Origin of the sequence: Luteimonas sp. MC1782, assembly GCF_014164605.1 — a bacterium.
Classification (GTDB): Bacteria; Pseudomonadota; Gammaproteobacteria; order Xanthomonadales; family Xanthomonadaceae; genus Luteimonas.
The window spans coordinates 619505-677175 of record NZ_JACJFT010000002.1 but is presented as its reverse complement, the minus strand read 5'-3'; the positions used below and the strand labels follow the sequence as shown (position 1 = coordinate 677175).

The window sequence follows — 57671 nt, the reverse complement described above, 5'->3', positions numbered from 1 at the left end:
GCCCATGGCGCCGAGCAGGCGGCGCCGCGCGGTCTGCAACGGCACCATCATCACGTCGTCCTGGTCCTGGCCGAAGCCGCCCTGCCCCTTCGCCGCCAGGGTGCCGGTGACCACGAACGGCACGCGGCCGATGCGGATGGTCTGGCCGACGCCGGAATCCTCGCCGAACAGCTCGCGGCGCACGGTGTCGCCGAGGATCACACCCTTCGCGGCGGCGCTGTAGTCCTGCGCGTCGAACGCCTCGCCCTCGGCGATGGTCCAGCCGTTGATGTCGAAGAAGTCCGGCTGCACGCCCTGCCAGCTGGTCGACCAGTTGTTCTCGGCATACACCACCTGGGTGCTGCCGCGCAGCGCGCCCGCGACGTACTGCACCTCGGGGATCTCGTCGCGGATCGCGTCGACGTCGCCTTCGGTGAGCGTGTAGAAACTGCTGCCGCTCATGCGCGCGCCACCCTGGCCACGGCCCGCACCCGGCGAGATGTCAAGCCGCTGCGAGCCGAGGCCTGCGACCATCTTGTCGATCTCGGCCTGCGTGCCCTGGCCGACCGAGACCATCACGATCACTGCCGCGATGCCGATGATCACGCCCAGCGAGGTCAGCACGCTGCGCATCCAGTTGCCGCGCAGGGCGTGGATGGCGGTGCGCAGGATGTCGCTGAACTTCATGGCGCTGCCCCGGCGTGCTCGGTGTGCAGTTCGCCGTCGCGCATCACGCAGATGCGGTCGGCGTGGGCGGCCACTTCGGCGTCGTGGGTGATCAGGATGACGGTGTGACCGTCGTCGCGCAGGCGCTTGAACAGCGCCAGGATCTCCTCGCCGGTCTTCGAATCGAGCGCGCCGGTGGGTTCGTCGGCGAGCAGGATCGGCGGCCTGTTGATGAGCGCGCGCGCGATCGCCACGCGCTGCTGCTGGCCACCCGACAGCTCGTTGGGCCGGTGCCCGCCGCGCTCGCCCAGGCCCACCGCGGCCAGCGCCTCGCGCGCGCGCTCCTGGCGTTCCGCAGGCGGGATACGGGCATAGCCGAGCGGCATTTCCACGTTCTCCAGCGCCGTCATCCGCGGCAACAGGTGGAAGCCCTGGAACACGAAGCCGATCTTGTCGCGGCGCAGGATCGCAAGCTCCTCGGCATCCAGCGTGGACACGTCCTCGCCGTCGCAGCGGTAGCTGCCCGAGCTGGGCTTGTCGAGGCAGCCGATCAGGTTCATCAGCGTCGACTTGCCCGAGCCCGACGGTCCCATGATCGCGATGAAATCACCGCGTTCGATACGCAGGTCCACGTCGCGAAGCGCGACCACTTCGGCCTCGCTGCCGGGCGAGTACACCTTGCCCAGGCCGCGGGTCTCGATCACCGGCACGCCGCCGGTCATTTCGCGGGGCGCTCGCCGGTCACCAGCAGGTCGCCGGCGTCGAGCGCGCCCGACAGTTCGGTGTCGGTGCCGTCGCTGGCGCCGACCCGCACCAGTACCGGCTGCGGGCTGCCGTCGACCAGCTTGTACACGGTGGCGCGCGTGGCGCCGACCAGCGCCGTCAGCGCCGCATCCCACCTGGCGGCCTGGCTGTCATCGAGGCTGCCGCGGAAGGCGGCGAAATCCTCGCGGAAGCGCTGCAGCATGCGCTGGCGCACCTGCGCGGCCGCACCCGCGCCGCCGCCGCCACCGCCGGACATCGCCACCATCCGCGGACCGCCCCCCGGGCCACCGCCCGCGCCACCGGCACGCGGTGCGGCCTGGCGTGCCGCCTGGCGCGCCTGCACCGCCGCCAATGCGGCGTCGAACGCCGCCTGCTGCGGGGGCGTGAGGTCCAGGCCTCCGGACACGCCGGCAAGGTCCGACGCGACCCCGTTGCGCGCGCCGCCCGGCGGCATCGCCGCCGCCGCCCCTTCGGCGCCGGTGGGTTTGTAGCGCAGTGCGGCGTTGGACACCTTGAGCACGTCGTCGCGGCGGCTGACCTCGATCTCGGCATTCACGGTCAGGCCCGGCAGCAGGGTGCCGTCGCTGTTGTCCACCGTGACCACCACCGGATAGGTGACCACGTTGCTGGTGTTGGTGGCGGCCAGGCGCACCTGGTCCACGACGCCGCGGAACTGGCGATCGGCGAAGGCGTCGGCGGTGAAGCTCACGCTTTGCCCGGCCTTGACCTGGCCGATGTCGGCCTCGTCGACGGCCAGCTCGATCTTCATCTTCGACAGGTCTTCGGCGATCGTGAACAGCTCCGGCGCCTGCAGGCTGGCGGCCACGGTCTGGCCGGCCTCGATGGTCCGCGTCAGCACCACGCCGTCCACCGGCGAACGGATCACCGTGCGATCAAGGTTGATGCGCGTGGTGCGCGTGGCGGCGCTCTGCTGCTGGATCTGCGCCTGCGCCGCGCGCACCTGGGCCTGCGCCTGCTCGCGGGCCGCGCGCGCCAGGTCGATGTCGCTGCGTGCCACCAGTTGGCGGTCGCCGAGTTCGGCCTTGCGGCGATAGTCGAGCTCGGCGTTGCGCAGCGTCGCCTGCGCCTGGCTGAGCGAGGCCTGCGCGCTGGCGATCTGCGCCGAGCCCTGCTCGATCTGCGCCTGGTAGCTGCTGGGATCGATGCGCGCCAACACCTGCCCGCTTTCCACCTTGTCGTTGAAATCGACCAGCACCTCCGTGACCTGGCCGGAGATCTGGCTGCCCACCACCACGGTGGAGATCGCGCTCAGCGTGCCGGTGGCGGAGATCGCCATGCGGATGTCGCCCCGCTGTACTTCGGCAGTGCGGTACGCGCTTTCCTGGCTGGCACCGCGCGAGCCGTTCCACCAGGCGCCAGCCACGGCGAGCGCGGCGATCGCAACGGCGACAAGGAGGTACGGCCGGGCGCGACGCCTGGTGGGCTTGGATCGTGTGCTCATGCGGTCTGCGGCTGCTGGCTGGGGTCGGGAGGCTAACGCATCAGCGCGGCCGGCGTTGACCGCGCACCGCCACGCACGACGCACGGTTCAGTGCTGCACGCGCGCCGCCGCGAATTCAATGGTGACGGTGGTGCCCTGCCCGGCAACGCTGTCGATTCGCAGCGGCCAGCCGGCACGCTCGCTCAACTGGCGCGCGATGGCCAGGCCCATGCCCTTGCCGCCCACGTACTGGTTGGCGCGGAAGAAGGGCTCGAACACCCGCTCAAGGACCTGGTCGTCCATGCCGATGCCGGTGTCGCGGATCTCGATGCGGTTGCGCCGCACCACCACGTCGATGCGCCCGGACTCGGTGAAGAAACAGGCATTGTTGAGCAGGTTGCTGAGCATCACCGCCATCGCGCGCGACGACCCACGCAGGCGCGGTGCCGCTTCCTCGTGCAGGGCCAGCACCACGCCCGGCTTGTCGGCCAGCATCTCGCGCGCATCCTCGACCGCGTTGGCGGCCAGGGCGAGCAGCTCGAACTCTTCCTCGGGGCCCGGAACGTCTTCGCGGGCGAGGATCAGGAAGGCATCCAGCACGCCTTCCATCTCGCGCGCGGCAAGCTGGATGCGGCCCAGCGAACGCTGCATGCGCGGCGGCGTTTCGGGATCGCCGCGCAGCATGTCGGCCGCCACGCGGACCACGGCCAGCGGCGTGCGCAGCTCGTGGCTGGCCTCGCGGGTGAAGTCGCGCTCGCGGCGCATGAAGGCCTGGGTGCGCTCCGTCAGGCCGCGCAGCGCTTCATTGAGCAGCCGCACCTCGCGCCCGACCTCGCCGGGAAGGCGTCCGGGATCGATGGCGTCGAGATCCGGCGCGCGCGGATCCCACCGCGCCACCTCGCCGGCCATCTGCGTGACCGGCAGCACCATCTGCCTGGCAATGCGGTAACTGAGCCAGCTGACCGCGGCGATCGCGATCGACGCCAGCAGCACCGCGATGAACAGCGTCCAGGTGGCCACCCGGTCGACGAGCGCGAACGACATGTTGATGTACAGCCGCCCGCCCCGCTGCTCCTCGACCAGCAGGCGATGCCGCACCCCGGCGATGCGCAGGTTGTGCAGGCCGGGTGCCAGGCGTGCATAACTGGCGGGCACGGCCGCGTCCCCGCCTCCGCTGGAGGGGACGAACCAGGCATGCACGGTCGCGGTCCCGGGGACCGGATGCGCGGGATCCCTGGCGCGCCCGTCCTCGAACGCGCGCGCCTCGGCGCGGATGCGTTCGGCGGTCAGCCAGTCGCGTGCCAGCGATCCCGACGCGTACAGCACGACCGCCACGGCGACCACCGCGAGTACCGCCTGGACGATGAACACGCGCCGCAGCTTGTGGGGCAACCCCTGTGGCATCGACGAAGAAGACCGTCAGGCTGGCGGCTGTTCGATGTCCGCGATGCGATAGCCGGCGCTCTGCACGGTATGCAGCAGCGGCTTGTCGAACGGCTTGTCGATGGTCTTGCGCAGGTTGTAGAGATGGCTGCGCAGGGTGTCGGAGTCGGGCAGGCTGTTGCCCCAGATCTCGCGTTCGATTTCCTGGCGGTTGACCACCCGAGGCGACTCGCGCATGAGGATCGTGAGCAGCTTCAACCCGATCGGGGACAGCTGCAGCTCGCTGCCGCCGCGCGTGGCGCGAAGGCTGGCCGGGTCCAGGACCAGGTCCGCGACCTTCAACACCTCCGACCCCACCTGGCGACGCTCGCGGCGGATCAGGGCGCGAAGACGCGCCTCGAGCTCCTGGATCGCGAACGGCTTGGTGAGGTAGTCGTCGGCGCCGGCACCCAGGCCGGTGAGCTTCTCGTCGAGCGTGTCGCGCGCGGTCAGCATCAGCACCGGCGTGGACTTGCGCGCTTCCTCACGCAGCCGCTTGCAGACTTCGATGCCGTCCAGCCGCGGCAGCATGAGGTCCAGCACGATCACGTCGTAGTTGTTCTCCGCGGCCAGCCGGTACCCGTCGAGGCCATCGGCGGCGTAATCCACCTCGAACCCCTTCCCCTCCAGGTACTCACCGACCATTTCCGAAATATTGCGGTTGTCCTCGACGATCAGGACAAGCCCACCCGGCTCCTGCGATCCGCGCATATGTGCTCCATTCCAAGGCAGTCTTCAGCTTTGTGAAAGGCTGCCGTGCGGCAGGTCTACGCGCCGTGAAGACGGCACCGGACATCGTCGGCGCGGGAGGTCAGAACGGGATGCGGCGGGTCAGGATGTCCTTGAACATGACCCAGTCGCCGGCGAACGAGTACAGCGGATGCCGGAACGTGGCCGGGCGGTTCTTCTCGAAGACGTAATGCCCGACCCAGGCGAACCCGTAGCCGCAGGCCAGCGCCCCCAGCAGCCACAGGCCATTGCCGCGCAGGATGGCGATGAGGACGCAGGCCAGCGCACCGCAACTGCCGGCGAAATGCAGCCGTCGCGAGGTGCGGTTGGCGTGCTCGGACAGGTAGAACGGATAGAACTCGCGGAAGCTGGCGAAACGCGACATCCCGGCCCTCGTTCTCAGGTGTCCTCGCGCGCCTTGGCGAGATCCCAGTAGCGATCCTGCTCTTCCAGCGACAGCCCCTGCAAGCTGGTGCCGTCCGATGCGGCCAGCGCCTCCATGCTGCGGAAGCGGCGCTCGAACTTCTGGTTGGCGCGGCGCAGCGCCGATCCGACATCGACCCTGGCGTGCCGCGCCAGATTGGCCGCGACAAACAGCAGGTCACCGATCTCCGCCTCGAGGCGGTCACGCGCCGCCGCGTCGCCGGGCTCGCGCGCCACCGCGGCGAACTCGACGCGCACCTCCTCCAGCTCCTCCTCGAGCTTGGCGATCACCGGCGCGGGGCCGGGCCAGTCGAACCCGACCCGCGCCGCGCGGTGCTGCAGCTTGGTGGCGCGCTGCCACTCCGGCAGGCCGCGGGCGATGCCGGCAAGCGCGGAGGTGTCGGCGTCGCCCGCGGCCGCGCGTTCGGCGCGCTTGATGGCGTCCCACTCGCGCAGCACGCCCTCGGCGTCGTCCTGGGTGGCGTCGCCGAACACGTGCGGGTGGCGGCGCTCCATCTTTTCCGAGATCGCGTTGGCGACGTCGTCGAAGCCGAACGCGCCCTGCTCCGACGCCATCTGCGCATGGAACACCACCTGCAGCAGCAGGTCGCCCAGCTCCTCGCACAGCGCAGGCAGGTCGCCGCGGTCGATCGCGTCGGCGACTTCGTAGGCCTCTTCGATCGTATACGGCGCGATGCTCGCGAAGTCCTGCTCGAGATCCCAGGGGCAGCCGCCATCGGGGTCGCGCAGCCGCGCCATGATCGCCAACAACCGCTGCATGGGGTCGCGCTGTCCGGACACGTGTTGCTCCCTGGAAAACTTTTCTTGCCGCTGATTTGCGCGGATTGCCCTAAATCCAGTCCCGCCACGGCAGCTGCGGATCGCCCAGGGCGATGAAGTCGCCGTTGAGCAGGGTGTCGCGCTGGTTGTAGCGGAACGGACGGCCCCGCGGATCGAGGACGCAGCCGCCGGCGGCTTCGAGGATCGCCTGGCCTGCGGCGGTATCCCACTCGCTGGTCGGGCCGAAGCGGGGATAGGCGTCCATGCCGCCCTCGGCCAGCAGGCAGAACTTGAGCGACGAGCCGAGGCCGATGGTGTCGTGTTCGCCGATGCGCGCCATCAGCGCGGCGGTGCGGGTGTCGAGGTGCGAGCGGCTGGCGGCGACGCGCAGGGGCGCGGTCGCGGGGCGCCGGGTGCGGATGGCGGATTCGCCATCGGCATCGCAGCGCCAGGCGCCTGCGCCGGGCGTGCCATGCCAGAGCGTGCCGGTCACCGGCGCCTGGATCACGCCGAAGACCGGCACGCCGTCGTCCACCAGCGCGATGTTGACGGTGAACTCGCCGTTGCGCTTGATGAACTCGCGGGTGCCGTCGAGCGGGTCGACCAGCCAGAAGCGGCGCCAGGCGTGGCGCGTGGCGGGTGGCACCTGCGCCGACTCCTCCGACAGCACCGGGATGTCGGGCGTGAGCGCGGCGAGGCCCGCGACGATGCAGCGGTGCGCGGCCATGTCGGCGGCGGTCAGCGGGCTGGCGTCGGCCTTGTGTTCGACCGCGAACTCGCCGGCGTACACCGCCATGATCGCGGCCGCGGCGTCGCGCGCGATCGCCTGCACGGCGGCGCGCACGCCCTCAGCCAGCGGCATGGTGCGCCAGCCAGTCACGGACGATGAACAGCGCGGCGATCGAGCGGCCTTCCGAGAAGTCCTCGCGCAGGATCAGCTCGTGCAGGCGGTCGATGCGCCACGGCACCACTTCGAGCTCTTCCGGCTCGTCGCCGGGCAGGCGTTCGGGATACAGGTCGCGCGCCAGCACCAGATGGGTCTGATGGCTCATGTAGGTGGGCGCAAGGGTCAGCACGCGGAGCACGTCGATCCGGTGCGCGCCGTAGCCGGCCTCTTCCTTGAGCTCGCGGTTCGCGGCCTCGACCGGCGTCTCACCGGCGTCGATGCGGCCCTTGACCAGGCCCAGCTCGTAGCGGTGTACGCCGGCCGCGTACTCGCGCACAAGCAGCACGGTGTCGGCGTCGAGCATCGGCACCACCACCACCGCGCCATGGCCGCGGCCATGCAGGCGTTCGTAGCGGCGGCGCTCGCCGTTGCCGAACTCGATGTCCAGGTGCTCGAGGCGGTAGGGGCCGGCATCGCTCTCGGTGATGCCGTGGATGATCGGCAGCCGGCGGCTCATCGCCACGCCCGCGCGGCCACTCGGGCGATAATGCAGCGATGTCCGACAAGGCGATCCACGATCCCGCCATTCTAGCCGAGCCCGGCAGCTGGCGTTCCCGCGACCTGGCCGTGGTCTGGCACCCGTGCACGCAGATGCGCGAGCAGGCCGGCGAGCTGCCGATGCTCGAGGTCGCGCGCGGCGACGGTGCCTGGCTGGTCGGCCACGACGGCCGGCGCACGCTGGACGCGGTCAGCAGCTGGTGGACCAACATCCATGGCCACGCCGAACCGCGCATCGCCGAAGCGGTGGCGCGCCAGGCGCGCACGCTGGAGCATGTGATCCTGGCCGGTGCCACGCACCCGGGCGCGGTCGAGCTGGCCGAGCGCCTGCTCGCGCTGGCGCCGCGCCAGGCCGGCCGCGCGCCGCTGGCCAAGGTGTTCTATGCCGACAACGGCTCGGCGGGCGTGGAAGTCGCGCTGAAGATGGCGTTCCAGTGGTTCCGCAACCGCGGCGACGAGCCGCGGCGTACGAAGTTCGCCGCGCTGTCCAACGGCTACCACGGCGAGACCATCGGCGCGCTCTCGGTGGGCGACATCCCGCTGTACCGCCGCGTGTACGCGCCGCTGCTGCTGGAGGCGATGTTCACGCCGTCGCCGGATGCCTACCTCGCACGACCGGGCCAGTCCGCGGCAAGCTGCGCCGAAGACGCGGCCGACGCGCTGGCGCGCCTGTTCGATGACCATCCCGGAGAGTTCTGTGCGCTGATCCTGGAGCCGCGCCTGCAGTGCGCCGGCGGCATGCGCATGCACGACCCGGTGTACCTGAAGCGCGCGCGCGAGCTGTGCGACGTGCACGGCGTGTTCCTGATCGCCGACGAGATCGCCACCGGCTTCGGGCGCACCGGCACGATGTTCGCCTGCGAGCAGGCCGGCATCATGCCCGACCTCATGTGCCTGTCGAAGGGCCTGACCGGCGGTTTCCTGCCGCTGGCGGCGGTGCTGGCCACGCAGGCGATCTACGACGGCTTTCTCGACGACACGCGCGAACGCGCGTTCCTGCATTCGCACAGCTACACCGGCAACCCGCTGGCCTGCGCCGCGGCGCTGGCATCGCTCGACATCTTCGCCAGCGACGATGTCATCGCCCGCACCCAGGCCACTGCCGCGAAGATGGCTGCGCTGGCCGCGCCGTTCGCGTCGCTGCCGCACGTCGCCGACGTCCGCCAGGCCGGCATGGTGGTGGCCTTCGAACTGGCGCGCGACGGCAACCGTGCGACACCGTTCGCCGCGTCCGACAAGGTCGGCCTGCGCGCGCACCGCGAGGCCATCGAGCGCGGCGTACTGCTGCGCCCGCTCGGCGACATCCTCTACTGGATGCCTCCCTACTGCATCGACGACGACCAGCTGGCGCTGCTCGCCGAGACCACGGCGGCGGCGATCGCGGCAGGCACATGCGCCTGACGCGCGCCTGGGTCGACGCCCCGCTCGCGCCGGGCCAGCGGCTGGCGCTGCCGGAGGACGCCGCGGCCCACCTGCTCCGCGCGCTGCGGCTTGGCGTGGGTGACGCGTGCGTGCTGTTCAACGGCGACGGCCACGACTATGACGCGCGTGTCGTGGCGGCCGGCAAGCGCGGCGGCGAGGTCGAGGTGCTGGCCGCGCGCGTGGTGGAGGCCGAGTCGCCGCTGCGGATCATGCTGCTGCAGGGCGTGGCGCGCGGCGAAAAGATGGATCTGATCCTGCAGAAGGCGACCGAACTCGGCGTAGCCGGGTTTGTACCTGTCAACAGCGAGCGCAGCGAGGTGCGGCTCGATGCCGCGCGGTCCGCAAAACGCGTGCAGCACTGGCAGGGTGTGGTGGCCTCCGCGTGTGAACAGAGCGGGCGCGCGCGGCTGCCTTCCGTTGCGGCTCCGCTGGGCCTCGCCGAAGCCCTGCTGTCACTGCCTGGCGACAGCCTGCGGCTGACGCTCGACCCCGGCGCGGCAACTGGCATCCACGCACTGTCCTTGCCGCCATCGGCCACGGTGGTGGTCGGTGTTGGCCCGGAAGGCGGCTGGTCGCCGCGCGACCGCGAGCAACTCCTTGCAGCCGGCTTCTCCGGGGTGCGGCTGGGGCCGCGGATCCTGCGTACCGAAACCGCCGGCATCGCCGCGGTCAGCGTGTTGCAGGCGACGTTCGGGGATCTTCGCTAGCCGGACAGCGCGGACGCGAGCGGGCCGCCTTGGGCTCAGGCGGCAAGCGCGTCGCGGATCGCGCCTTCCAGCGCGTCCACGTCAGGCAGCAGTGCCGGCTCGTTGTTGAGCAGCACGCGCATGCGCACGGCGGTCGGCAGTGCCTGGTCGCCTTCGTCATCGGCGGTCTCTTCCACCAGCGCGTCGCGCGCCACCGTCACCAGGCGCGGGAAGCCCTGGGTCAGCAGCGCGACATGCGGAAGCTTGGGGTCGTCGCCGAGGGCCTTGAGCACGACGACCTTGCTGCCAAGCCCACCGACTTCATCGGCGAGGCCGGACAGGCGCGAGAACGACACCAGCGGCAGCTGCCAGCCACGCCAGCGGATGCGGCCCAGCAGCCACTGCGGGGCACCCTCGACCGGCTCGGGCTCGGCGAACGACAGGACCTCGGCGATCGTGGCGTTGGGCAGCAGCAGGCGCGCGCCTGCGACCTGGATCAGGACACCGCGGATCTCGGCATTGGCGTGGGCGTTCATGTCGGTCCTCAACTTGGCCAGCGGTCGCGCAGCTGCTGCGCGAGGTCGGCGGGATCGGCGGCCGCGGCGCCACGCGCAATCAGCGCGTCGGCGGCAGCCGCGTCGTAGCAGGTCCCCGGGGACTGGGCCATCACCAGCGCGCCCTCCATGGCCAGCGCCATGGCACGTTCGGCGCGGACCGGATCACTGCCACTCAGGAACAGCAGTGCGCTGTCGCCGGCAGGCAGCGCCGCCACGGGGTCGCGCGCGTCGTGTTCATCGACTGCCGCGAACACCAGGCGCGCACGGTCGGCGACAACCACCAGTTCCGGCGGCAGGAAGTAGATCGTGGCGGCCTCGGCGGCCTGGCCGTCCTCCGCCAGCGCCACCGGCAGCGGCGTCGCGCGCTCCATCTGCTTCACCAGGCGGTCGTAACGGCCACCATCGAGCTGCAGGCGCACCAGCACGGCACGCGGGAATCCTTCGGGCAGGTTGCCAAGCAGCTGGCGCACCGCATCCGGTCCACCGAGCCCTCCCTCGACCAGCACCGCGCCGCGCAACGTGCCATGGCCGTAGCTGTCGAATTCCGCCAGCGACAACCCGCCGAGGCGGCTTTCCAGGGCATCGAGATCGACCGGCTGCACGGCAGGCCGGCTGGCCAGCGGCGCATCGTCATTGGCCAGCGACAGGCCATCGCCAAGCGCGAGCATGTCGGCCGTGCCGCCCTCGGCGCTGGCGTCGATGCCGTCGGGGCCAGCCATATCGACGCCGTCCGCTGCTGGCGCCTCGGGGTCGACCAGGCTGAACCCGGACCCGTCATCGACGTCCGCCGGCGACGGCACGTCGCCGGACGTGGCTTGCGCCTGCTCGGCCAGCAGCGCGGCAAGCGCCGGGTCGTCGGCAAGCGAGATGTCGTAATCGCCGCCGGCGGCCGACGAGGACCAGTCCATGTCTTCGACGGACAGCAGACCGGACAAGCCAGGGTCCGTCGCCTCGTCGGCGAACACGTCCGCGCGGGGAACGTCGGCGGCAAGTTCATGCGCCGTGTCCGCCATCGCCTCGAGGTCGAGCGTGGCGCCGTCGAACTCGCGTGCCGGCAGCGGTCCCGGATGCGGGTGGAGGGTGTGTTCGTCTTCCGCGCCGGGTGGCAGCACGTCGTGGTGGCGGTTGAGCTTGGCGGCGAGATGGCGCACCCAGCGCGCCGCGTCCCAACCGTCGCGCTGCGCGGCAAGCTCGGCCTCGTCGAACACCACCACGACCGCGGGGTCCATGAGCAGCGCGTCATAGCGTTCCAGCGCGTCCTCGATCGCCGGCTCCAGCGCCACCAGCACCGCCTGCGGCGCGAGCGCCAGGGCCTCGGCCGGATCGGCGGTGACCGGGTCGGCCGCCAGCGCGAGCTCCGCGCCGGCGTCGGCGACCGCGGCTTCCAGGCGCGTGCGCGCCTCGCCGGGACGCGCCAGCAGCAGGACGCGGATCTTGTCGCTCGCGGCGTCAGGCATCTTCGCGTTTCAGCTTCAGCAGGTCGTAGACGTTGCGGACCAGTTCGTTCTCCTGGTACGGCTTGCCGAGGTAGCGATCCACGCCGATCTCGAACGCGCGCTGGCGATGCTTCTCGCTGGTACGCGAGGTGATCATCACGATCGGCACGTTCCGCAGGCGCGGGTCGGCCTTCATGATGGTGGCAAGTTCGTAGCCATCCATCCGCGGCATCTCGATGTCCAGCAGCATCAGGTCCGGGACCCGATCCGCCATCCGCTCGAGCGCGTCCACGCCGTCCTTCGCCGTCGCGACCTCGAAGTTGTGGCGCTCGAGCACGCGGCCGGTGACCTTGCGCATGGTGATCGAGTCGTCGACCACCATCACCAGCGGCACCGGGCGCTGCTCCTGCACCACCACCGGCTCGACATCGCGCGGCATGGTGGCCTGGCGGCGCACCAGCGGCGCCACGTCGAGGATCACCACCACGCCGCCGTCGCCCATGATGGTGGCGCCGAAGATGCCCGGAATCGAGGCGACCTGCGGCCCCACCGGCTTCACCACGATCTCGCGGCTGCCGATGATCTGGTCGACCGCGACCGCCGCGCGCAACTCGCCCGAGCGCACCAGCAGCACCGGCATCTGCATCTGGCCCTCGGCCTTCGCCGCGCCATGGCCGACCAGTCCGCCGAGGTCGTGGACGACGTAGTCCTCGCCACCGTAGGAGTAGCTGGCGCCGGGCTTCTCGAACTCGTCGCGGGCGATGCGCCCGACGCCGCGCACCGACGCGATCGGCACCGCGAAGCTGGTGTCGGCGATCTTGACGAACACCGCCTGGGTCACCGCCAGCGTCTGCGGCAGGCGCAGGATGAAGGTCGTGCCCTCGCCCTTGCGGGTGCGGATGTCCAGCGTGCCGCCGAGCTGGCGCACTTCGCTGGCCACCACGTCCATGCCGACGCCGCGGCCGGCCAGGCGGCTGACCTCATCGACCGTGGAGAAGCCCGGCTCGAAGATCAGCATGTCGAGGTCGGCATCGGCCATCACGGCGTCCGCGCGCAGCAGGCCGCGCTCCTCGCCACGCCGGCGGATCGCGGCGCGGTCCAGGCCGGCGCCGTCGTCGCCGACCTCGAGCACCACTTCCGAACCCTCGCGGCGCACCGCGATGTGCACGGTGCCTTCTTCGGGCTTGCGCGCCTTGCGACGCTGCTTGGGCAGCTCGAGTCCGTGCGCCACCGCGTTGCGCAGCATGTGCTCGAGTGGCGCGGTCATGCGTTCCAGCACGTTGCGGTCGAGCTCGCCATGCGCGCCGTCCAGCTTGAGCTGCACGTGCTTGCCGGTATCGCCGGCGGCCTGGCGGACCACGCGGCGCAGGCGCGGCACCAGTCCGTCGAACGGCACCATGCGCGTGCGCATGAGGCCTTCCTGCAGTTCCGAGCTCACGCGCGACTGCTGCAGCAACAGGGTTTCGTACTGGCGCGTCAGGTCGTCCAGCGTGCCCTGCAGGCTGGTCAGGTCGGCCGCGGACTCGCCGAGCGCGCGCGACAGCTGCTGCAGCGTGGAGAAGCGGTCGAGCTCGAGTGGATCGAAGGTCGCGTCGCCGGTGTCCTGCTCGCGCTGGTAGCGGGCGACGATCTGCGCTTCGGTCTCGATGTCGAGGCGGCGCAGCTGGTCGCGCAGACGCATGTTGGTCTGCTCCATCTCGCCCATCGCACCACGGAACGCGCCCAGCTGCTGTTCCAGGCGGGCGCGGTAAATCGCCACCTCGCCGGCGTAGTTGACCAGGCGGTCGAGCAGGTCGGCGCGGATGCGCACCTGTTCCTGCGGCGCGCGGACGGCGATGTCGTCGTCGTCGCCGGCAAGCGGGCCGGTGCTCATCGGCGCCGACAGCGGCTTCAGTTCAACCTTGGGCGCCGGCACGCGCGCGGCATCGACACCCGCCGCATGCGCCGCCAGGTCGTCGCCGCGGGCACGTGAATCGAACGCGTCGATCAAGGCCTGCGAGGCGCTGATGGCACGGCCTTCGCCCACCCGCAGGACCATGGCATGCAGGCGGTCGAAACCGCGCTCGAGCAGCGGCACGTCACCGCGGCCGAGGTCGAAGCGCTGCTCCGCCACGGCTTCCAGCAGCGATTCCATCGCGTGGCCCAGCTCGCCGATGGCGAACACACCGGCCATGCGCGCGCCACCCTTCAGGGTGTGCAGGTCTCGCTGCATGCCGACCACCGGCTCGCGGTCGCCGGGCGTTTCGCGCAGGCGGGCCAGCAGGCTGTCGGAGTGGTCGAGCAGGTCGCGACTCTCCTCGACAAAGATGTCGATGAGTTCCGGGTCCAGGCCGGTGAAGTCGAACGCCGCATCCGGATCCTGGTCGAGCGCGATCGCCGCCAGCAGGCTGGCCACCGCGGGGTCGATGTCGTGGCGGCCGTCGATCGCAGCCGCGAGTTCCTCGGCCTCGAAGGCTTCGGCGTCGAGGCGCTCGGCTTCAAGGCGTTCGGCCTCGGCACGTTCGGCGTCGATGCGCTCGGCGTCGGCGCGTTGCGCTTCGGCAAGTTCGGCTTCCAGCTGCGCGAGTTCGAGGCGTTCGGCTTCCGCGCGCTCGGCTTCGGCGTGCTCCGCCTGGGCGACTTCTTCGGCGGCCATCGCGGCTTCGCGCTGCTCGAGCTCCAGGCGCTCCACCTCCTGGCGCTCCGCGGCGATGCGCTCGGCTTCGGCACGTTCTTCGGCGGCGATCTCGGCTTCCAGCTGCTCGAGCTCGACGCGTTCGGCTTCCAGGCGCTCCGCTTCGATCCGGCCGGACTCGAGAAGTCCGGCTTCGAGCGCATCGAGTGCGGTGCGCTCGGCCTCGAGGGACGCCGGATCGGCCGCCAGAGCGCCATCCGCGAGCAGGTCGACGCCCGCGACGCCAGCTTCGGCGGACGCGACTTCGAGGCGCTCCGCGTCAATGCGGTCGGCCTCGATGCGCTCGGCTTCACTGCGCTCTGCTTCCAGGCGCTCTGCCTCGACACGCTCCACTTCAAGGCGCTCGGCCTCGAGGCGGTCCGCTTCGACACGCTCGGCTTCAAGGCGTTCGACTTCGAGGCGTTCGGCTTCGAGGCGCTCGGCTTCGGCGCGCTCTCCCGCGGCGATGTCGGCTTCAAGCTGCTCGAGTTCAAGGCGTTCGGCTTCGATACGTTCGGCTTCGACGCGTTCGGCTTCGAGCCGCTCGGCTTCGAGGCGTTCCACTGCAAGGCGCTCGACCTCGAAGCGCTCTGCTTCAAGGCGCTCTGCTTCAAGGCGCTCGGCTTCGAGGCGCTCTGCTTCGAGGCGTTCGGCTTCCAGGCGCTCGGCTTCGAGACGCTCTGCTTCGAGACGTTCGGCTTCGAGCCGCTCGTCTTCGAGCCGCTCGGCTTCGAGACGCTCGGCTTCGAGGCGTTCGGCTTCGAGGCGTTCTGCCTCCAGGCGTTCGGCCTCCAGGCGCTCTGCGTCCGCATCCACATCGTCTTTGACGATCGCGGTGGCATCGTCATGCCTGGCCTGGAAGCTCGCATATGGGCTCAGGTCGAGCGCGACCAGATCCGGCGACTGGCCGATCCAGGCCGGCATTCCGCTGTCGTCCGCGCCGGCGTCGGTCTCGGTGGCCTGCGCATCCTGCGGGGCCAGCCTGATGTCCGGCAGGGCGTCGCGCAGGCCCACCAGGCGCGCGGCCAGGGCCAACGCCACCGGCACCTGCGGCGCGGGCGCGTGCAGGCCAACCAGGGCGGCGCGGGCCACCTCGGTGAGCTCGCCGATCGCGGCCACGCCTTCCACGGAAGCCGGAGTGCCGCCTGCGAGCAGGCGACGGATATAGCCTTCGGCGGGCGCCACGACCTGCGCGACCGACGGCACTTCGGTCATCGCGAAGGCACCGTTCATGGTGTGCAGCGCGCGCAGCAGTTCTTCGCTGGCCGCGGTCGGCGCGTCGGCGGCACGAGCCACCCAGGCATCGACCGTCACCAGGTGTCCGGCCACCTCGGCGTCGAGGATTTCCAGCAGCAGGGCGTCGACCGACGCCGGCATCATTTCGATCCCGGCACGCGGCGCATCGGCCAGCGGGGCGATCGCGTCGCGCCCGGCATCGGCATCGGCATCGGCCAGTCCAGCCTCGGCGGCGACCGTGTCTTCGGCAGGCACATCATCGCCGGCCACTTCCACCGCCACCGCGTGCTCGGGCATGCCTTCGTCGCCGGCGGCGATGCGCTCGGCGGACGCCTGCATGCGGGCCAGGTCGACCTGCACCGGGCCGTCGCCGCGCAACGCGGCCTGCAGCTGCGGGAGGGTGTAGAAGGCCTGGTCGACCATCGCCACCACGGCGGGGCTGGCGACGCGCGTGCCCTCGAGCACGCGATTGAGCATGTGCTCGACCTTCCAGCTGAATTCACCCAGCGTGCGCGCGCCTACCAGGCGCCCGCTGCCCTTGAGGGTGTGGAACACGCGGCGGATGGGGCGCAGGCGCTCCATGTCGTCCGGCTGTGCGCGCCACAGCGGCAGCAGCTGGTCGAGGTTGTCGATTTCCTCGGCGAACTCCTCGAGGAACACCTCGCGGATCTCGTCGTCGATCTCGTCGCCGGTGGCTTCGAAGCCGCCTTCGGCGCGTGCGATCGCGGGCGCTGGCGCCGCTGCGGGCATGGCCGCGGGTGTCTCCACGGGCGCGGGCAAGGTGGCCCGCGCGCCGTCGCCGTCGCGGTCACGGTCGATGAGCGCCGCGACCGTGCGCTCGATGTCCGCTTCGCTGAAGACCGCCTGCGCGTCGTCGCCGGACGCATCGGACGATACGGCGGCGTCGGTCTCGCGTTCAGCCGGCAGCGGCCAGTAGCCCAGCGTTTCCAGGCTCTGGCGGGTGACGTCGAGGATCTCGTCGCGGTTGAACCTGTTCTCGCGCAGCGCCTCGAGGTAGTACTCGAGGCTTGCCAGCGCATCGGCGAACGTGTCCAGCTGGCGGCCATTGGGCACGCGGCGGGAGCCGATCAGTTCGGCCTCGGTGTAACGGCGCACCCCGGTGAGGTACGCGGCCGGCACCGGCAGCTCGAGCATCTGCAGCGCGCCCGAGACTTCCTGCAGCAGGCGCGGCACCTCGGCCAGTTCGGCGTGGTCCCAGCTGGTCTCGATGAAGGCGACGAATGCCTGGCGCGCATCGGCGAAGTTGGCGATGGCCTCGCGGACCAGCACCTCCAGCACCTTGCGCGACTCGGTGGAGAACAGGTCGTCCTCGTCGCCGCCATCCTCGTCGCCCGCGCCGAGGCGCGACACCTGGTCGTCGAGCGTGGCTTCGACATAGAGCAGCGCGCCGGCGACATCGAGCAGCGCGCCCTCGTCGGCGCTGCGGTCGCCACGGACAATCGCCGCCATCGCATCGCGCTGCTGCTGGATCACGCCGCGCGCCACGCCCAGGCCAAGCATGCCGAGGGTATCGGCGACGCCGCCGAGCGCGTCGACCTGCGGCGCCAGGCGCGAAAGCTCGCTTTCGCCGGTGCGCAGGTGCAGGTCGAGCGCATCCTTGACCCGCAGCAGGTCTTCCTTGACGGCGGCGGACACGGTGTCGAGCAGCGCGCGGTTGCGGCCGCTGAGGCTGCCCTGCGCGTGGCTGATCTCGGAAGCCGAGGGCAGCTGTCCGGAGAGTTCGAAGGTGTCGTGCAGCGCGCGCAGCTGCGCATGGTCGCCGCTGCCGTGGGCCACGTGGTAGAGCAGCTGGCGGGTGGGCTCGAGCACGGCCTCGGCACGCGGGATGCCGAAACCGTCGTCCTCGAACATGCGCCGCGACTCGCGCTCGACGCTGGCGAACACCTGGCGCAGGCCGGGGCCGGCCTGCAGCGCGCCATCGGACATGGCCTTGGCCACTGAAGAGGCGACCCACAGCATCCGCCGCGCGGGTTCCTGGCGGGTATGCGCCAGCAGGTCGTCGAGCGACGCGGCCAGCACGCCCGCGTTGTGCGGCGTGCCGGATTCGGGCCACGCGGCCATGGCGTCGCGCAGCCCGGCAAGCAGCGGCTGGGCGCGCGCATTGCGCACCGGTGCCGGCTCGACCGTGGTCGGCGCCGGCGCGATCGAGCCCGGTAGCGGACGCTGCAGGTCGGGCGCGAACAGTACGCTCTCCGACAGCCCTGCCTCGCCGCGCGCCGCGCGCAGCTCGTTGAGCAGCGGCAGCAGCACGATTGGAATGTCCTTGTGCCCGCTCTGCAGGCGCTCCAGGTAATCCGGGAGCAGCACCACGCCACGCATCAGGGTGGCGCAGGCGCCGTCGCGGTCGACGCTGCGCCCTTCCTGCAGCGCCTGGGCGAGGCGCTCCATCTCCTCGGCCACCATCGCCGGCGCATACAGCTCGACCATGCGCAGCGTGCCCTGCACCTGGTGCAGGTAGCTGGCGCAAAAGCGCATGCGGCTGGTGTCGGCGGGGTCGGCGGCGAAGTCCTCGATTTCGATCCGCGCCTGGCGCAGGGTCTCGTCGAGCTCCGGCTTGACCCAGCCGAGCGTGGTGTAGTCGATCGCGTCGCGCAGGGCGGTCATCGGTCTGCGCTTCAGGCCGGCAGCTTGAAGTCGGCGACCGAGCGGCGCAGGTCGGCGGCAAGCTGCGCCAGGTTGCCGATGGACTCGGCGGTCTGGTTCGCGCCCTGCGAGGTCTGCGCGGTGATCGACTGGATCGTGTTCATGGTCGCGGTGATGTTGGTCGCGGCCGCCGACTGCTGCTGCGAGGCGCTGGAGATGCCCTCGATGAGCGACGCGAGGCTGGTCGAGACGCTTTCGATCTCGCCCAGCGCGGTACCGGCGTCCTCGGCCAGGCGCGCACCGGCAACCACCTCGGAGGTCGTCTGCTCCATCGAGCTGACCGCCTCGTTGGTATCGGACTGGATGGTCTGGACCAGCGATTCGATGCGCTTGGTGGCGTTGGACGAGCGCTCGGCGAGCCGCTGCACTTCGTCGGCCACGACCGCGAATCCGCGGCCCGCCTCGCCGGCCGACGCCGCCTGGATGGCCGCGTTGAGCGCCAGGATGTTGGTCTGCTCGGAGATGTCGTTGATCAGTTCGACGATCGAGCCGATCTCCTGCGAGCTTTCGCCCAGCCGCTTGATGCGCTTGGAGGTTTCCTGGATCTGGTCGCGGATCGAGTCCATGCCGGCGATCGTCTCGCGCACCACGCCCGCGCCCTTGGTCGCGATCTGCACCGAGCGCTGCGCCACGTCGGCCGACTCGGCGGAGTTGCGCGACACCTGGTTGATGCTCTGCGCCATCTCGTTGATGCGGTCGGACGCGGAGTTGATCTCCTGCGCCTGGTGCTCGGCGGCCTCGGCCAGGTGCATGGCGGTGGCCTGTGTCTCCTGGGCGCTGGACGCCACCTGCACCGAGGTGTCGTTGATGGTCTGCACCAGGCTGCGCAGCTGTTCGACCGCGAAGTTGATGGAGTCGGCGATCGCGCCGGTCATGTCCTCGGTGACCGTGGCCTTGACCGTCAGGTCGCCTTCTGCGAGCGAGCCCATTTCGTCCAGCAGGCGCATGATCGCCTCCTGGTTGCGGTTGTTGAGCTCCATCGTGGTCTCGAAGCGCTCGCGCTGCGCGCGGCCGAGTGCCCACAGCAGGCCGGCCAGCGCGAACAGCGCCAGGCCACCGGCGATGATCGAGATCCAGATGTTGCCGAGCAGGCTGGTGTCGCGCAGCGAGCCGAACGCGGTCAGCGCCTGGAACAGCGACTCGCTGTTGCCGAGCAGCTTGTCCGACCCGGTGGTCAGCGCGGCGGCGGCGTTCTGCGCGGCGAACAGGTTCTCGGAGCTGGCGAGGATCGCGTCGAGGTCCTTCTTCATCTCCGTCCACTGCGTGGTCGCCTGCGCCAGCGCGGCCAGCGCGGCGGCATTGCCCAGCGGCTGCACGTTCATGGCGTCGTCGCCCGAACGCAGGCCGGTGAGCACCTGCTCGAACACGCCCGCGTCGCGGGCCAGCGCGTCACCCGCGTTGGAGGCGCCGGCGCCACCGGCGCGGATTTCGGTGACGCGGCGCGCCATCGTGGAGGCGAGCACCACTTCACGCAGGGCGATGTAGATCTGCGACGACGGCGAGCCGCTGGCCGACATCGCGCGCACCACTTCATCGAGCTGCGCCTGCAGCTGCGGCACCGCCTGGCTGAAGCGTTCGGCGTTGCCGGCGAAGGCGACCACCGCGGCCTCGCTGGCCAGCACCTGGTCGGCGTTCATCGCCAGGGGCGCCCAGGTTTCGCCGACCGCGCGGATCGGACCGCTGACGCCGGTGGTGCTGCCGAAGTTGCTGTCGAGGCGCGAGATGTCGCCGTCGATCGCGGCCTTGGTGGCGCGGAACGCCACGAACGACGCGGCATTGCCTTCGACCGCCTCCCGGCCCTGGTTGGCCAGGCGCTGCGAGTTCACCTGCAGGCTCGACGCCGCGGTGCTGGCGCCACCAAGCCGCGCCGCCTTGGTCATCGCGTAGATGGTGTTGCCGGCGAATACCAGCAGCGACACGACCAGCAACCAGATCCAGACGTTGGTGCCGATGTTGCGACCCTTGCCGGCTACGCTGTCGATGACATTGCTCATGGTGTTACCTCTGGCCTTGCTGGGGCGGCGGTCATGCCGCGGCGTGTCGGAATTCGGGGGTGCGGGACAGCCTGTCGAGGCTGAATACCGCCCATGGATGACCGCCCACTTCGTAGGCGCGGTCGATGAAGTTCGCATAGCGGCCATCGGCAAGGCCGGTGGCATCGGTTTCCTGCTCGACCAGGAAGCTGCGCTGGCCGTACAACTCGTCGATCGTCACGGCCACGTCGCCGCCGGGCTGGCGCACCAGCAGCACGCGCTGGCTTTCGTGCAGCACGGTGCGCTCGCCTTCCAGGAACATGCGCAGGTCGACCACCGGCAGCAGGTTGCCGCGGATGTTGGCGACGCCGAGCATCCATGGTTGCGAGCCGGGCACCGGCGTCAGCTGCGGCATGGGCAGGATCTCGACCACCTCGTCGAAGCCGGAGGCCAGCGAGCGGCGGCCGACGCGGTAGCCGACACCGCGCCACAGGCCGGGCGCGTCGAGCTGTTCCGGCAGGCCGGCAATGTGCGCCAGGCTGCGCTGCTCGTAGACGGCGAGGATCTCGAACGGATCCATCGCCACCGGGCGGGCGGGGCGCTTGGCCACTTCAGGCACCCAGCAGGCTGTTGATCTGCTCGACCAGGTCGCGTTCGACCGGCGGCTTGACGATGTAGCCCTTGGCGCCCTGACGCATACCCCAGGCCTTGTCGGTTTCCATGCCCTTGGTGCTGACGATCAGCACCGGGATGGCGCTGGTCGCCGCGTCGCGCGACAGCGCACGCGTGGCCTGGAAACCGTTCATGCCCGGCAGCACCAGGTCCATCAGGACCAGTGCCGGCAGCTCGCGCTTGCACATTTCGATGCCGTCTTCGGCGTTGGCGGAAGCCAGCACCTCGTGGCCGTTGCGTTCAAGCAACTGGGTGAGCACCGCCGTATCGGTCGGCGAATCCTCGATCAACAGGATCTTTGCCATGGTGTACCTGTCCCCCCGGTCAGGCGTTGACGTGCTTGCGGATGGCGTCGAGGAGTTCCTCGCGCGTGAATGGCTTGGTGACGTACTGCTCGGAGCCCACGATGCGGCCGCGGGCCTTGTCGAACAGGCCGTCCTTGGAGGACAGCATGATCACCGGCGTGTGCTTGAAAAGCTGGTTGTTCTTGATCAGGGCGCAGGTCTGGTAGCCGTCCAGGCGCGGCATCATGATGTCGACGAAGATGATCTGCGGCCGCTGGTCGGCGATCTTGGCCAGCGCCTCGAACCCGTCGGTCGCGGTCACAACGTCGGCGCCTTCGCGACGCAGCAGGGTTTCTGCCGTGCGGCGAATGGTCTTCGAATCGTCGATCACCATCACGCGCAGGCCATCAAGGCTGCCGGCGCGATTCTCGTCCTGCGTCATCATGTCTCCCCGGTGCGCGTCGCTCGTAAACGCCGGCGTCGCTGCAAGCAGTCTTATATCCCAGTCGGGCGCCACACTGTCAAGCAAGAATATGGCGTTGTGCGTGCACGATCGGCAATCGCGGCAATCGCGCCGCATGCAGCTGCTAACATTTGTCAGTTACTGCCGTGGAAGGCCCACATGTCACTCGAAGTCATCGTCGTGATGGACCCGATCGAATCGATCACCATCGCCAAGGATTCGACGTTCGCCATGCTGCTCGAGGCGCAACGGCGCGGTCATCGCCTGCATTACGTGCTCCCGGGTGGACTGTCGATGGACGGCGGCGTCGCCCAGGCCCTCGTCGCACCGCTGCAGGTGTCCGACGATGCCGCGGGCTGGTTCAAACTGGGAACTGCGTCACAGCGTGCGTTCCGGGTGCGCGACGTCGTGCTGATGCGCCGCGACCCACCTGTCGACGCCGACTACCTGCACGACACGCTGATCCTCGACGCCGCGCGCATGGCCGGCGCCAACGTGGTCAACGATCCGCGCGGCCTGCGCGACCTGAACGAGAAGCTTGCCGCCCTGCTGTTCCCGGAGTGCTGCCCGCCGACCCTGGTCAGCCGCAATGCCGCCGCGCTGAAGGCGTTCGTCGCCCTTCATGGCGAGGCGGTGCTGAAGCCGCTGGACGGCATGGGTGGCCGCTCGATCTTCCGCGCGAGCAAGGGAGATTCGAACCTCAACGTGATCCTGGAGACGCTCACCGACAGTGGCCGGCACCTGGCCATGGCGCAGCGCTACCTGCCGGAGATCACCGAAGGCGACAAGCGCATCCTGCTGGTCGACGGCGTGCCGGTGGACTACTGCCTGGCGCGCATCCCGCAGGGCGACGAGTTCCGCGGCAACCTGGCCGCCGGCGGCCGCGGCGAAGGTCGCCCGCTCAGCGAGCGTGACCGCTGGATCGCGGCGCAGGTAGGCCCGGAGATGGTCAAGCGCGGCATGCGCTTCGTCGGCCTCGACGTGATCGGCGATTACCTCACCGAGGTCAACGTCACCAGCCCGACCTGCATCCGCGAGCTTGACGCCCAGTTCGGGCTCAACATCGCGGGACTGCTGTTCGACGCCATCGAGCAGTGAGGCGCGGCGGCTGACGTGGCGGCACTGCCTGCCCAGTCCGTGATCGGCGAGCGCGACCGGCTCGGCGCCACCCTGGTGCTGTCGCTGCTGGTGCACGGCATGCTGGTGCTGGGCGTCGGCTTCGCGCTCGACGATGCGGCGCCGGTGCTGCCCACGCTGGACGTCATCCTCACCGAGACCACCAGCCCGCTGACGCAGTCGCAGGCCGACTTCCTGGCGCAGGCCAGCAACCAGGGCGGTGGCGAGGACGAGCTCAGCAAGCGCCCCCGCGATGCCCAGGTCGGCCAGCTGCCGCAGGACGAGTCCGGCGTGGCGCAGCAGGCGATGCGCGCGCAGTCACCCGACGCCAGCGTGCCGCCGGAAACACGCGTGGTCGCCAGCCGCAACGGCGAATCGCGCGTCATCGCGCCGGAGGACACAACGCTCGCCGACGACACGCCGCTGCCGCGCGGCGAGGAACGCATCGAACGCGACCTGGCGATGGCGCGCCTGGCCGCCGAGATCCACCTGCAGTCCGAGCGTTACGCCAAGCGGCCCAAGCGCAAGTTCGTGTCCGCCAGCACCCAGGAATGGGCCTACGCGACGTACCTGCGCAGTTGGGTGGATCGCGTCGAGCGGGTCGGCAACCTCAACTATCCGGACGAAGCGCGCCGCCGGCAGCTGTCCGGAACGCTGGTGATCAGCGTGGCGATCCGCCGCGACGGCTCGGTGGAGCGCGCCGAGGTGATCCAGTCCAGTGGCGTGCGCCTGCTCGACGATGCCGCGCTGCGCATCGCCCGGCTCGCCGAACCTTACCCGCCGCTGCCGCGAACGGAAGAGGAGATCGACGTCCTCCACGTCACGCGCACCTGGAACTTCCTGCCGGGCGGCGAGCTGGTCGACGATTGATGCCGTGGCACCCCTGCCTCAGTCGCGCTGGCGCGATGCGGCCTGCTCGGCCAGGGTGAGCGCCACGTTGTTGCGCAGGTAGGCGGGTTCCAGCAGGTCGGGGGCGACCGCTTCGCCGCGCGCGAACGCCGCCGCGGCCATCCGGGCCAGGTCGCCGGCGCGTGGCAAGGCCGCGTCGTCGACCACGCCCAGGCGTGCGCCCAGGCGCGTGCGCAATGCGCCGTCGAGTGCCGCGAAGCCGGTGCCGACGCCGATCCAGCCGCCCTCCGTGGCATCGCCCGGCAGCGTGGCCGCATCCGGTGCCACGACCGCCTCGGGCACCAGCGCCCGCCAGCCGTCGCCAGCGCGCGCGAATCCGCCCAGGTAGACCTCGCCCATGCGCGCGTCGATCGCGGCGAGCACACGCGCATCCGCCAGGCCTGCTTCGGGAACGCGCGCGCCCTGCGCCAGCACCGCCAGCGTGGACACCGCCAGCGCCGGCAGGTCCAGCGCAAGCGCGATGCCCTGCGCCAGCGAAATCCCCAGGCGCACCCCGGTGAACGCACCCGGCCCGCGGCTGACGGCAATGCCGTCCAGGCTGGCGCGGGCGATGCCGGCCTCGGCCAGCAACGCATCCGCCCACGGCAGCACCAGCTCGGCGTGGCGGCGCGGCGCGATCTGGAAGCGCTCGCGCACCTCGCCATCCAGCCAGAGCGCGACCGAACAGGCTTCGGTGGAGGTTTCGAGGGCGAGCAGGCGCATGGAGGGTGGACCGGGCGGAGGGGCGCGACAGCGTAACCCGCGCCGGCGCGCCGGCCTCAGGCCCGGGCGAAGAACGCGGCGACGTCGGCGATGTCGCGGGTGCGCGGAAATGGCGGCAGCGAAGCGAGGAAGCGCTTGCCGTAGCCCTTGCCGAGCAGGCGCGGATCGCACAGCACCAGCACGCCGCGGTCGGTCTCGCTGCGGATCAGTCGCCCCACGCCCTGCTTGAGCGCGATCACCGCCTGCGGCACCTGCTCGTCGCGGAACGGGTTGCCGCCGGCGCGGCGGATGGCGTCCAGCCGCGCCTCGAACACCGGATCGTCGGGCGCGGCGAACGGCAGCTTGTCGATCACCACCACGCTCAGCGCGCCGCCGGCCACGTCCACCCCTTCGCGGAAGCTGGCCGCGCCCAGCAGCACGCCGTTGCCGGACTCGCGGAAACGCTGCAGCAGGACGTGCCGCGGCGCCTCGCCCTGCACGAACAGCGGCCACGGCCCGTCGCGCAGGCCCTCGGCGGTCTCGCGCAGCGCGCGGTGCGAAGCGAACAGCAGGAACGCGCGGCCGCCCGACGCCTCGAGCACCGGCCGCACCGCGGCAGTGATCGCCGCGCTGTAATCGCGCGACGACGGCTCGGGCAGCGACGGCGGCAGGTAGGCCAGCGCCTGGGTGGCCCAGTCGAACGGGCTTGGCGCCAGCAGCGTGCGCGGCTCGACCAGGCCAAGCCGCGTCGCGATGTGGTCGAAGCTGCCGTCCACCGCCAGCGTGGCCGAGGTGAACACCCAGGCCGCGCCCGAACGTTCGCGGTGCGCACGCAACGGCCCGGACACGTCCAGCGGCGTGCGCTGCAGGCGGAAGCCGCGCGGCGACAGCTCGTACCAGCGGATGTCGTCGTCGGCCTCGGCCATGCCGTCTTCAAGGCCGCGCGGCACGCACCAGCGCGCGAGGCGCGCCTGCTGGTCGAGCGCACGCATGTGGCAGGCCTCCAGGCCTGGCGCGGCCTCGCGCAGCGGCGCCAGCGCCCCGGCCAGCGCGCCCAGCGATGCCGACAGCGCGTCCAGCGCGTCCGCCACGTTGGCGTGCAGCAGCGCCTGCGCCTGGGTGCCGCGCACCGGCACCACCTCCATCTCCGCGCGCAGGCCGCGCGTGGCCTGCTCCAGTGCGCGTGACGGCTCCTGCAGCACCGCCAGCGCGCCGTCGACGTCGCGGCATTCGGCGACCGCATCGCGCGCCAGTTCGACCAGCGGGCGCGCCGACAGGCCCTCGCCAAAGAACTGCGCGGCGAGCTCCGGCAGCTGGTGCGCTTCGTCGACCACGAAGGCCTCGGCGCCGGGCAGAATCTCGCCGAAGCCCTCCTGCTTCAGTGCCAGGTCGGCCAGCAGCAGGTGGTGGTTGACCACCACGATGTCGGCGTCCTGCGCACGCTGCCTTGCCTGCACGACGAAGCACTCGCTCCAGAACGGGCATTCGTTGCCCAGGCAGTTGTCGGCGGTGGACGTGACCATCGGCAGCAGCGGCGAGTCCTCGGCCAGCGACTCCATTTCCGCCACGTCGCCCATGCGCGTGCGCCCGCCCCAGGCGACGATGCGCTCGAACTGCGACACCTGCGCCGCGCTGGTGAAGCGCGCCTCGCCCCGCGCGCGCTCCACGCGATGGCGGCACAGGTAATTGGCGCGCCCTTTCAGCAGCGCGGTGCGCAGGCCGATGCCGAGCGCGTCGCGCACCCGCGGCAGGTCGCGGTGGTACAGCTGGTCCTGCAGCGCGCGCGTGCCGGTGGAGATGATGGTCTTGCGCCGCGACAGGATGGCCGGCACCAGGTAGGCGAAGGTCTTGCCGGTGCCGGTGCCGGCCTCGGCCAGCAGCACGTCGCGGCTGCCGAACGCCGCGGCGACGGCGGCGGCCAGGTCCTGCTGCGCCGGGCGTGGGCGGAATCCGGTCAGGCGGTCGGCCAGCAGGCCACCCTCGACGAGGGTGGCGCGGCTGCGTGCCGCCAGCTCGCCTTCGACCTGCGGCGCGGCGACATCGGGTTCGATATGGCTCATCTGGGCGTCATGATCGCCGCAAAGCGCGGCCGCGGGCGTCATCCGTCGACCGTCGGCGACGTCGGCGAACTGCGCACCCGCTGCGATCGCCTGCTCAGTAGCGCGCTGGCGGGCCGACCCGGCAGGCGTCGACGGCAGCCCTGGCCGCCGCGGCACCGGCGGCATCGCCCTCGAGCAGGCGCACCTGCTCGAGCGTGGTCCAGTGGCGCCGGCACAGCGGCCCGACCTGCGAGCCGAGCGCGAACGCGCGCTCCGCGAGGCTCGCAGCCGCGGCGCGGTCGCCCAGCAGCAGCGCGACTTCGGCGCGCTCCTGCAGCAGCGCGGGATCGCCGGGCACGATCTCGATCGCATGGTCCAGCGCCTTGGCGGCGTCGGCCACGTGGCCCTGCGCCTCGAGGCGATGCGCCTGGTCGCGAAGGTCCTCGACCTCGTTGTCGCGCAGTGGTTGCACCGACAGTTCGCCTTCGCCATCGCCGGCCGAAGCGCGGATGGTCGCGACCATCTGCACCGGCGTGGCGGAGGTGAGTGCGGTGGTCGGTGCCGCCGGCGGCGCCGACGCGCAGGCCGCCAGCGCGACAAGCAGCGCGCACGGCAGGGCGATGCGCAGGGAGGTTTCGCGGAACGTGCGGGATGTCATGGTCACGGCTGCGGTTCGGAAGGAGGTGGAGGGGGTGGCGGTTCCGTCGGCTCCGCTGCAGCGTCGCGGTCGCGGCCGAAGCCCAGCCACTCGCGCCAGCCGCCGCCAGGTTCGGCGCCAGCGCCGGCGACGGCACCTGGGTCATCGACGTAGGCCGGTGGCGCGCAGGGCTGCCATGGCGGCGCGAAGCCTTCGGCAAACGCGAAGCGGCGCGCCGCCGGACAGCTGGCATCGGTGCTGGTACCGCCCACCACCCACTGCCAGTCGAGTCCCTTGTCGCCGACCTTCAGCGCCGCGCTCGGCATCGCCTTGAACAGGCCCGACCAGATCCGCATGGCGCCGGTGGCGCCATACAGGCCGGTCTGCTCGTTCTTGTCGTTGCCCACCCACACCACCGCGAGGTGGTCGCCGGTGTAGCCGGCAAACCAGCTGTCGCGGCCGTCATTGCTGGTGCCGGTCTTGCCGGCGGCGTTGAGCTTGCCCAGGCCATCGTTGACCAGCTGGCGGCCGGTGCCGGACGACACCGCGTGCTGCAGGGCCAGCGTCACCAGCCGTGCCGCGGTGCGGTCGCCGTCGTCCGGCTGTGGCGGCGCCTTGTCGTAGCGCTTGAGCACGCGGCCGTCTTCGCCGAGCACGCCGCGCACCGTGTACAGCGGCTGGATCTCGCCGTCGGACGCCAGGAACTGGTAGAGCTGCGCCATGGCATACGGGCTCTGGTCGACCGAGCCGAGGATCAGCGCCGGATTGGCCGCCGCCTCGATGCCGGCCAGCTGCTTGATCAGGTTGGCCAGGCGCTCGGGGCGCACCGCCATGCCCACGCGCACCGTCGCCTGGTTGTAGGAGCGCGCCAGCGCGTCCACCAGGCGCACGCTGCCATGGCTCTTGCCGTCGGAATTGCCGGGATTCCAGCGCTTGCCCGTGTCGAGGGTGACCGTCACCGGCGAATCGTCCACCCAGGTCGCCAGCGACCAGCGGTCAGGCAGGGCAAGCGCCAGCAGGTACACGAACGGCTTCAGCAGCGAGCCGACCGGCCGCTGCGCCTCGACCGCGCGGTTGAAGCCGGGCGTGGACACGTCGCGACTGCCGACCACCGCGACCACTTCGCCGTTGTGCACGTCGGTGACCACCAGGCCGGTTTCCAGCGCCGGGCGGCGCGCATTGTCGAGCGCCTTCATGGTGCGTTTCACCGCCGCTTCGGCGTAGGCCTGCGCCGAGGGCGACATGCTCGTCATCACGGCAAGCCCGGCGCCCTGCAGTTCCCCGGCCGAGTAGTCGGCGGCGAGGTGGCGGCGCACCAGGTCCACGTAGGCCGGGAAGCGGTTGGCGGCGGCGCTGCCCGGGCGCTCGCTCACGCCCAGCGGCGCGGCCACCGCGCGGTCGTGTTCGGCCTGCTCGATCAGCCCGGTCTCGAGCATCTTGCCGAGCACGAAATCGCGGCGCGCGCGCGCGCGCTCGGGGTGGCGGCGCGGATCGTAGTCCGAGGGCCCGCGGATGATGCCGACCAGCAGCGCGACCTGCTCGGTGGAGAGATCGTCGAGGTGGCGGCCGAACCAGTGTTCGGAGCCGGCGGCCACGCCGCGGATCGCCTGCGCGCCGCGCTGGCCCAGGTACACCTGGTTGAGGTAGGCCTCAAGGATCACGCCCTTGTCGTAGCGCGCCTCGATCAGCAGCGCGTACAGGATCTCGTTGAACTTGCGGCTCCAGGTCTGCTCGCGGCCGATGCCGAGCAGGCCGCTGCGCGCGAGCTGCTGGGTCAGCGTGCTGGCGCCCTGTTTCGTGTCGCCGGCCTTCAGGTTGACGAACGCCGCGCGCAGCATGCCGCCCAGGTCGATGCCGAAGTGGCTGGCGAAGTCGCGGTCCTCGACCGCCTGCAGGGCATCGGTGAGCTGCTGCGGCACGTCCTGCACGCGCACCAGCCGGCGCTCCTCCTGCTGCTTGCCATACAGCGTGGCGATGCGCGCCGGGTCCAGGCGCGCGGACCTGGCGTCGCGCCCGGCCGCCAGGTCGCGGACCTTCGCGACCCGCCCCGAGGCCAGCTGCACTTCAACGCGACCCGGCGCCACTGCACCGCCGACGTCCTGGAAGCCGCGGCTGGCGATGGTGAACCGGCCGCCCTCGCCCGCCGCCCAGGTGCCGGCCTTGCGGCCGTCGCCTTCGCGATAACCGGCAGCCGCCAGCTCGGTCTTGAGCGTGCCGGCATCCATCGCCAGTCCCGGCGCCAGCGCCAGCGGACGCGCGTAGACGCGCGTCGGGATCTGCCACTGCAACTGCCCGAAGCTTTTTCCGACCTGGTGGTTGAGGTACAGCGTGTACGGGATGAGGAAGCCGAGGCCGAGGCCGGCCGCGGCCAGCGTCCAGGTCAGCAGCCGGCGGCGCCAGTCGAGGCGCGGGCTGTGGTCGTCGTGGTCGTCTTCGTCGTAATCGATGCGTGCCATGTGGGCTCGACGGCCCGGGGGCCAGGTGGCGCCGGGTCGGCGCGTTGCGGGAATGCGAGAATGGAAAAAAGCGTGCCGAGTCTAGCCCAGCGCCAACGCGTCCCCGGTCACGCCGCCACCCCCCAGTCAGCCGGAGTTGTCGCTGGATGCCGTTCTCGATCGCCGACGCGCGCTTTCTCCTCGCCCGCGCCACCGGCCTGCTGCACCGGGGCCTGCTGAGCCTGCGCACCCGCGGCATGGCCTCCAGCTGGGAGCGCGTGCGTGCGCAGCTGCGGCCCAGCTCCCCGGCCCTGCGCGCCGCGCTGTACCTGCCGCCACGCACCGCGTTCGCGCCGTTCACGCTGCCGACCAGCGCCGCGTCGCGGGCGAGCGTGGTGATCCCGGTGTATGGCGAGCTCGCGCATACGCTGGCCTGCCTGCGCGCGCTGGCGGCGCATCCGCCGGCGGCGGCGTTCGAAGTGATCGTGGTCGACGACGGCTCGGCCGACGAAACCGCCGAAACCCTGCCGCAGGTGGCCGGCCTGCGCTACCACCGGCGCGCGGCCAACGGCGGTTTCATCGCCGCCTGCAATGACGGCGCGGCCCTCGCCCGCGGCGCGGTGCTGGTGTTCCTCAACAACGACACCGTGCCGCAGCCGGGCTGGCTGGACGCGCTGCTGGCGACCTTCGACGCCGTGCCCGACGCCGGACTGGTCGGCGCGCAGCTGCTGTATCCAGATGGCCGCCTGCAGGAGGCCGGCGGCGTGGTATTCAACGACGGCAATGCCTGGAACTACGGCCGGCTCGGGGATCCGTCGCATCCACGCTACGCCTACCTGCGCGATGCCGACTATGTCAGCGGCGCGGCGATCGCGATCCCGCGCGCGCTGTTCGCCGAGCTCGGCGGCTTCGACACCCGCTACGCGCCGGCCTACTACGAAGACACCGACCTCGCCTTCGCGGTGCGCTCGGCCGGCCGGCGCGTGCTGTACCAGCCCGCGGCCAAGGTGGTGCACGACGAGGGCGCCACATCCGGCACCGACACCGGCGCCGGGCCAAAGGCCTACCAGGTGCGCAATCGCGAGGTCTTCCGGGCGCATCACGCCGGGGCGCTCGCACGCCACCGCGCGCCGCACGAACCCACGCCCGCCACCCTGCACGCCGGCCAGCGCCAGGTGCTGGTGATCGACGCACTCACCCCGCAGCCCGACCGCGACTCCGGCTCGTTGCGGCTGGTCAACCTGATGCGCCTGCTGCGCGAGGAAGGCGCGCATGTCGTGTTCCTGCCCGCCAACCGCAGCTACGACGGCCAATACACCGACACCCTGCGCCAGCTGGGCGTGGAAAGCTGGTGCGCGCCGCACGCCGCGCGCGCGCCAGCGTGGCTGGCCGAGCACGGGCCGCGCTTCGACGTGGTCGTGGCCTGCCGCCATTACGTGGCCAGCGAGTTCATCCCGCTGCTGCGCCAACATGCGCCGCAGGCGCGGCTGGTGTTCGACAGCATCGACCTGCACTACCTGCGCGAGCAGCGCGCCGCGGAGGTCACAGGCGACGCCGCGATCGCCAGCACCGCGTTGCGCACGCGCGGGCGCGAACTGGGCGTCATCGCCGCATGCGACATCACCCTGGTGGTCAGCGAGGCCGAGCGCGTGGTGCTGCAGCGCGATGCGCCCGACGCGACGGTCGAGGTGCTGTCCAACCTGCACAGCGTGGCCGGGCCCGGCAGGCCGTTCGCCGAGCGCCGCGACCTGGTGTTCGTCGGTGGCTTCCGCCATCCGCCCAACGTCGATGCCGTTCGCTGGTTCGCCGCCGAGGTCTTCCCGCTTGTCCGCCGGCAGCTGCCCGAGATCGCGTTCCACGTCATTGGCGGCGATGTCACCCCCGAGGTCGCCGCGCTCGCCGCGCTACCCGGCGTGGTGGTGCACGGCCACGTGCCCGACATCGCGCCGTACATGGACGGTGGCCTTCTCGCCGTCGCGCCGCTGCGCTTCGGCGCCGGGGTCAAGGGCAAGATCAACCTGAGCATGGCGCACGGCCAGCCGGTGGTCGCGACGTCGTGCGCGGTCGAAGGCATGCATCTGGTCGACGGCCACGACGTGCTGGTGGCCGACGACGCCGCGGCGTTCGCTTCGGCGGTGGTGCGCGCCTGCGGCGATGCCACGCTCTGGCAGGCGCTGGCGACGCACGGGCTGGAGAACGTGGCCCGGCATTTCTCCGCCAACGCCGCGCGCGCGGTGGTGCACCGCGTGTTCATGGCCTGAGCCGGCTCAGTCCGCGGCAGCGCCCGCCGCGCGCAGGCGCTGCCTGAAATCGTCGAGCCCGGGCACGCCGGGATCGATGGCACGCGCCAGCGCCAGCGCGCGCTGCGCGCGCTCGATCTCACCTGCCCCCAGGCGCTCGTTGCCGACCGCCAGCCAGCGCTGCGCCAGCCGCGTGCGGGCCGCGGCGAGTTCGCCCGGGTCCTCGCCCAGCGCCGCGCGCGCGTCCAGGCAGGCGCGCGCCTGGCCCAGGCTGTTGGCGCGCAGTTCGCGCTCGTAGCAGTCACGCGCGTCCGGCAGCAGGCGTGCGCTGGCGGCACGCACCGCGCGCGACTGCGGCGCCAGCGCGCGGGCGCGCGCGATGCTGTCGAAGGCGCTCTCGCCCGGCGGCGACAGCAGGTTGCCGCGCGCACGCGCGGCCTCGGCCGCATCCAGCAGCTGGCGCACGCGGCGGTCGCGTTCGGCGGCGGGCAGCGGCGTCGCAAGCCGGGCGCTGCTGCGGCGCGCGCGCGTCATCCGGGCTTCGGCCGCGAGAACCCCCACGGCATCGGGTGCAATCTCCTGCGCGCGCGCCAGCGCGACCTGGGCGCGCGCGAAGTCGAAGTCGGCCGCCAGGCGCGATGCCCGCGCGGCGTAGGCACTGGCCACTGCCTGCACGCCGTCCTGCGCCGCGGCATCCGCCGCATCCAGCGCCAGCAGCGCGTTGTAGCCGTCCAGCGCGCGTTCGAGCTGGCCCCGCGCCAGGGCGGCATGCGCGCGGCGGCGCACCGCGTCGGTTTCTTCGGTCATGCGCGCCAGCGTGTCAGGCAGATCGACGTGGCCTCCGTCGTACCGGCGCGCCAGTTCGATGCGCTGCGCCGCCGCCCCGAGGTCGCCGCGGCGCAGCGCCTCGCGCGCCCCGCCGAGCAGCTCCGCCAGCGCGTCTTCGCGGCCGCGCAACGCGCCGGCGTGCGTGGGTTCGATGGCCAGGGCGCGCGCGTACAACGGCAGCGCGGCGTTGGCGTCGCCGTCGAGGTGTCCGCGCTGGCGCGCGGCCTCCGCCGCCGCCAGCAGTTCATCGAGTCCGGCGTGACCGGCCTCGCGGCGCCGCAGCGCGTCTTCCAGCGCCTCGGCCTCGGCCTTGGGCACCGAGAGCGCCCGCGCCAGGGCCAGCCCGGCGCGGGCGTCGTCCAGGCGATCCTCGGCAAGCGCGACGCGCGCCTGCACCAGCGCCGCGGCCGCGACCTGCGCCAGCCCGCGACTGGCCTCGCGGCGGTCGGGATCCATGGCCAGCGCGGCTTCGAACAGCTCGCGTGCCCCGCTGCCGTCGGCAGCGCTGAGGCGGCCTTCGGCGAGGGCGCGTTCGGCCTCGGCACGCAGCGCCTCGCTGCGGGTCTCGGGCCACAGCAGGCCGCCGATCGGCTCACGCAGCACCGCCAGCAAGACCACCAGCAGCATCGATGCGATCAGCCACCACTGCCAGTGGCGCGCCAGCCCGAGGCGGTCGACCACGCGGTCACGCAGCCGCGTGCCGCCGCCCGGACGGGCGGGCGCTGCGGCGGCGCTGGAAGGCTGGACGTCGGGAGGCAGGGGGGAAATCACGCCGGGAGCATAAGCGGCACCGGGTGAATCCGCGCGCGTGACGCGCACGGCCAGCCGCCGCCTGCGCGCGCCGCGGTCAGGTGCGGTAGGCGCGCTCGACGCCGGGCAAGGCCTCGAGCTTGCCGAGCAGCCGCGACAGTTGGCCGAAGTCCGCGACGCGCAGCGACAGCCGCAGCTGCACGCGTCCGCGCCCGCGCGCGCCGCCGGCATCGCCGTCGATGGCCAGCACGTGCGCATCCTCCTGCGCGATCAGGTTGGTGACGTCCTTCAACAGGTGTTTGCGGTCGACTGCCTGCAGCACCAGCTCCGCCTGGTGGGCACCGGCGGATGCGCCCCACTCCACCGGCAGCACGCGCTGCGGCTCGCGCGCGGCCAGGCGCAGGAACGACGCGCAGTCGCCGCGGTGCACGCTCACCCCGCGCGCGCGCGTCAGGTAGCCGGCGACCGCCTCTCCCGGCAGCGGCTGGCAGCAACGCGCCACCTGCACCAGCAGGTTGTCCACGCCGACCACGGTGAAGGCCGGCTTGCCGCCGGGACGCAGCCGCTTGGGCGCACGCAGCGCGATCACCTCCGGGTCCTCGCCCGTGGCCTCGGCCTCGCGCTGCTCGCGCTCATGGTCGGCCAGCGCGCGCACCACCTGGTGTGGCCCCACGTCGCCCAGCGCCACCAGCACCTGCAGGTCCTCCACCGTGTCCACATTGAAGCGGCGCAATGCCGGTGTCGGGTCGGCGTGCTGCATGCCGACGCGCTTCAGCTCGCGGTCGAGCAGCTCGCGGCCGGCCTGCAGGTTGCGCGCGCGGTCGAGCTTGTGGAACCAGCTGCGCACCTTCTCGCGCGAGCGCGCGCTGGCCAGGAAGCCGTTGGACGCCAGCAGCCAGTCGCGGCGGGGCTCCGACACCTTGCCGGTCAGGATCTCGACGCGGTCGCCGGTGTGCAGCACGTGGTCGAGGGTCACGATGCGGCCGTCCACCTTGGCGCCGCGGCAGCGGTGGCCGACCTCGGTGTGCACGCGGTAGGCGAAGTCGAGCGGCGTGGCGCCCAGCGGCAGGTCGACCACCTCGCCCTTCGGCGTCAGCGCGTAGATCCGGTCCTCGACCAGTTCCGTGTCGAAGGCGCCGGCGAGCGCCCCGTCGCCCGCCTCGGCCGGCGCCTCGAGCAGCCTGCGCATCCATTCGATCTTGCGGTTCACCGCCGCCTCGCCGGCGGCCGAGCGCTGCGCGCCGCCACGGCCCTGGTAGGCGTGTTCCTTGTAGCGCCAGTGCGCGGCCACGCCGAGTTCGGCCTGGTCGTGCATCTCGCGGGTACGGATCTGCACCTCGAGCGTCTTGCCTTCCGGGCCGACCACGGCGGTGTGCAGCGACCGGTAGTCGTTGTGCTTGGGCCGGGCGATGTAGTCGTCGAACTCGCCCGGCACCGGCGCCCACAGCGCGTGCACCGCACCAAGCGCCGCATAGCAGGCCTGCACGTCGTCGACCAGCACGCGCACCGCGCGCAGGTCGTAGAGCTCGCCGATCGGCGCGTTCTTCTTCTGCATCTTCTTCCAGATGCTGTAGATGTGCTTCGGCCGGCCGGCGATGTCGGCGGCGATGCCCGCCACGGCCAGCGCTTCGCCCAGCCGCGCCTTGACGTCCTCGATGTAGCGTTCGCGGCCGGCGCGCTTGTCGTCGAGCAGGGTCGCGATCTGCCGGTAGGTGGCCGGCTCGAGGTGCCGGAACGCCAGGTCCTCGAGCTCCCATTTCAGCTGCCAGATGCCGAGCCGGTTCGCCAGCGGCGCATGGATGTCGCGGGTCAGCCGCGCCAGCGCCAGGCGTTCGGCGTCGGGCAGCATGGCCGCGGCGCGCATCCGCACCAGCTGGCGGGCGAGCAGGATCGGCACCACGCGCAGGTCGCGGACGATCGCCAGCAGCAGCCGGCGCAGGCCTTCGTGGTTGCGCCCGCGCTCCTGTTCGGCGTGCAGTGCCCAGACCTGCCCGGCGGCGTGCTGGCCTTCCAGCAACGCCGAGATCGCAGGGCTGGCGGGTGTGTCGGCGCGGGCATGGCGTTGCGCCCAGGCCGGGCAGGCATGCAGGACGGCAGCCACCAGCACCTCGCCATCGGCGTCGAGCAGGGCCAGGGCGTCCAGCGTGTCGGCCAGCACCTGCGGCGGCTCGCCGCCGGCACAGGGTCCGGCCTCGGCGGCATCGCGCAGCAGCGCGCACAACGGCTCGGCGAGGGTGCCAAGCGCCGGCCATGCCAGCAGGGTTTCGATGTCCACGGCTTCGGCCATGGCGGGCGGCGATCCACGGCGGGGGACGGTCTACACTAGCCGCACCACGCCCCCTGGAACAGACATGATGTCGGTACGCAGCATCTTCCTCGCCGCCCTGCTCCTCGTCGCAACGCCGGCGCTCGCGCAACAGTCGATCCAGGCGCAGATGAGCGCCGATGAATTCAAGGCCGCCGGCCTCGACAAGCTCAGCACAGACGAGCTGGCGCGGCTGGATGCCTGGCTCGATCGCACCATCGTCGACGAGACCGGCAAGGCCGCCGCCGTCGCCGAGGAACGGGTGAAGAAGGAACACCGGGGCTTCGCAACGTTCGGGTCCGACGAGCCGGTCAAGGGTCACATCCCGGGCGAGTTCCGCGGCTTCCAGCAGGGGCGCGACTACACCCTCGACAATGGCCAGGTGTGGCGGCAAGTCGATGGCGCGCGCCTGGCTGGTGCACGCCTGACCGACGCCGAGGTCACCATCAGCCCGAGCCTGCTGGGCACGGCGTGGTACATGCAGGTCGGCAAGTACAACACCCGCGCCAAGGTGGAGCGCATCAAGTAAGCGCGGCCAGCCTGGTCGCCAGTTTCTTCGGCGACACACCGCCGCGGGTGCCGAGTTCCTGTGCGAAGAGCTGCACGCGCAGCTCTTCCAGGTCCCAGCGCAACGCTTGCCAGCCCGGTTCGGCCGCGCGCCCAGCCTGCACCGCCTGCGCCAGCGCGTCCGCGAAGGGCTTCAGTTCAAGCATGCGCTGCTGGTCGCGGGTGGGATCGTTGAGCGCGCGCGCGGCGCGCGTGGCCAGCGCCTTCAGGTAGCGCGGGTATTCGGCGAGCGCCACGCCGGGCACGTCGCGCAGGAAGCCCGGCGGTACCAGCGCCGCGAGCTGCGCCTGCATGTCGTCGAGATTGCCGCGCGCCCAGCCGACGAGGCGGCTGTCGAGCGCGGCGCGCACATCGGCCACCAGGCCCAGGATCTGCTCGGCCAGCTGCAGGCGGCGCATGGCTTCGCCGAACAGCTCCCTGCCAACGGCCTCGCTGCGCACAGCGAAGACCGCCGGGACGCGGATCGATTCGAGCCCGTCGGCCGCGAGCGCGGCGAACGCGCCGTCGACGAGGTCGTTGCGCAGGTATTCGGCCGGACGGCCGCCGTTGGCACGCGGTGCGGCGGATTCGATGGCGGCGTACAGCAGCCCGGTCTTCGGCGACACCGGCAGCTGCCGGCGCGCCTGGCGCATGCGTTCGGCAAGCGCGATGGCCAACAGGCGGCGCACCCCACCGGGATGCTGGCGCAGCGCCGCGGCGCGGTCGGCGTGGACCTCGAGCGACGCGCTGTCGCCCTGGTCGTGCAGCGCGGGATACGCAGGCACGCCGCCGGCGCCGGGCACGGATTCGGGGATCGGCGTGTCGGGGAAGCCGGTCAGCGCCTCGCGCGCGAGTCCTTGCGAGGCCTGCGCGGCGAAGGCATCGGCGGCGCGTCCACCGAAGTGCGCGCGCAGCGCATCGAGGTCGCGCGATTCGGCCAGCACGCTGCGGGCGTCGGCATCGAGCAGGCGCAGGTTGGCGCGCAGGTGCGGCTCGAGCGCGGCGTCGTCGAAATCGGTCGGTGCGATGTCGACGCCGGTCATGCGCTTCAGGAAGCGTGCGAGCGCGCCGTGCAGGGTGTCGGTGGCGGCGTCGGCGCTGCCATGGGCTTCCGCGAAGGCGCGCGCGAAATCCGGCGCCGGCACGAAGTTGCGGCGCAGCGCCTTCGGCAGGCCGCGCAGCAGCGCGGTCGCCTTCTCGAGCACGAAGCCCGGCGCCAGCCAGGTCAGCCGGGGCGCGTCGAGGGCGTTGAGCAGGTGCAGCGGCACGACCACGGTCATGCCGTCGTCCACGGCGCCGGGCTCGAAGCGGTAGTGCACGGCAAGGCGCGCATCGCCGAGCGCGAGGAAGGCCGGGTAGCGGTCGGCATCGCTGCCATCGCCGACCAGCAGGTCCTCGCTTGACCACTGCAGCGCGCGCCGCTCCTCGCGCGACAGCCGTGCGTACCAGGCGTCGAGCGCTTGCGCGCTGGTGATCTCCGCGGGAATGCGGTCGCGGTACCAGCGCAACATCCAGTCGTCATCGACCACCAGGCCGGAGCGGCGCTGCTTGGCTTCCTCTTCTTCAGCGGCGGCCAGCGCACGGCGGTTGCGGGTGACGAAATCGGCGCGCAGGTTGATCTCGCCAGCCACCAGGCCATCGCGCAGGAACAGTTCGCGCGACTCCTCCGGGTACAGCCCGCCGTAGTGGATGGGCCTGGCGGCCACCAGCACCAGCCCGAACAGGCCGAGCTGCTCGCTGCCGGTCACCCGCCCTTGGCGGCGCGACCAGCGCGGGTCGAAGTGCCGCCTGGAGAGCAGGTGGTCGAGTTCGGCCACCACCCAGTCCGGTTCGATCGCGGCGTTGGTGAGCGACCAGACCTTTTCGGTATCCAGCAGCGTGGCCGACAACACCCACGGCGGCGGCTTCGACGCCAGCGCCGAGCCCGGGAACAGCTGGAAGCGCCGCCCGCGCGGGCCTTCATAGGTCACCGCGCGGCGCTTGTCGCGTTCCTGCAGCGCATGCCCGACCTGCGTCGGCAGGCCGGCCAGCAGCGAGCGGTGCAGCAGTACGAAGGGGTCGGGCTGCTGCTTCGCGGCGGGTGCAGGTGCGGTGGGCCTTTCCGCGGGCGCAGGGACGTCGCCGGTGTCGGATTCTTCCTCCCAGCCGAGGCCTTCGCACTGCAGCTTGAGCTGGCGGTGCAGTTCGCGCCATTCGCGCATGCGCAGGAAACCGAGGAAATGGCGCTCGCACCACTTGCGCAGCTGCGACTGGGTCATCTCCTCGTGGGCGTCGCGATAGGCGCGCCAGAGGTTGAGGATGGCGACGAACTCGGACTTCGGGTCGCGGAACGCGGCATGCGCGGTGTCGGCGGCGGCGCGCTGGTCGGCCGGACGCTCGCGCGGGTCCTGGATGCCGAGGAAGCTGGTGATCGCCAGCATCTCGCGCAGGCAGCCGTGGCCGTGCGCGGCGACCAGCATGCGCGCCAGCTTCACGTCCACCGGCAGCCGTGCCATCAGCCTGCCGATGGCGGTGAGCTCGCGGCGGGCATCCACCGCGCCAAGCTCGGTGAGCTGCTGCCAACCGTCGGCGATGGCGCGCGGATCGGGCGGCTCGAGGAACGGGAAATCCTCGATCGTGCCCAGGCCCAGCGACAGCATGCGCAGGATCACCCCCGCCAGCGCCGCGCGGCGGATTTCGGGATCGGTGAACGCCGGCCGCGCCGCGAAATCCTCCTCGGCGTACAGCCGGTAGCAGGTGCCGGGTGCGATGCGGCCGCAGCGGCCGGCACGCTGGTTGGCGCTGGCCTGGCTGATCGGCTCGATGTGCAGGCGGTCGAGCTTCTGGCGCGGGCTGTAGCGCTTGACCCGCGCCAGCCCCGGATCGACCACGTAGTGCGTGCGCGGCACCGTGAGCGAGGTCTCGGCGACGTTGGTCGCCAGCACGATGCGCCGCTGCGGGCCGGGGTTGAATACCCGGTCCTGGTCGCGCACCGACAGCCGCGCGTACAGCGGCAGCACTTCGGTGTGGCGGTACTTGCGGCCTTCCAGCGCGCGGTGCGCGTCGCGGATCTCGCGCTCGCCAGGCAGGAACACGAGCACGTCGCCGCCCATGCCGCGGCCTCCCTGCAGGATCTCGTCGCAGGCGGCCACGATGCCGTCGGTCACCGTGGGCGCGTCGGGGCGGTAGCGCACTTCGACCGGATAGCCACGGCCTTCCACGTTGACCACCGGCGCGTCGTTGAAGTGCGCCGAGAAGCGCGCGGTGTCGATGGTCGCCGAGGTGACCACCAGCTTCAGGTCGGGGCGCCTGGCCAGCAGCTGCTTCAGGTAGCCGAGCAGGAAATCGATGTTGAGGCTGCGCTCGTGCGCCTCGTCGATGATCAGCGTGTCGTAGCGCGACAGCCAGCGGTCGGACTGGATTTCGGCCAGCAGGATGCCGTCGGTCATGAACTTGATCGCGGTCTGCTCGCCGACGTTCTCGGTGAAGCGCACCTGGTAGCCGACCGCGCCTCCCAGCGGCACCTGCAGCTCCTCGGCCACGCGGCGCGCCACCGCGCGCGCGGCGATCCGCCGCGGCTGGGTGCAGCCGATCAGCCCCGCCGCCCCGCGCCCCGCGGCCAGACACAGCTTGGGCAGCTGGGTGGTCTTGCCGGAGCCGGTCTCGCCGGCCACCACCACCACCTGGTGCTTGCGCAGCAGGTCCACGATGTTGTCGCCTTCGGTGGCGATCGGCAGCGCCGGATCGACCTCCGCCTGCGGCAGGGCCTTGGCCCGCGCCTCGCGCGCCGCCAGCGAGCGCGCCAGGGCTTCGGCAAACGCCGCCTCGCGCGCGGCATCCGCCGGCGCCGCGCGCCAGCGCGACAGCAGGCCGAGCAGGCGGCCACGGTCACGGGTCAATGCGCCATCCACCGCGGCGCGCGCCGCGCGCATTGACACGGTGCTTGCAACCGCGTGGCTAGACTCCTTCTGTTTCATGCAGATCCGATACGCGGCCCGGGCCGATCACGTGTGTCCATCGTGCCCATTGTCGCGTGCAATCAACGAGAGGAAACCCCGATGGCCAAGACCAAGACGAAGACCACCAAGAAACCCGCCGCCACCCGCGCCAGGGCCGCCGACCCGGCCGCGTCACCCGGCCCGACCTCCATGGCGCCCAACGTCGACATCGGCATCTCCGACAAGGACCGCAGGACGATCTCCCAGGACCTGTCGCAGTTCCTGTCCGACAGCTTCACGCTGTACCTGAAGACCCACAACTTCCATTGGAACGTCACCGGCGCGATGTTCAATTCGCTGCACGCGATGTTCATGGACCAGTACACCGAGCAGTGGAACGCGCTGGACGAGACCGCCGAGCGGATCCGCGCGCTGGGCTACAACGCCCCCGGCTCGTACGCGGAGTTCATCCGGCTGAGCTCGATCACCGAAGAGCCGGGCCTGACCGAGGCCCCGGACTGGCGCGAGATGGTGCGCCAGCTGGTGGTCGGCAACGAGGCCGTGTGCCGCACCGCGCGCCGCGCGCTGGCGCACGCCGACGACGCCGGTGACGACCCGACCGTCGACCTGCTGACCCAGCGCCTGGTGGTCCACGAGAAGAACGCCTGGATGCTGCGCTCGCTGCTGCAGTAGTCCTGCCGCGGCCGGAAGCTTTCCGGCGGCGCGGACCGGAGACGCCCGACCCCCGTGTCGGGCGTCTCCGTATCAGGCCGCGGGACGGTGGCCGGGTATCCTTGTCGCATGAGTGACAACGCCCACCAGGTGCTGCGCGCGGTTTTTGGCCACGACGCCTTCCGCGGCCAGCAGGCCGCCATCATCGAGCACGTCGCCGGCGGCGGCGATGCGCTGGTCCTGATGCCCACCGGCGGCGGCAAGTCGCTGTGCTACCAGGTGCCCGCGCTGCTGCGCGAAGGCACCGCGGTGGTCATATCGCCGCTGATCGCGCTGATGCAGGACCAGGTGGAGGCGCTGCGCCAGCTGGGCGTCAAGGCGGCCTTCCTCAACTCCACCCTCGATGGCGCCGAAGCCGCGGCCGTCGAGCGCCAGCTGCGCGAGGGCACGCTGGACCTGCTGTATGTCGCCCCCGAGCGCCTGCTGACGCCGCGCTTCATGGCACTGCTCGACGCCAGCCGCATCGCGCTGTTCGCGATCGACGAGGCGCACTGCGTGTCGCAGTGGGGCCACGACTTCCGCCGCGAGTACCGCGAGCTGACCGTGCTCCACGAGCGCTGGCCGCAGGTGCCGCGCATCGCGCTCACCGCCACCGCCGATCCGCCTACCCAGCGCGAGATCGCCGAGCGCCTGCAGCTCGAGGACGCGCGCCACTTCACCAGCTCCTTCGACCGGCCGAACATCCGCTACACCGTGGTCAACAAGGACAACGGCCGCCGCCAGCTGCTCGACTTCATGGCCGGCCATCGCGGCGAGGCCGGCATCGTGTATTGCCTGTCGCGCAACAAGGTCGGCAAGACCGCGGAGCTGCTGCAGGAGGCGGGCATCGACGCCCTGCCCTACCACGCCGGCCTGGACGCTTCGGTGCGCGCCGCCAACCAGCGCCGCTTCCTGCTCGAGGACGGCGTGGTGATGGTGGCCACCATCGCCTTCGGCATGGGCATCGACAAGCCCGACGTGCGCTTCGTGGCGCACTTGGACCTGCCCAAGTCGATCGAGGGCTACTACCAGGAAACCGGGCGCGCCGGCCGCGATGGCGACCCGGCCGACGCCTGGATGTGCCACGGCCTGGGCGACGTGGTGCTGCTGCGGCAGATGATCGACCAGTCCGAGTCCGGCGACGAGCGCAAGCGGCTGGAGCACCGCAAGCTCGATGCGCTGGTCGGCTACTGCGAATCGATGCGCTGCCGGCGGCAGGTGCTGCTGGCCAACTTCGGCGAGGACTACGCCGCCAACGGCCCCGGCGAGCCCTGCGGCAACTGCGACAACTGCCTGCACCCGGCGGAATCGTGGGATGCGACCGTGGCGGCGCAGAAGGCGCTGTCCTGCGTCTACCGCAGCGGCCAGCGCTTCGGCGCCGCGCACCTGATCGACATCCTGCGCGGTTCGGACTCCGAGAAGATCCGCCAGTTCGGCCACGACGCGCTCAGCACCCATGGCATCGGCGCCGACCTCGACGCGCGCAGCTGGCGCGGCGTGTTCCGGCAACTGGTCGCCGCGGGCCTCCTGGAGGTCGACAGCGCGGGCTTTGGTGGCCTGCGGCTCACCGCGGAAAGCCGCGATGTGCTGCAGGGCCGGCGCCAGGTGCTGTTGCGCAAGGAGGCCCCGCGCAGCCGCGGCGGCGAGCGGCGCGAGCGCCCCGCCACGGTGGAAGTGGCGCGCGCCGACCAGCCGCTGTTCGAGGCCTTGCGCGCGCTGCGCACGCGGCTGTCGCATGAGCAGGGCGTGCCGCCGTACGTGATCTTCCACGACGCCACCCTGCGTGAGATCGCGCGCCTGAGACCGCGCACGCCGGGCGACCTGTCGCTCATCGGCGGCATCGGCGCCGGCAAGATCGAGCGCTACGGCGACGAGGTGCTGGACGCCGTGGCCGAGGTTGAGGCCGCCTGACGGTTCGCCCTGCTGCAACCCGAGGGCCGCGTCACCCGCTGCCGGCAGAAGAAGCTCGTGGATGCCGTCCAGCGGACCGCTGCCCGCGTGCTCAGGTGCTCGTCAGCCGGGGAAGCTGGCGACGCAGGTCGCAAACGGGACCGGCTCGCAGAAGTAGCCGCCCTGCATTTCGTCGCAACCGATCAAGCGCAGCGAATGCCCGGTGACCGCAGAACGGCACCCTCCACGCTGAAGCGATGCTTGCCCAGGCCCGGATGCGAACTGCGTATTCATTGAACTGAGACCCACGGCGATGCCAGGAACTGTGGGCGGTGTCACGTTAAACGCGGCCATGGGGGCCTTTCGACCCTTGTGGGCGTTTTTTCACGCCTGCAGCATCCTGTGTACCTGTGCAGCCCGCACCTGACTTCCGGCGAGCACATGTCTGCTGAATCCCGATCCATCCCCCCCCTGCTGTGCAAGGCACAGACCGGCATTGCCGGATTCGACGAGTTGACCGGTGGGGGACTTCCGGTTGGCCGGACCACCCTGCTTCTGGGCGGACCTGGCTCGGGCAAGACCATCTTCTCGCTGGGGTTCCTTGCCCATGGGTGCCGGCAGTGCGGGGAGCCGGGGATCTTCGTCGCGTTCGAGGAAACCGCGGATCGCATCGTGGCCAACGCACGCGGCTTCGGCTGGGACCTGGGTGCATTGCCACCGGAGCAGCTCTATTTCCTCGACCGCGTTCCCAGCGCGGATGCCGTGCACGCGGGCGCCTTCGACCTGACCGGCATGCTCGCCGGGCTGGGCGCGCAGGCTTCGGCGATGGGCGCACGGCGGATCGTGTTCGATGCGCTGGACATCCTGCTGGACCTGCTGCCCGACGACGCCAGCCGGCGCCGGGAAGTCTATCGGGTGCACGAATGGCTGATCGCGCGTGGCCTGACCGCGCTGATCACCGCCAAGGCCTCCGGCGACCACGCCGGTGCCGTCGACGGGAACAGCTTCGGCTTCATGCAGTTCATGGTCGACTGCACGGTCGTGCTCAACCACTCGGTCGAGCATGGCGTGTCGCAGCGCAACCTGCGCGTGCTCAAGTATCGCGGCTCGGCCTTCAACGAGAACGAGTCGCCGTTCGTGATCGGCGCCGATGGCTTCGACGTGGCCATATCCCGGCTGCTGGGCGGCAGCGACGCCGATCACACCAACGAACGGGTGACCACCGGCATCGAACGGCTCGACACGATGCTCGACGGTGGCTATTACCGCGGGGCCAGCGTGCTGATCACCGGTTTTCCCGGTACGGCCAAGACCACCCTGAGCGGCTCGTTCGCCGAAGCAGCCTGCGAGCGCGGCGAGCAGACCCTGTTCGTCAGCTTCGATTCCGACGGCACCGAAGTCGTGCGCAACCTCGAGTCGGTCGGCATCCAGCTCGGGCCACACGTGCACAGCGGCGTGCTGCGCATGGTGTCGGCGCGCACCATCAACGGCAGCGCGGAAAGCCTCCTGGTGCGCATCAAGTCGATCGCCAAGGAACACAAGGCGCGCTGCCTGGTGATCGACCCGGTCTCGACGTTGTCCAGGGCCGGCAACGAGATGACCGCGCACGGCGTCGCCGAACGGCTGATCGACTGGACCAAGTCTGATGGCATCACCATGGTGTGCACCTCGCTGCTCGACGAGATGGCCGGCCCGCACAACGGCGGTACGCCGTTGCAGGTCTCGACCCTGGCCGACACATGGATCCACCTGAGCTACCTGGTCCAGGCCGGTGAACGCAATCGCGGCTTGTCGATCATCAAGTCGCGTGGCACGTCGCACTCCAACCAGGTGCGCGAACTGATCCTCAGCAGCACGGGCGTGACCCTGGCCGACATCTACACCGCAGGCGGCGAAGTGCTGATGGGCACCATGCGCTGGGAAAAGGAGAGCGCGGCGCGGGCCGCCCGGGAACTGGCCGATGTCCAGGGCCGGCTCAAGCGCGTCCAGCTCGACGCCGAGGAAGCGGAGCTGGAAGTCCGCCTGCGGTCCCTGCAGACCGTACTCGCGGCCAAGCAGGCCGAAAAAGCGTTGCTGACGCGGACCACCGAAACCCGCGAGAGCGAACTCAAGGGCGGTCACACGATGCTGCGCGAGCTGCGTGGCGCCGACGCTGCGGTCGAGCCCTCCTGAGTCGGCCGTCATGGACACTGCCCACTTCAAGTTCCAGCTCTTCGTCGCCGAGAATGCGGCCAATTCGGTGCAGGCGTTGGCCAACCTGCGCGCCATCTGCCGGGCGCACCTGCCAGGCCGGCACGAGATCGAAGTGGTCGACGTGTTCGTCCAACCCACCCGCGCCCTGGCCGAACGGATTTTCATGACCCCGACCCTGGTCATCCTGCAGCCGGGAGCGGTCCGCCGGGTGGTGGGCAACCTCAGCGAGACGGCAACCGTGCTGCAGACACTGGGGCTCGAGTCGTCGGCGTGACCGACTTCCCCCACGAGAGCCCCGCGCTCGAAGACGAGGTGCAGGCGTTGCTGGCCACGCTCCGGCACGCCGAGGACCGCCTGCAGGAACTCACCGCCGGACAGATCGATGCGATCACCGATGCCGGTGGCCGCACCATCCTGCTGCAACGTGCGCAGGAAGACGTGCGCCGCGTCGATGCCGCGCGGCGCACGGCCATCCTCAACAGCCTGCCGGCGAACATCGCGCTGCTTGATGGCAGCGGTTTCATCGTGGCGGTCAACGAGTCGTGGCGGCAGTTCGGGCGCAGCAATGGACTGAAGGGGTCATCGGCCGACGTGGGGGCCAACTACCTGGATGCCTGCCAGGACGCCCACGGCGACCGTTCCGACGGCGCCACGGGAATTGCCGACGGCCTGTTGTCGGTACTCGAACGTGCGGCGACGGGCTTCGACGCGATCTACCCCTGCCATTCGCCGGACATCGACCGGTGGTTCCAGATGACGGCCACCCCCGTGAGCGACGACCAGGCAAGCGGCGTGGTGGTCATGCACGTCGACATCACCGATCGAAAGCTTCATGAAATCGCGCTGCAGGCCAGCGAGGCCGAGCAACGCGAGTCCACCCGCCAGCTGAGCCTGGAGCGGGCGCGGCTGGTCGCGGCACAGCGCGTGGCCAAGGTGGGCAGCTGGGAGACCGATCTGGCGACGATGGCCGTGCTCTGGTCCGCGGAAAGCTATCGGATCCACGAGGTGGATCCGGAGGTCGCGGTCACGCGCAACGACCTGCTCGAACTGGTCCACCCGGCAGACAAGGCGCGGGTGGACATCGAGCTGCGGGCGTTGCTGTCGTCGCGCGAACCCAAGGTGATGCGCCATCGCCTGCTGCTGCCCGGCGGCCTCGTCAAGTTCCTCGAAAAGCGCTGGCAGGTGGACTTTGACGAGGACGGGCGTCCGCTCCGACTGATCGGCACATGCCAGGACATTACCGCCCGCTGCCTGGACGAGGAGCGGATCAAGCGCCTGAACCGCGGTTACCTGGTTTTGAGCCAGGTCAATGGACTGATCGTGCGCGTGCGCGACCGCGACGAGCTCTTCCAGGGTGCCTGCCGCATCGCGGTCGAATCCGGCGGCTTCCTGCTGGCGTGGATCGGGCGCGTGGATGTGGTTGGTGCCAGCGTCGTGCCGGTCGCCTCGGCGGGCAACTGCCCCGCGGCCGCGCTTCCGGTGGAGCGCGGGTTTCCGCTGGACGACCTCGCGCAGCCCTGCACGCTGACCGTGCACACCCGTGAAGCAGTGATCGTCAACGACCTGGCGAGCGATGTCCGTTTCATGCGGCCCGGGATCGAGCCTGCGAACGGCATCCTGTCCCTCGTCTCCCTGCCGATCATTGTCGGTGGCGAAGTGGTGGCGGTGATGAGCCTGCACGCCAGCGACGTGGATTATTTCGACGACGCCGAGATCGCCCTGCTTACCGAAGTCGCCAACGACATCGGCTTCGCCATCGACCACATCGGCAAGTCGGAAACCATCAACTACCTGGCCTACTTCGACGCATTGACCGGGCTGGCCAACCGCAGCCTGTTCCTGGAACGCGCGGCGCAATGCCTGCGCGGCACGACCGCCGGGGTGCTGGCGCTGGTCGACCTCGAGCGCTTCAAGAGCATCAACGACAGTCTCGGCGTGCATGCCGGCGACGACCTGTTGCGACAGATCGCCACCTGGCTGGGCCGGCAGCTGGGCGATCCGACCCTGCTCGCGCGCGTCGGCCCGGACCACTTCGCCTTCGTGTTGACCGATGGCGATCGGCCCGGCGACGCCGCACCCGGCCTGGGGCGCCTGATCAAGGCGTTCCACGAGCATGCCTTCCTGCTCGATGGTGCGCCGTTCCGCATCGCCGCCAAATTCGGCATCGCCACGTTCCCGGAGGATTCCGGGACCGCGGGCGGACTGCTGCAGAAGGCCGAGTCGGCGCTCAAGAACGCCAAGGCCGCCGGCAAGCGGTATCTGTTCTACACCCAGAAAATGACCGACTCGATCGCGCGCCAGCTTGTCCAGGAGAACCAGCTGCGACATGCGCTGGACAATCGCGAGTTCGTGCTGCACTACCAGCCCAAGGTCAACGTGGACAGCGGCAGGGTTGTCGGCGCCGAGGCGCTCATCCGCTGGAACGACCCGCGCACCCTGACCATGACGCAGCCGGCGCAGTTCATCCCGATCCTGGAGCAAACCGGCCTGATCATCGAAGTCGGCCGCTGGGCCATGCGCACCGCCATCGATGACTACCTGCGCTGGCTTCGCGCGGGGTTGCCTGCGGTTCGCATCGCCGTCAACGTCTCGCCGCTCCAGTTGCGCGACCCCGCCTTCGTCGATGACGTACGTGAGCTGATCTCGGTCGACCCGCTGGCACCCGCGGGACTGGAGCTTGAAATCACCGAGAGCATGCTCATGTCGGATATCGAGCAGAGCATCGAGACCCTGCACGCGCTGCGCGGGATGGGGGTGCGAATCGCCATCGACGACTTCGGTACCGGCTTTTCCTCCCTCGGCTACCTCGCGAAGCTGCCGGTCGACACCTTGAAGATCGACCGCTCATTCATCGATGACATGGGCCGCTCCGCGCAAGGCCTTTCGCTCGTGTCCACGATGATCTCACTGGCCCACTCGTTCAAGCTCCGGGTGGTTGCCGAGGGCGTGGAAACCGAGGAGCAGTCCAGCCTGCTCAAGCTGCTGCGCTGTGAAGAAGCGCAAGGCTATCTGCATGGCCGGCCCCTGCCGGTCAGCGAGTTCGAGTCGCGCTTCCTGCTGGCGGGCATGCCAGTCCGGTAATCCACCGGGCGACACGGCCCGATTTCAGGCGGCATCGAGCAGGTGGTGGTCGCTGCCCGCCAGCCAACGGGCCAGGGCATCGTCAAGCGTCGGCAGGCTGCAGGCGCGCTGACTGCCAAGCGCGCTGTAGCGCGGCCTGCGGGCCGCCAGCGCGAGGTGCCCGGAGGTGCAGGGGCGGAGAGTGGCGGTGTCGGTGCGGACCACAGCGGCCGCACGGCGTGCCAGGTCAGCCCAGGTGAGCGCGTGACCGTTGCTGAGGTGCCAGATTCCCGCCTCGCCGTCCACCAGCAGGTCCAGGCAGGCGTGGACCAGGTCCGGCACGTACGTCGGCGAGATGGTCTGGTCGCTCGCCGCGTCGAAAGGCAGGCCGGCGCGCAGGGCCCGCAGTGCGGTGGTGATGAAGTTGTGGCCATCCCAGGGGCCGAAAAAGGCGCTGGTGCGGACCACCAGCGCTTCCGGATGGCGCTCCAGCACCAGCCGCTCCGCGCGCGCCTTGCTCAGCCCGTACACGTTCAACGGCGCGACCTGCGCATCCTCCATGTAGGGCTCGCAGCGCGCGCCGTCGAATACCAGGTCCGTGGAGAAGGTGAGCAGCGCGATGCCGGCGCGCGCGCATTCGGCCGCCAGGTGGCCAGGACCCTCGGTGTTCTCGCGATAGCAGCGCGTCGCATCGGCTTCGGCGTCATCCACCCGCACGTAGCCGGCGGCATTCACCAGCGCCCACGGCCGGTAGCGCTCGAGCGCGCGACGTACCGCGCCCGGATCGGCGATGTCGAGCTGGGCGCGATCAAGCAGTTGGTGGTCGAGTCCCCGCTCCACGCAGATCCGCGCGAACGCGCGCCCGAGCGTGCCGGTGGCGCCGGTGATCAGCACCGGCGCGCGGCCCTCGCCTACGGCTGGACGCTCGGGAAACTCCTGTGCCAGCGTCACCGGCGGATGCAGCAGCCGCGAGGGGCGTCGCCACCAGCCCGGGCCCGACAGGACAGGGTGTTGCGACATCACCCCCGTGGCCAGCTGCGTCGCCAGCCGCGCGATGGCGGTCGGGCGCAGCGTGTCGCCGCGAACCTCGAACGCGCCCGGTTCGTAGTGGTCGTCGCAGCGGGTCAGCAGACAGTCCCAGTCGCGGCTGCCGAGCAGCGCCCACACCGTGACCGCCTGTATATCGATGCCCGCATGCCGCGCCTGGCAGGCCGCATTCCACGTTTCGGCGAGCCAGCGCAGCTGGTCTTCGCGCGGCGCATGCAGGTGCACCTCGGTCACTGCGAGCGGCAGACCGTAACGCGCCCAGGCTTCCTCCAACAGCGGACCGATGCCACCGGTCGGCGCGGCGAGCACGCGCACGGCCTCGACGTCGGCGTACCGCTCGCGTCCGTTGCCCCCGTGCGTGGGCGGGGGATAGCGCTCCACGCGCTCATCGAGGAAGCGCTCACTGGTGACGTAATGGTTGACGCCGATGATGTCCGGAGGGCACGCATTGGCGGCAAACCAGAGGACGTCCGCCGGCGCGGCGTGGCAGCAGTGGCTCAGCCAGCTCCACAGCGCGTGCGACGCATCCACGCGACCGCACAGGAGGTCCCAGGCCAACCAGCGCAGGTCGTTGTTGAAATCGGCCTGGTAGGCCAGCCTCGGCGTGGACCAGGTGCGGCCCAGGTCGTCGGTCTGCACCAGGCGTGCGGCCGGCTGCACCTCCCGGATCGCCGCCATCGCCAGCACCGTCGCGCGGCACTGCGCCTGCAGCGCGCGCCAGAATGTCGCGCTGTCGCGGCCATGCGGATACCAGTGCCCATAGAGGCCACTGAACCGTGCCGTGGTCAACGGCTCGTTGACCGGCGTGTAGTGCGTCACCCACGGATAACGTGCGGCCACCGCGCCGGCATACGCGGCCAGTTTGGCGGCAAAGCAGGGTGAAACCAGGCTGGTGTGGCGTGGGCCGCTGCCGTGGTGCAGCAACCCGACGATCGGCTCCATGCCGAGGTGCCGGATCCGCGGCAGCTGCTGGTCGACCCACGACCAGTCCGCCGCTGCCAGTCCATCAGGCGCGACCTGCTCCCACAGCACCGGCTGTCGTACCGCGCGCAACCCGAGTCCGGCAATGGCGTCCAGATCGGACGAGCGCCCCAGGTGGCCACTGCGTTCAAGCTGGCTGAACCAGTGATCACCCACCCGATTGATGGTGCATTCCACGCCGCCCCACAGGGCCGGCAACGACCCATCGCACACAGCGATGGCGTGGTTGCGCTCCATCGCTTCAGGCGCCCTGGCTGCTGGCGGCCTGCAGCCTGCCCGCCGTCGGTTCCGACGACGCGGAGCGGTAGTCAAGCCTGGCCAGGACGTACTCGGCGGCTTTCAGGGCCGCGCCCACGCACTGGTCCATGTTGTAGTAACGGTACTGCGCCAGCCGGCCGACGAACGTGGTGCCCGCTTCATTGCGTGCCAGCGCCTCGTAACGTTTGAACAGGCGCTCGTTTTCCGGGCGCGGTACCGGGTAATACGGCTCGCCTTCGTCCTGCGGGTACTCGCGCACAATCGACGTGCCCGCGTGTTCCTGCCCGGTGATATGCCTGAACTCGGTGATGCGCGTATAGGCGTGGTCGTTGGGGTAATTCACGGTGCCCACCGCCTGGTAGCGCGCGGTAGCCGCCAGGTGCTGGTGCTCGAAGCGCAGCGAGCGATATGGCAGCCGACCGTAGCAATGGTCGAAGTACGCATCGATCGGTCCGGTGTACACCACGTGCCTTGCCAGCAGTCGTGCGCGCTGCTCGAAGTAGTCGACGCCAACCTCGACGTGGATCCCGGGATGCTTGAGCAGGCGCTCGAACATCGCCGTGTACCCATCGCGTGGCATCGCCTGGTAGCGATCGGTGAAGTAGCGGTCGTCGTGGTTGGTGCGCGCCGGTACCCGGGCCGCCACCGATGCGGACAACTCCGACGGATCCAGCCCCCACTGCTTGCGGGTATAGCCCTGGAAGATCTTGGCGTACAGGTCGCGCCCTACCGCATCCACCACCACGTCCTCGCTGGTGGCGATGGTGTCGCGTGGTTCGCGGACGTGGTCATAGAACGCCTGGATCGTGTGTTCGTCCAGGGACATCCCGTACAGCCGGTTGACCGTATCGATATTGATCGGCAGCGGCACCAGCTGGCCATCCACGCTTGCCAGCACGCGGTGCTCGTAGGGACGCCACTCGGTGAACTGCGAGAGGTAATCGAAGATGCGCGCGCTGTTGGTGTGGAATATGTGCGGCCCGTAGGGGTGAACGAGCACGCCATGGGCGTCACTTCGATCGTGCGCGTTGCCTCCGATATGATCGCGCTTGTCGATGACCAGCACCTGCAGGCCTTCGTCGGCCAATTGCCTCGCCACCACGGCACCCGAAAAACCGGCGCCTACCACCAGCACATCGGTTTTCACGCTGCACCCGCCGACGCGGTGATGCGTACCGGCCGTACGGCGTCGAGCAGTTCGCCGCGCATCGCCGCCACCGTCGCATCCCATGACGCGTCCATCGCCCGCGCGATGCCCTGGCGAAGCACCACGGGATCCGGCGCGTGCGCTGCCTGCGCCGCGGCATCCAGGAAGTCCGCCGCGGTGTCACCCACGGCCACCACCGGGGTGAAGTTGCGCACAACGTCGGCGATCGCGGTGGACACCACCGGCTTGCCGGCCGCCATGTACTCGAGCGTCTTGGTCGGGTTGATGAAGCGCGTGGCTTGGTTGAGCGCAAACGGCATCAGGCACACGTCGAATCCCTTCACCAGGGCTGGCAGCGCCATGTAGTCCTGCTGGCCCAGCCAGTGGATGTTGGGCCGGTCCGGCAGTTCGGCACGCTCCACCTTGGCGAGCGGTCCGGCCATCACGACCGATCCTTCGGGGAACTGCGTCGCCAGTGCTTCGATCAAGCCGTAATCCAATCGCTCGTCAATCACGCCGATGTAGCCGAACACCGGCCCGGGCAGGTGGGCCACCGCCGCGGGCACCTCCGTCGACGCCAGCCGCGCGCGCCCGTAGTGGCCTACGTCAACGCCGCAGCCATGGAAGTGCACCTTGGAGTGCAGCCGCGACTTCGCCTCGTAGAGCTGGTAGCCGCCGGTGAACACCACATCCGCACGCGACAGGAGGAAGCGTTCGCGCTCGGCGATGTCTGTCGGCGCAAAGCGGAAGTTCGCCAGCTCGTCCATGCAGTCGTACACCGTGCCGCGCGTCCCGAACTGCCCCAGCAGCACCGGAGCGCTCATCGGCGAATAGAACCACTGCACCGCATCGGTGAAACGCCCGCCAAGCAGCGGATGGCTGCGCAGCGCCTGTTGGATGATTGGCAGCAGCAGTGTCCACTGGCCGTCCGCGTCGGCCGGCGCATCCTGCGGCAGGCGCGGCACCAGCCGCACCACGTTCGCGAACGGCTCCGACACCTCGAGCGCGGGCGGACCGTCGCAAGGCAGCGGGTCTTCGATGAACAGCACAGGGTGATGTGCGGCGAGGCGCGTGAACAGCTGTTGCGGGCGTTGCCAGACGAAATCCCAGCGCAGGTGGCAATGGACGATCAAGGGGAAGCGCCGGTCGTCGGAGGCCGCCACCTGTCGCTCGCGCGATGCGGATTGCGCGTGCGTCACCACGCTGCCCATGTGCGGGTGCGCGAGCTGGCCGCTTGTCTCCTCCTGCGTGTCGATCGCGCTGCTACGCGATCCATCGAATCCGCTGGCCATGTCGATCCCAACTGAGTGTGGACGTCGAGTCTTCGCCTCGCGCGTCGACGGGAAAGTGAAAATTTGCTCAGAGCGGGTTCAGGTTGATGACTTTCCATGAGGCGAGCGTGGCAGGCGAATTCAGCTTTTTTTTCATGGCCGCATCACCGAGTGACGCCTAGTTTTTGGCCTCCGCACCATTGGCGCATCCTCGCGGCGAAGGCGGTCCAGACGGAGAAACCAGATGTTCATGCACAACAAGCGGCTGCAGTACACCGTCCGCGTCGAGAAAGGCGACCCTATTCTGGCGACGCTGATGCTTGAGCAGTTTGGCGGTCCGCAGGGCGAACTGGCAGCCGCGATGCGCTACTTCACCCAGGCGCTCGCCGAAGATGACGCCGGGCGCAAGGACATGTTGTACGACATCGCCACCGAGGAATTGAGCCACCTCGAGATCATCGGATCGATCATCGCCATGCTCAACAAGGGGGCCAAGGGCGAACTTGCCGAGGGTGTGGAAGAGATGGCCGAGATGCGCGTACTGACCGGCAACAGCACCAGCCAGACCGAAGCGATCCTGTACGGCAACGGCCCCGCGCTGGTGAACTCCAGCGGCGTGCCGTGGACGGCGGCGTACATCGATACCATCGGCGACCCCACCGCCGACCTGCGCTCCAACATCGCCGCGGAGTCGCGCGCCAAGCTTGTGTACGAGCGCCTGATCAATGTCACCAACGATCCGGGCATCAAGGATGCGCTGACGTTCCTCATGACGCGCGAGGTGGCGCACCAGAAATCGTTCGAGAAAGCGCTGTACGCGATCACGCCCAACTTCCCGCCGGGCAAGCTGCCGGGCGATCCGGCGTTCACCGACGTCTACTACGACATGTCGCAGGGCACCGGTGACGAACTCGGCCCCTGGAACAGCGGCGAACTGTGGGAGCGCGTGGAAGACCGTGATGCACAGGCGGCAGTGGACGGCGGCGACGGCAGCGCGAGTGTCGGCGTGACCAAGAAGCAGCAGGCAACGCTGGACAAGCTTGCGGCGCGCACGCTGTCGGATCCGTCGGCGGACCCGATCACCGGCGCTGATCTGGGCGCGGGCCCGGGCGCGGGCGCAACCTCGGGCAAGCAGCTCTAGGACACGGCACCACCCCTCACTCACCGGCATCATGCCATGCAAGCACTCACCTACCAGGGCAAGCACGACGTGCGGGTCGAGACCATGCCGGACCCCATGCTTGTCGCCGCCGACGACATCATCCTGCGCGTCACCGCCACCGCGATCTGCGGCTCGGACCTGCACATCTACCGCGGCAAGATCCCGACGATGGAAGACGGCGACATCCTCGGCCATGAGTTCATGGGCATCGTGGAAGATGCCGGTTCCGGCGTGACCCGCGTCAAGGTGGGTGACCGCGTGGTGATCCCGTTCGTGATCGCCTGCGGCAAGTGCTTCCACTGCATGCTCGACGAGTTCGCGGCGTGCGAGACCACCAACACCGGGCGCGGCGCGATCATGAATGCCAAGGGCATCAAACCGCCGGCGGCGCTGTTCGGCTACAGCCGCCTGTATGGCGGCGTGCCGGGCGGGCAGGCCGAGCTGGTGCGCGTGCCCAACGCCAACGTGGGTCCGCTGGTGGTCCCGGAGGTTCTGGCGGACGAGCAGGTGCTTTTCCTGTCCGACATCCTGCCCACCGGTTACCAGGCGGTGTTGAATGCCGGCGTGGAACCGGGGTCGTCGCTGGCGATCTTCGGAGCCGGCCCGGTAGGCCTGATGACCGCGGCGTGCGCGCGCATGCTCGGCGCCGAGACCATCTTCATGGTGGACGAGAACGCACACAGGCTGGAGTTCGCACGCGCCACGTACGGAATCATCCCGATCGACTTTTCCGAAGTGGACGATCCCGCCGAGGCCATCGTGGATGCGACCGCCGGGCGCGGGGTGGACGCGAGCGTGGAGGCGGTGGGCTTCGAGGCCAAGGGCAGCCCCACCGAGACCGTGCTGACCACGCTCAAGCTGGAAGGCTCCAGCGGCAAGGCGATCCGCCAGTGCATCGCGGCAACGCGCCGCGGCGGCACGATCAGCGTGCCGGGCGTGTATGCGGGTTTCATCCACGGCTTCCTGTTCGGCGATGCATTCGACAAGGGCCTGACCTTCAGGATGGGCCAGACGCACGTACAACGCTTCATGCCGGAGCTGCTGGACGCGATCGCCGAGGGCCGGCTTGTACCCGAGGTGATCATTTCACACCGGATGAAGCTGGCCGACGCGGCCAAGGGCTACGAGATGTTCAACGCCCAGGAAGACGACTGCAGGAAGGTGGTGCTGACGCCCTGAAGTGCGCGCGCAAGTTCACGCCGGCTGAACCCGCGCGGCGCGATTTTTCACCAGGGCCCCCGCCCTGCTCCGTAGATTCGACAATCCCCCGAACGAGGTATATCCCCATGTCTGTCAAAACGATGGAAGAACTGTTCGTCCATGAGCTTTCCGACATCTACAGCGCCGAAAAGCAGATGAGCAAGGCGCTGCCACGGCTGGCCAAGAACTCAGAGTCCGAGAAGCTTGCAGCCGCATTCGAGACCCATCTGGAAGAGACGCTCGGCCAGATCGAACGCATCGACCAGGTTGTCCAGATCCTGGGCATCAAGCTGAAGCGCATGAAGTGCGTGGCGATGGAAGGCCTTGTGGAAGAGAGCAAGGAAATGATCGAAGAGGTCGAAGCGGGCCCGGTGCGCGATGCCGCGCTGATCGGCGGCGCGCAGAAGGCCGAGCATTACGAGATCGCGGCCTATGGCACGATCTGTGCGCTGGCCAGGCAGCTCGGCTACAACGACGCGCTGCCGCTGCTGGAGGCCACGCTGAAGGAAGAGAAGGCGACCGACGAGAAGCTGACGATGATCGCCGAAGGCGGCGGCCAGAAGGCCAGACGAGCCGCCTGAGCGGCCGGTTGCGGAGCGCCCCGCAGGATCATGCCTGCGGGGCTTTCGGCTCCCCGCTCCAGGCGGGTTGTATGCTGTGAAGCTGGTGGGCCGTGATGGATTCGAACCATCGACCAGCGGATTAAAAGTCCGATGCTCTACCGACTGAGCTAACGGCCCGGCAGGGGCGGAATTATGTCACACGTCCCGCGGGGCACCGTGCACGGGACGGGCGTTGCCGTGAGGCGGGCGGCGAAGCCTCAGCGCACGTAGCGCGTCGGATCGGCCACGCCGGCGCCCGCAAAGCCCTCGGCACGCAGCGCACAGGCGTCGCAACGGCCGCAGGCGCGGCCCTGGGCATCGGCGCTGTAGCAGGACACCGTCTGCGCGAAGTCGACGCCGAGGCGCAGGCCTTCGCGCACGATGTCGCCCTTGGACATGTGCTGCAGCGGCGCGTGCACGCGAATCCCCGCGCCCTCCACGCCCGCCTGCGTGGCCAGGTTGGCGAGGCGCTCGAACGCGGCGATGAACTCGGGCCGGCAGTCCGGATAGCCGGAATAGTCCACGGCGTTGACGCCGCAGAAAATGTCCGCCGCGCCCACCACCTCGGCCCAACCCAGGGCCACCGACAGCATGATGGTGTTGCGGGCCGGCACGTACGTTGCGGGAACGCCGCCGCCGGCATCGCCCGCGTCCGGCACGTCGATGTCGGCAGTGAGCGCCGAGCCGCCGATCGCGCGCAAGTCCACGCCCACCACCTTGTGCGCGGCGACGCCGGCCGACGCGGCCAGCGCAGCCGCGGCCTCGAGTTCGGAGGTGTGGCGCTGGCCATAGGCCACGCTCAGCGCATGCACGGCGAAGCCCTGCTCGCGCGCGATGGCGAGCACGACCGCGGAATCCATCCCGCCGGACACGAGCACGACGGCATTCCTCACGGCGGCGGGCAGCCCGGGATCGTTGGTCGGCATGTCAGCGCCCCGGCTCGTCGTTCCAGAGGATCTTGTGCAGCTGCAGCTGGAACCTCACCGGCAGGCGGTCGGCGACGATCCAGTCGGCCAGGTCGCGCGGCGGGAGCTCCGACTTGCTGGGCGAGAACAGCACGTCGCAGCGCGCGTCGAGCGCGTGCTCGGCCAGGGTCGCACACGCCCACTCGTAGTCGGCGCGGCCGCAGATCACGAACTTGACCTGGTCGTGCGCGGTGAGCAGGTCGATGTTGGACCACAGGTTGCGGTGCACTTCGCCGGAACCCGGGGTCTTGATGTCGAGCACGCGCGACACGCGCGGATCGACGTCGGCGATGTCGATCGCGCCCGAGGTTTCCAGCGACACGATGAAGCCGGCGTCGCACAGTGCGCGCAGCAGGCCGATGCAGCGCTTCTGCGCCAGCGGCTCGCCACCGGTGACGCAGACGTGGCGCACGCCGTGGCCGGCGACTTCGTCGACGATGGCGGCGATGTCGCGCCACTCGCCGCCATGGAAGGCGTACGCGGTATCGCAGTAGGTGCAGCGCAGCGGGCAGCCGGTCAGGCGCACGAACACCGTGGGCCAGCCGGCGTCGCGCGCCTCGCCCTGCAGCGAGAGGAAGATTTCAGTGATGCGCAGCCGGTCCGGGGCCGCGGCGGTGGCCACGCCGGACTCGGCGGAAAGGGTGTCCATGGGCGTCATTCTACCGCGCCGGTCGCCGCGCTCCCCTGTGCGGGGCGGCGGAAAACAGGCCTCAGCGCAGGCTGTTGAGCTGGATCGAGCGCAGGCGGTCGTCGGCGGTGCGGGCGGCGTCGGTACCCGGGTACTGCGCCACCACCCGGCCCAGCGTGGCCTCGGCCGCCGGCAGGTCGCGCAGGCCGTACTGCGACAGGCCCACCTTCAGCAATGCGCCCGCGCTCTTGTCATGCGTGGGATAGCGCTGCAACACCGCCTGGAACTGCTCCATGGCCAGCGCGTAGTTGCTGGTGACGTAATAGCTCTCGCCCAGCCAGTACAGCGCGTTGGGTGCGTACGACCCCGTGGGATACGCCCGCAGGAAGGCCTGGAACAGGTTGGCGGACTCCGCGTAGCGGCCTTCCTTCATGGCCGAGAACGCCAGCTCGTAGGCG

General features: G+C 70.4%; 43 protein-coding genes and 1 tRNA gene (2 of these 44 running past the window's edge). 14 read left to right on the top strand and 30 right to left on the bottom strand.

All coding sequences use genetic code 11. The features are described 5' to 3' along the window. The 9 genes from H5368_RS12540 to nudE all read right to left on the bottom strand — a co-directional run. Nucleotides 1-666 carry the 5' portion of an ABC transporter permease gene (locus H5368_RS12540; RefSeq protein WP_182825091.1) on the bottom strand. It extends 570 nt beyond the left edge of the window, so the window shows 666 of its 1236 coding nt (coding positions 1-666); the start codon lies at nucleotides 664-666; the stop codon falls past the left edge of the window. Then, nucleotides 663-1367, bottom strand: coding sequence for an ABC transporter ATP-binding protein (locus H5368_RS12535; protein WP_182825089.1), 705 nt, complete (start codon nucleotides 1365-1367; stop codon nucleotides 663-665). The genes H5368_RS12540 and H5368_RS12535 overlap by 4 nt, the downstream gene beginning before the upstream one ends. Then, nucleotides 1364-2872 carry an efflux RND transporter periplasmic adaptor subunit gene (locus H5368_RS12530; protein WP_182825087.1) on the bottom strand — a complete coding sequence of 503 codons (1509 nt, stop codon included), beginning with the start codon at nucleotides 2870-2872 and terminating at the stop codon, nucleotides 1364-1366. Before H5368_RS12530 ends, H5368_RS12535 begins: the two co-directional genes overlap by 4 nt. Before the next feature lie 87 nt (nucleotides 2873-2959). Beyond that, nucleotides 2960-4222 (bottom strand): HAMP domain-containing sensor histidine kinase, encoded by a 1263-nt coding sequence (locus tag H5368_RS13615; protein ID WP_182825085.1) that lies wholly within the window; start codon nucleotides 4220-4222, stop codon nucleotides 2960-2962. Between the two features lie 48 nt (nucleotides 4223-4270). Next, nucleotides 4271-4984 (bottom strand): response regulator transcription factor, encoded by a 714-nt coding sequence (locus H5368_RS12520; protein WP_182825083.1) that lies wholly within the window; start codon nucleotides 4982-4984, stop codon nucleotides 4271-4273. A gap of 100 nt (nucleotides 4985-5084) precedes the next feature. Continuing rightward, nucleotides 5085-5387, bottom strand: coding sequence for a DUF962 domain-containing protein (locus H5368_RS12515; protein ID WP_182825081.1), 303 nt, complete (start codon nucleotides 5385-5387; stop codon nucleotides 5085-5087). A gap of 14 nt (nucleotides 5388-5401) precedes the next feature. Continuing rightward, nucleotides 5402-6205, bottom strand: a complete 804-nt coding sequence (gene mazG, locus H5368_RS12510; protein WP_182825323.1) for a nucleoside triphosphate pyrophosphohydrolase — start codon at nucleotides 6203-6205, stop codon at nucleotides 5402-5404. Between the two features lie 70 nt (nucleotides 6206-6275). Beyond that, the gene (cysQ, locus tag H5368_RS12505) at nucleotides 6276-7067 is read right to left on the bottom strand and encodes a 3'(2'),5'-bisphosphate nucleotidase CysQ (RefSeq protein ID WP_182825079.1); all 792 of its coding nucleotides are present in this window, start codon (nucleotides 7065-7067) and stop codon (nucleotides 6276-6278) included. Further along, nucleotides 7054-7608, bottom strand: coding sequence for an ADP compounds hydrolase NudE (gene nudE, locus H5368_RS12500; RefSeq protein ID WP_182825077.1), 555 nt, complete (start codon nucleotides 7606-7608; stop codon nucleotides 7054-7056). The genes cysQ and nudE overlap by 14 nt, the downstream gene beginning before the upstream one ends. Before the next feature lie 38 nt (nucleotides 7609-7646). Here nudE and bioA point away from each other — a divergent pair, with 38 nt between their 5' ends. Continuing rightward, complete coding sequence (bioA, locus tag H5368_RS12495) at nucleotides 7647-9050, top strand: adenosylmethionine--8-amino-7-oxononanoate transaminase (RefSeq protein WP_182825075.1); 1404 nt, start codon at nucleotides 7647-7649, stop codon at nucleotides 9048-9050. After that, complete coding sequence (locus tag H5368_RS12490) at nucleotides 9041-9778, top strand: 16S rRNA (uracil(1498)-N(3))-methyltransferase (RefSeq protein WP_182825073.1); 738 nt, start codon at nucleotides 9041-9043, stop codon at nucleotides 9776-9778. Before bioA ends, H5368_RS12490 begins: the two co-directional genes overlap by 10 nt. A 35-nt stretch (nucleotides 9779-9813) precedes the next feature. Here the strand turns inward: H5368_RS12490 and H5368_RS12485 are convergent, their stop codons facing one another. The 7 genes from H5368_RS12485 to pilG are packed head-to-tail and all read right to left on the bottom strand — an operon-like array spanning nucleotide 9814 to nucleotide 21674. Beyond that, nucleotides 9814-10293 (bottom strand): chemotaxis protein CheW, encoded by a 480-nt coding sequence (locus H5368_RS12485; RefSeq protein ID WP_182825071.1) that lies wholly within the window; start codon nucleotides 10291-10293, stop codon nucleotides 9814-9816. A gap of 8 nt (nucleotides 10294-10301) precedes the next feature. Then, the gene (locus tag H5368_RS12480) at nucleotides 10302-11771 is read right to left on the bottom strand and encodes a chemotaxis protein CheB (RefSeq protein ID WP_182825069.1); all 1470 of its coding nucleotides are present in this window, start codon (nucleotides 11769-11771) and stop codon (nucleotides 10302-10304) included. Then, on the bottom strand, nucleotides 11764-18264 hold the full coding sequence (locus H5368_RS13550; RefSeq protein WP_255486522.1) for an Hpt domain-containing protein: 6501 nt from the start codon (nucleotides 18262-18264) through the stop codon (nucleotides 11764-11766). Before H5368_RS13550 ends, H5368_RS12480 begins: the two co-directional genes overlap by 8 nt. 11 nt (nucleotides 18265-18275) lie before the next feature. Continuing rightward, nucleotides 18276-20297, bottom strand: coding sequence for a methyl-accepting chemotaxis protein (locus tag H5368_RS12455; RefSeq protein ID WP_182825067.1), 2022 nt, complete (start codon nucleotides 20295-20297; stop codon nucleotides 18276-18278). A gap of 31 nt (nucleotides 20298-20328) precedes the next feature. After that, nucleotides 20329-20856 carry a chemotaxis protein CheW gene (locus H5368_RS12450; protein ID WP_182825317.1) on the bottom strand — a complete coding sequence of 176 codons (528 nt, stop codon included), beginning with the start codon at nucleotides 20854-20856 and terminating at the stop codon, nucleotides 20329-20331. Between the two features lie 31 nt (nucleotides 20857-20887). After that, nucleotides 20888-21253, bottom strand: coding sequence for a response regulator (locus H5368_RS12445; RefSeq protein ID WP_182825065.1), 366 nt, complete (start codon nucleotides 21251-21253; stop codon nucleotides 20888-20890). A 19-nt stretch (nucleotides 21254-21272) separates the two neighbouring features. Further along, nucleotides 21273-21674, bottom strand: coding sequence for a twitching motility response regulator PilG (gene pilG / locus H5368_RS12440; protein WP_182825315.1), 402 nt, complete (start codon nucleotides 21672-21674; stop codon nucleotides 21273-21275). 180 nt (nucleotides 21675-21854) lie between these two features. Between pilG and gshB the strand changes: the two genes are divergently transcribed. Together gshB and H5368_RS12430 are read left to right on the top strand one after the other, a co-directional pair. After that, nucleotides 21855-22793 (top strand): glutathione synthase, encoded by a 939-nt coding sequence (gene gshB, locus H5368_RS12435; protein ID WP_182825063.1) that lies wholly within the window; start codon nucleotides 21855-21857, stop codon nucleotides 22791-22793. Nucleotides 22794-22892: 99 nt separating this feature from the next. Further along, nucleotides 22893-23681: an energy transducer TonB gene (locus tag H5368_RS12430; protein ID WP_182825313.1), complete on the top strand. Its 789-nt coding sequence runs from the start codon at nucleotides 22893-22895 to the stop codon at nucleotides 23679-23681. An 18-nt stretch (nucleotides 23682-23699) separates the two neighbouring features. Here the strand turns inward: H5368_RS12430 and tsaB are convergent, their stop codons facing one another. The 4 genes from tsaB to mrcB form a co-directional block, all read right to left on the bottom strand. Continuing rightward, complete coding sequence (gene tsaB / locus H5368_RS12425) at nucleotides 23700-24422, bottom strand: tRNA (adenosine(37)-N6)-threonylcarbamoyltransferase complex dimerization subunit type 1 TsaB (RefSeq protein ID WP_182825060.1); 723 nt, start codon at nucleotides 24420-24422, stop codon at nucleotides 23700-23702. Nucleotides 24423-24478: 56 nt separating this feature from the next. Continuing rightward, nucleotides 24479-26461 (bottom strand): ATP-dependent DNA helicase, encoded by a 1983-nt coding sequence (locus H5368_RS12420; RefSeq protein ID WP_182825058.1) that lies wholly within the window; start codon nucleotides 26459-26461, stop codon nucleotides 24479-24481. 94 nt (nucleotides 26462-26555) lie between these two features. After that, the gene (locus tag H5368_RS12415) at nucleotides 26556-27098 is read right to left on the bottom strand and encodes a hypothetical protein (RefSeq protein WP_182825056.1); all 543 of its coding nucleotides are present in this window, start codon (nucleotides 27096-27098) and stop codon (nucleotides 26556-26558) included. A 2-nt stretch (nucleotides 27099-27100) separates the two neighbouring features. Continuing rightward, nucleotides 27101-29533, bottom strand: a complete 2433-nt coding sequence (gene mrcB / locus H5368_RS12410; RefSeq protein ID WP_182825054.1) for a penicillin-binding protein 1B — start codon at nucleotides 29531-29533, stop codon at nucleotides 27101-27103. A 146-nt stretch (nucleotides 29534-29679) separates the two neighbouring features. Here mrcB and H5368_RS12405 point away from each other — a divergent pair, with 146 nt between their 5' ends. After that, nucleotides 29680-31773 (top strand): glycosyltransferase, encoded by a 2094-nt coding sequence (locus H5368_RS12405; protein ID WP_182825052.1) that lies wholly within the window; start codon nucleotides 29680-29682, stop codon nucleotides 31771-31773. A 6-nt stretch (nucleotides 31774-31779) separates the two neighbouring features. On the opposite strand, the gene H5368_RS12400 is transcribed toward H5368_RS12405, so the two are convergent. Together H5368_RS12400 and H5368_RS12395 are read right to left on the bottom strand one after the other, a co-directional pair. Further along, nucleotides 31780-33351: a hypothetical protein gene (locus H5368_RS12400; RefSeq protein ID WP_182825050.1), complete on the bottom strand. Its 1572-nt coding sequence runs from the start codon at nucleotides 33349-33351 to the stop codon at nucleotides 31780-31782. Between the two features lie 76 nt (nucleotides 33352-33427). After that, nucleotides 33428-35617: a bifunctional (p)ppGpp synthetase/guanosine-3',5'-bis(diphosphate) 3'-pyrophosphohydrolase gene (locus H5368_RS12395; protein ID WP_182825047.1), complete on the bottom strand. Its 2190-nt coding sequence runs from the start codon at nucleotides 35615-35617 to the stop codon at nucleotides 33428-33430. A gap of 64 nt (nucleotides 35618-35681) precedes the next feature. Here H5368_RS12395 and H5368_RS12390 point away from each other — a divergent pair, with 64 nt between their 5' ends. After that, on the top strand, nucleotides 35682-36164 hold the full coding sequence (locus H5368_RS12390; RefSeq protein WP_182825045.1) for a hypothetical protein: 483 nt from the start codon (nucleotides 35682-35684) through the stop codon (nucleotides 36162-36164). Here H5368_RS12390 and hrpA read toward each other — a convergent pair. Continuing rightward, complete coding sequence (gene hrpA, locus H5368_RS12385) at nucleotides 36157-40092, bottom strand: ATP-dependent RNA helicase HrpA (protein ID WP_255486521.1); 3936 nt, start codon at nucleotides 40090-40092, stop codon at nucleotides 36157-36159. The genes H5368_RS12390 and hrpA overlap by 8 nt on opposite strands. A gap of 126 nt (nucleotides 40093-40218) precedes the next feature. Here hrpA and H5368_RS12380 point away from each other — a divergent pair, with 126 nt between their 5' ends. From H5368_RS12380 to H5368_RS12360, 5 genes are all read left to right on the top strand, one after another. Further along, a complete protein-coding gene (locus tag H5368_RS12380; protein ID WP_182825041.1) occupies nucleotides 40219-40791 on the top strand; it encodes a Dps family protein in 573 nt (190 codons plus the stop codon). 108 nt (nucleotides 40792-40899) lie between these two features. Next, entirely contained in the window at nucleotides 40900-42720 is a 1821-nt protein-coding gene (gene recQ, locus H5368_RS12375) for a DNA helicase RecQ (protein WP_182825039.1), read from the top strand. Nucleotides 42721-43140: 420 nt separating this feature from the next. Continuing rightward, a complete protein-coding gene (kaiC, locus tag H5368_RS12370) occupies nucleotides 43141-44871 on the top strand; it encodes a circadian clock protein KaiC (RefSeq protein ID WP_182825037.1) in 1731 nt (576 codons plus the stop codon). A gap of 10 nt (nucleotides 44872-44881) precedes the next feature. Next, the gene (locus tag H5368_RS12365; RefSeq protein ID WP_182825035.1) at nucleotides 44882-45166 is read left to right on the top strand and encodes a circadian clock KaiB family protein; all 285 of its coding nucleotides are present in this window, start codon (nucleotides 44882-44884) and stop codon (nucleotides 45164-45166) included. Further along, complete coding sequence (locus tag H5368_RS12360) at nucleotides 45163-47973, top strand: EAL domain-containing protein (RefSeq protein ID WP_182825033.1); 2811 nt, start codon at nucleotides 45163-45165, stop codon at nucleotides 47971-47973. The genes H5368_RS12365 and H5368_RS12360 overlap by 4 nt, the downstream gene beginning before the upstream one ends. Nucleotides 47974-47997: 24 nt before the next feature. Here the strand turns inward: H5368_RS12360 and H5368_RS12355 are convergent, their stop codons facing one another. Genes H5368_RS12355 through H5368_RS12345 form a run of 3 tightly spaced genes read right to left on the bottom strand, consistent with a single transcriptional unit; the run spans nucleotide 47998 to nucleotide 52677 of the window. After that, nucleotides 47998-50178: a sugar nucleotide-binding protein gene (locus tag H5368_RS12355; protein ID WP_220486648.1), complete on the bottom strand. Its 2181-nt coding sequence runs from the start codon at nucleotides 50176-50178 to the stop codon at nucleotides 47998-48000. Between the two features lie 43 nt (nucleotides 50179-50221). Beyond that, the gene (gene glf, locus H5368_RS12350; RefSeq protein WP_182825029.1) at nucleotides 50222-51385 is read right to left on the bottom strand and encodes a UDP-galactopyranose mutase; all 1164 of its coding nucleotides are present in this window, start codon (nucleotides 51383-51385) and stop codon (nucleotides 50222-50224) included. Beyond that, nucleotides 51382-52677, bottom strand: a complete 1296-nt coding sequence (locus H5368_RS12345) for a glycosyltransferase (RefSeq protein ID WP_182825027.1) — start codon at nucleotides 52675-52677, stop codon at nucleotides 51382-51384. Before H5368_RS12345 ends, glf begins: the two co-directional genes overlap by 4 nt. A 223-nt stretch (nucleotides 52678-52900) precedes the next feature. Here H5368_RS12345 and H5368_RS12340 point away from each other — a divergent pair, with 223 nt between their 5' ends. The 3 genes from H5368_RS12340 to H5368_RS12330 all read left to right on the top strand — a co-directional run bounded on the left by H5368_RS12340 (nucleotide 52901) and on the right by H5368_RS12330 (nucleotide 55599). Continuing rightward, entirely contained in the window at nucleotides 52901-53797 is an 897-nt protein-coding gene (locus tag H5368_RS12340) for a manganese catalase family protein (RefSeq protein ID WP_182825025.1), read from the top strand. Between the two features lie 36 nt (nucleotides 53798-53833). Then, nucleotides 53834-54997, top strand: coding sequence for a zinc-dependent alcohol dehydrogenase (locus H5368_RS12335; RefSeq protein ID WP_182825023.1), 1164 nt, complete (start codon nucleotides 53834-53836; stop codon nucleotides 54995-54997). A gap of 107 nt (nucleotides 54998-55104) precedes the next feature. After that, complete coding sequence (locus tag H5368_RS12330; protein WP_182825021.1) at nucleotides 55105-55599, top strand: ferritin-like domain-containing protein; 495 nt, start codon at nucleotides 55105-55107, stop codon at nucleotides 55597-55599. An 83-nt stretch (nucleotides 55600-55682) separates the two neighbouring features. On the opposite strand, the gene H5368_RS12325 is transcribed toward H5368_RS12330, so the two are convergent. The 4 genes from H5368_RS12325 to ybgF form a co-directional block, all read right to left on the bottom strand. Beyond that, a tRNA-Lys gene (locus tag H5368_RS12325) sits at nucleotides 55683-55758 on the bottom strand. An 80-nt stretch (nucleotides 55759-55838) separates the two neighbouring features. Then, a complete protein-coding gene (gene queC / locus H5368_RS12320; RefSeq protein WP_182825311.1) occupies nucleotides 55839-56513 on the bottom strand; it encodes a 7-cyano-7-deazaguanine synthase QueC in 675 nt (224 codons plus the stop codon). A gap of 34 nt (nucleotides 56514-56547) precedes the next feature. Continuing rightward, nucleotides 56548-57234, bottom strand: a complete 687-nt coding sequence (queE, locus tag H5368_RS12315) for a 7-carboxy-7-deazaguanine synthase QueE (RefSeq protein WP_182825019.1) — start codon at nucleotides 57232-57234, stop codon at nucleotides 56548-56550. A 61-nt stretch (nucleotides 57235-57295) separates the two neighbouring features. Continuing rightward, a protein-coding gene (gene ybgF / locus H5368_RS12310; protein ID WP_182825017.1) for a tol-pal system protein YbgF crosses the window boundary here: on the bottom strand, nucleotides 57296-57671 show its 3' end. It continues 458 nt past the right edge of the window; only the last 376 of its 834 coding nucleotides appear in the window; its start codon lies off the right edge, out of view — the gene reads right to left on this strand; its stop codon occupies nucleotides 57296-57298.

Excerpts from the sequence above, each read along its gene's own strand:
- H5368_RS12535 (WP_182825089.1), bottom strand. The coding sequence starts at position 1,367 with ATGACCGGCGGCGTGCCGGTGATCGAGACCCGCGGCCTGGGCAAGGTG.
- H5368_RS12530 (WP_182825087.1), bottom strand. The coding sequence starts at position 2,872 with ATGAGCACACGATCCAAGCCCACCAGGCGTCGCGCCCGGCCGTACCTC.
- H5368_RS12520 (WP_182825083.1), bottom strand. The coding sequence starts at position 4,984 with ATGCGCGGATCGCAGGAGCCGGGTGGGCTTGTCCTGATCGTCGAGGAC.
- H5368_RS12515 (WP_182825081.1), bottom strand. The coding sequence starts at position 5,387 with ATGTCGCGTTTCGCCAGCTTCCGCGAGTTCTATCCGTTCTACCTGTCC.
- mazG (WP_182825323.1), bottom strand. The coding sequence starts at position 6,205 with ATGCAGCGGTTGTTGGCGATCATGGCGCGGCTGCGCGACCCCGATGGC.
- cysQ (WP_182825079.1), bottom strand. The coding sequence starts at position 7,067 with ATGCCGCTGGCTGAGGGCGTGCGCGCCGCCGTGCAGGCGATCGCGCGC.
- nudE (WP_182825077.1), bottom strand. The coding sequence starts at position 7,608 with ATGAGCCGCCGGCTGCCGATCATCCACGGCATCACCGAGAGCGATGCC.
- bioA (WP_182825075.1), top strand. The coding sequence starts at position 7,647 with ATGTCCGACAAGGCGATCCACGATCCCGCCATTCTAGCCGAGCCCGGC.
- H5368_RS12490 (WP_182825073.1), top strand. The coding sequence starts at position 9,041 with ATGCGCCTGACGCGCGCCTGGGTCGACGCCCCGCTCGCGCCGGGCCAG.
- H5368_RS12485 (WP_182825071.1), bottom strand. The coding sequence starts at position 10,293 with ATGAACGCCCACGCCAATGCCGAGATCCGCGGTGTCCTGATCCAGGTC.
- H5368_RS12480 (WP_182825069.1), bottom strand. The coding sequence starts at position 11,771 with ATGCCTGACGCCGCGAGCGACAAGATCCGCGTCCTGCTGCTGGCGCGT.
- H5368_RS13550 (WP_255486522.1), bottom strand. The coding sequence starts at position 18,264 with ATGACCGCCCTGCGCGACGCGATCGACTACACCACGCTCGGCTGGGTC.
- H5368_RS12455 (WP_182825067.1), bottom strand. The coding sequence starts at position 20,297 with ATGAGCAATGTCATCGACAGCGTAGCCGGCAAGGGTCGCAACATCGGC.
- H5368_RS12450 (WP_182825317.1), bottom strand. The coding sequence starts at position 20,856 with ATGGATCCGTTCGAGATCCTCGCCGTCTACGAGCAGCGCAGCCTGGCG.
- H5368_RS12445 (WP_182825065.1), bottom strand. The coding sequence starts at position 21,253 with ATGGCAAAGATCCTGTTGATCGAGGATTCGCCGACCGATACGGCGGTG.
- pilG (WP_182825315.1), bottom strand. The coding sequence starts at position 21,674 with ATGACGCAGGACGAGAATCGCGCCGGCAGCCTTGATGGCCTGCGCGTG.
- gshB (WP_182825063.1), top strand. The coding sequence starts at position 21,855 with ATGTCACTCGAAGTCATCGTCGTGATGGACCCGATCGAATCGATCACC.
- H5368_RS12430 (WP_182825313.1), top strand. The coding sequence starts at position 22,893 with ATGCTGGTGCTGGGCGTCGGCTTCGCGCTCGACGATGCGGCGCCGGTG.
- tsaB (WP_182825060.1), bottom strand. The coding sequence starts at position 24,422 with ATGCGCCTGCTCGCCCTCGAAACCTCCACCGAAGCCTGTTCGGTCGCG.
- H5368_RS12420 (WP_182825058.1), bottom strand. The coding sequence starts at position 26,461 with ATGAGCCATATCGAACCCGATGTCGCCGCGCCGCAGGTCGAAGGCGAG.
- H5368_RS12415 (WP_182825056.1), bottom strand. The coding sequence starts at position 27,098 with ATGACATCCCGCACGTTCCGCGAAACCTCCCTGCGCATCGCCCTGCCG.
- mrcB (WP_182825054.1), bottom strand. The coding sequence starts at position 29,533 with ATGGCACGCATCGATTACGACGAAGACGACCACGACGACCACAGCCCG.
- H5368_RS12405 (WP_182825052.1), top strand. The coding sequence starts at position 29,680 with ATGCCGTTCTCGATCGCCGACGCGCGCTTTCTCCTCGCCCGCGCCACC.
- H5368_RS12395 (WP_182825047.1), bottom strand. The coding sequence starts at position 35,617 with ATGGCCGAAGCCGTGGACATCGAAACCCTGCTGGCATGGCCGGCGCTT.
- H5368_RS12390 (WP_182825045.1), top strand. The coding sequence starts at position 35,682 with ATGATGTCGGTACGCAGCATCTTCCTCGCCGCCCTGCTCCTCGTCGCA.
- hrpA (WP_255486521.1), bottom strand. The coding sequence starts at position 40,092 with ATGCGCGCGGCGCGCGCCGCGGTGGATGGCGCATTGACCCGTGACCGT.
- H5368_RS12380 (WP_182825041.1), top strand. The coding sequence starts at position 40,219 with ATGGCCAAGACCAAGACGAAGACCACCAAGAAACCCGCCGCCACCCGC.
- recQ (WP_182825039.1), top strand. The coding sequence starts at position 40,900 with ATGAGTGACAACGCCCACCAGGTGCTGCGCGCGGTTTTTGGCCACGAC.
- kaiC (WP_182825037.1), top strand. The coding sequence starts at position 43,141 with ATGTCTGCTGAATCCCGATCCATCCCCCCCCTGCTGTGCAAGGCACAG.
- H5368_RS12365 (WP_182825035.1), top strand. The coding sequence starts at position 44,882 with ATGGACACTGCCCACTTCAAGTTCCAGCTCTTCGTCGCCGAGAATGCG.
- H5368_RS12345 (WP_182825027.1), bottom strand. The coding sequence starts at position 52,677 with ATGGCCAGCGGATTCGATGGATCGCGTAGCAGCGCGATCGACACGCAG.
- H5368_RS12340 (WP_182825025.1), top strand. The coding sequence starts at position 52,901 with ATGTTCATGCACAACAAGCGGCTGCAGTACACCGTCCGCGTCGAGAAA.
- H5368_RS12335 (WP_182825023.1), top strand. The coding sequence starts at position 53,834 with ATGCAAGCACTCACCTACCAGGGCAAGCACGACGTGCGGGTCGAGACC.
- H5368_RS12330 (WP_182825021.1), top strand. The coding sequence starts at position 55,105 with ATGTCTGTCAAAACGATGGAAGAACTGTTCGTCCATGAGCTTTCCGAC.
- queE (WP_182825019.1), bottom strand. The coding sequence starts at position 57,234 with ATGGACACCCTTTCCGCCGAGTCCGGCGTGGCCACCGCCGCGGCCCCG.